Below are 56,924 nucleotides of genomic sequence, written 5' to 3'. Positions count from 1 at the left end.
ACGCGGCGAGTGAGTACCCAGAAACACTGGCCCACCGCCCCTCAATCAAGGTGCCCGCACATACCCAACACTGCCACTACCCTCTTATGTACTCCACTTTACTCCACAACGCACCACAGTCAACGCAAGCCGAGGCGTTTCTCCACCACTTAGAGAATCATTCGGCCCGAAATCACGGGGATTTTAGGACAGTGGCGGAAAGTGGAGGGCACAATGCAGAGGACAGAGCGAGCCTCTTTAGGGTCCCGGATTTCGTGCCCCCGGACAGGTAGTGGCAGGACAGATCCAGAGCCGAGGGGGTGAAAAGCGATGAAAAGGGCGGGAAGTGGAGGAAGTGGCGGAGAGCGGATTTGTCCTTAAAACGCGAAAAGACCCGCAGTGCGGGTCTTTCGTTCTCCCCCAAGGAAGATTAGGGGCGTGGTTGATTCAGGAGAGGCCGCCGGTGACGGCTGGGAGCCGGGAGGGACTATTGACTGTCGTCGCGACGCCGTTCGTCCCAACGTTCTTCCAAGCTGCTCATAAACGAACTCTTGGGCTTGCCCTTGCCAGGTTTTTCTTTGTTGGCCTTGCCGAAGGCCGCGCCACGCAGCGTAGCGAAGTAAACGCCGGCACCCATGACGATGAAGCCAAGGACACCCACGGGTATCGCCTGCATCGACACGCCAACAAGCAGGAGAAGGATACCGGCAATGGCGCCAAGCACGCCGATGATTACATGCCGGGTAGACCAGCTGCGGATGGGATCCGAACCCATGGTGTTGGCGAACTTCGGATCGTCCTCATGAAGTTGCTTCTCAAGTTGCTCAAGCAGCTTCTGTTCATGCTCCGAGAGGGGCATCGCGACCTCCTTTAGTCAGCCAGCGTCCGGACATAACGCGTTCTGTGCGCCTGTTTCCACAACGATCGGACCAAGAAAATCGTTCCCCAAAATTCCCTCTTGGTTCAGCGGGCATCCCGGGGCCGACTGTTCAGGAAACAGTTTGTCCAGACGATCTAAATCTCTGTAATAAATAGGATAGTTTGTTCTACGCCGTTCTGAAAGACGCGATGAGTCCTGCCCGGGCACCGGTGCTGGCCTCAAGCGTCCGCAGGTGGCTTTCCAGGTTCCAGAAGCCGTGCCGGAAGAAGCGTTTTGGACCCAAAGCGCTGTGAGACACGGTCAAGCGCCTGTTCGGCTGCCCGCCAGTTATCGTCCCGCCGGTCAAGGCTCAATTGCAAGGACGTCTGGCCCGCTGGTTCCAGTTGCTCAGCCCGCACTCCCACCAGTCGAACACTCATGGGACGCGTCCCCAACGATTCAAGGAGCTGCACGGCGACCTGGTAAATCAGTTGCGCGCTGTCCACGGGGGTGTGCACGGTGCGGCTTCGCGTGACCGTGGAAAAGTCCGCGTACCGCAGCTTCAATGCCACAGTCCTCGCCAGCATGCCCGAGCTCCTGAGCCGGATGGCGGTTCGGTGCGAGAGACGCAGCAATTCCCTGTGCAGCAACGCGTCGTCCGCGGTATCTACGGAGAACGTCTCCTCCGCGCCGATGCTTTTTTCAAGCCTGGCCGGAGTTACGGGCCGCGGGTCGATACCCATGGACAGGCGATGAACGTGTTCGCCGCTGGCTCCCAACACCTTTTTGAGCGACGCCAAGGGCGTTGCCGCGACATCCGCTACTGTGCGAATGCCCATTCGGGAGAGCACTTCAGCGGTTTTCCCGCCGACACCCCACAAGGCGCCGACAGGAAGACTATGGAGATAAGGGATCGAGTCCTCGGCATCGATCTGGAGGATACCGTCGGGTTTGCATCGCGTGGAGGCGATCTTGGCCACAAACTTGGTGCTGGCGATCCCTACGGATGCCGTGATGCCCAGTTCAGCGTGAACCTTGCGGCGGATGAGATGGCCGATGTCCATCGGTGACCCAAGACGACGAATCGCGCCGCCCACGTCGAGGAAGGCTTCGTCTACGCTAAGCGGCTCTACCAGGTCGGTAATCGAGGCGAAAATCTTCATGAGTTGGGCGGAGACCTCGTAGTACTCCGAGTGCCGGGGGTTGATGATCACCGCGGATGGACACCGCCTCATGGCAATGGACATCGGCATGGCGGACTTCACACCAGTGGCCCGGGCCTCATAAGAAGCGGAAAGCACCACGGACCGTTCTGCAGGAAATCCAACAATGACCGGTTTCCCCCGAAGATCGGGACGGCTGCGCAATTCCACGGAGACGAAAAAGGCGTCCATATCCACGTGAAGTATGCTGGTTCGACGCATTTCCCGCAGTGCATCTCCGGCGCTGCGGGCGGGCTTACTCCCGGCACTTTCCGCGCCACCAAATACTTCCTGCCTCACAACGGCAATACTATGCCCAGCCACTGACTAAACTGGAGGCACAGTCCGGCTCAGCCCCAGGAAGGATACCCTGTGAAGCTCTTTGGAACTCCTCAATCGCGAGGGTTTACCCTGCTCGCAGTCAGTGTCGCTTTGGCGGCCTCAGCTTGCACCCCATCACCCGGCGGTACGGCTGCGCCGTCCGCCACAAGCTCTTCCTCACCATCGTCGGCCACGCCTACTCCGTCATCATCTGATTCCGGAACCACGGCCTCGCCTGAAACCACCTCATTCACGGAGACCCCCGCACCGGTACCGGACGCCACTGCAACGGTGAACGCACTTGTTCCAGGTTTCCCTGAGCAACTCATTCCGGTCATGCCCAAGACCTCCGTCCGCTCCAGCAGCGTGGACAAGAGCGCGGAAGTCGCCACGGTGGCTCTTGTCGGCACGATCAAAGCCCCACCGGAAGGTGTTGTGGACTACTACAAGGCCTCAATGGAGGCGCAGGGCTTTAAACTTGTCCCCGGCCCGTCCGATGTCGGCAATGTCACGTCCCTGGACTTCATCCGTGGTGACGGCGAGACGGTGAACGTTTCGGTCAGGCAAAAAGAAGGCGTCTCGACATTCACAATCGGTGCCAACGTGGAGGCCGGGTCCGTCAAGTGACGGTAACTTCCCACGTCACCTCGGAGCAGACACAGTTCATTAGCGATGTTGCCGGGAAGCTGAGCGGCTTCATGTCGGAGCAGCGGGACCTTATGGCCTCGGTTTCTCCCGATGTCGAACCGCTTATTGGATCCATTTCGAATCTGGTCACCGGCGGAAAACGTCTCCGGGCCCTGATGTGTTACTGGGGCTGGAGGGGCGCCGGCGGCGCCGCGGACGATCCGGGCATCGTCACGGCCGGGTGCGCCCTGGAGCTTTTCCAGGCGGCGGCCCTGATCCACGACGACATCATCGATCGATCCGACACCCGCCGCGGCGGCCCAAGCGTGCATAAGCGGTTCAGCCAGCTCCATGAAATGAATGGCTGGGCGCTGGACAGCGGGCGCTTCGGCGATGCGGCGGCTATCCTGACCGGCGACCTTTGCCTTTCCTTCAGTGAGGAGTCCTTCACGGAAATCGGCCCCCGGGCAGCAGCGGGAACTCCTGCACGACGGATCTTCAACAAGATGCGTGCAGAAGTCATGGCAGGTCAGTACCTCGACATCCTTGAAGAGGTAGCCGGCCCCGTACGTGACAAAGCCGGATCCGTAGAGCGGGCAAAATCCATCATCCGGTATAAGTCCGCAAAATACTCCACCGAACATCCGCTGGCGTTGGGCGGGGCGCTGGCCGGCGCTCCCTCCGGCTTGCTAAACGGTTACTCGGGATTTTCCTTGCCACTGGGTGAGGCTTTCCAAATGCGGGACGACGTCCTGGGCGTCTTTGGCGATCCCGAGACGACCGGCAAGCCCGCTGGAGACGACCTCCGGGAAGGCAAACGCACTGTTTTGGTTGGTTTTGCCATCAACCAGGCGCTGCCGAGCGAAGCGGACTTCCTTGACCGCATGCTCGGCAAGCCCGACCTCGGCGAGGACGACGTTGCAGAAATACGGCGCGTCATGGTTGAGTGCGGCGCCTTGGAGGCCACGGAGTCGCTGATCGCAGAGCTAAGCAATAGGGCCTTCGAAGCGCTGGAACGCCTGCCACTCGAGGACGTGCCGCTGGTGGCGTTGCGCCAACTGGCCGAAGCCGCTGTCAGCCGGGCTGCCTGACCCGAAGGCTCCCATAAGCAGCACACCCTTTGGACCCTACTAATCCGGCCAGCACAAATGCTGGGACGACGGCGGTGATTCACCGCCGTCGTCCGCGTTTTCCGGCCTCCCGTTCAGGAGGCGCTGTTACCAGGCCAGTGACTGGGCGCGGCGCCTGATCTCTGTCTTACGCCCCTCTCGCAGGGCGTCAATGGGACGCCCCCGCAATGACTCGTCGGGGGTGAACAGCCAGATGATCAGTTCTTCGTCGTTGTAACCAGCGTCGCTGAGAACCGCAACGGTTCCCTTCAGGCTGTCTACAACATGCCCGTCCTGGATAAAGAGGGCAGGGATTGAGCGGATATTCCGTTCTCCCCGCCGGATGGCGACAAGCGCACGCTCATCCAGAAGTCCGTGGACTTTGGTGATGGAAACTTCCAACAGTTCGGCGACATCCGGCAGCGGCAGCCAGTCGGAAACAAGGCTTTCTACATTACTCACGGATCAAGGTTGCCACGCCGCCCCGCCCGGCGCATAGCCGGAGTCCACGCCGATACCTCCGGACCACTGTGCAGTCCCAATTTCCGGCCATCTCAATTGTGGCTATTTGTCCGGTTTGACAGGAATTGTTGTGCTCATCGACTAAGTGTGAGAGATTCACACTGATCACATTTGCATCATTGATAACATCAACAACATTGGTAACACTGACAACAGCGCTAACAATCCCCCCAGCTGTTTGAGATGAGGACACATTTCATGACGACGCCCCGCTCGCCGAAACGAACCATGAGCATGCCGGTCATCGCGGCAACCACGGCTGCGCTTCCCGCCGTGGTTTTGTCCTCGCTTGCCCTGGCCCAACCGTCAGTGGCAACACCGGCACCTCAGCCTCGAAAGATTCCGGCTACGCTCGCTGCGGCCATGAAAGCGCAGGCAGTCAACGTGGGCTCCGTCATTCCCGCACAGGCCGTTGCAAGCACCATCCCTGCAGCCCTGCGCCCGATGGCTCCGTCCGTACCGGACACTTACACGATCGTGCGCGGCGATACGATCAGCGCCATCGCGCGCCGCTTTAATTTGGACACGACGGCCGTTCTCCAGCTGAACAAGCTCTCCGCCACCACGCTCATCTACCCGGGTCAGACCATCAAGCTCAAGGGCACAGCCACGGCTGCGCCCGCGCAGCCTGCCCCAACCGCCCCCAGTGTGCCCAGCACCCAGGGCAGCGCCACCGTCTACACCGTGGTCGCCGGAGACACTCTGGGTGGCATCGCAGCCAAACACGGCGTTCCGCTGTCCAGCATCTTCAGCTGGAACGGGCTCAACGGAAGCTCCATCATTTATCCCGGGCAGAAGATCAAGGTCAGTGGCGGATCCGCACCTTCAGCGCCTGCAGCACCAGCGCCGGCACCTGCACCCGCCCCGCTGGCCGGCACAGGTTCCTACACCATCAAAGCGGGCGACACCCTCAGTTCCATCGCGTCCCGCCACGGGGTTTCCCTGGCTGCTTTGATGGCCGCCAACAATAACGTGACAGCCACCACCGTCATCTATCCGGGCCAGAAGCTCACCATCCCCGGCGCCGGCTTGCAGCCGGCCGGTGACACCAAGCCACTGGTGCCCAGCACTTTCCTGGGCTTCACCTACCCGCCGGCAGTTGTCAGCTCGGCCAACGAGAACAAGGCCTTGCTCAACGCCTCGCCTGTGCCCAGCCGTGCCGAAATGAAGAGCATCGTAGCTGACACGGCCCGGCGCATGGGCGTCAGTCCTTCCCTGGCTTTGGCCTTCGCCGAGCAAGAATCAGGATTTGACCAGCGGGCAGTGTCCCCCGCCAATGCAATCGGCACAATGCAGGTTATTCCCTCGTCCGGTCAGTGGGCGTCCGACCTCGTGGGTCGCAAGCTCAACCTCCTGGACCCGTACGACAACGCCACCGCAGGTGTCGCTATCATCCGGACTCTCATTGCTACCAGCAAGGACTTGGACACCGCGATTGCCGGGTACTACCAAGGTCAGTACTCGGTCAGCAAGTACGGCATGTACGACGACACCAAGCGTTACGTCGAATCGATCAAGGCCCGCCAGCGCACCTTTGGCTAGGCCATCAACTGCACCTTTGAAGGGGCCCGGATCCGTTGTGGATTCGGGCCCCTTCCCTGCCTCGTTTAGGATCGTATGGTGCAAGAACCAACGCAGGACCACCTCATCGGGACAACCGTAGACGGCCGATACACGGTCCGCTCGCGCTTGGCGCGGGGCGGTATGTCCACTGTTTACCTGGCCACGGACCAGCGCTTGGAGCGCGACGTGGCCCTCAAAGTCCTGCACCCACATCTGGCTAACGATCCCATATTCCTTGAGCGGCTAAGCCGCGAAGCAAAGGCCGCCGCGAGCCTCTCGCACCCCCACATCGTCGGGGTACTCGACCAAGGCGAGGATGGCCATATCGCCTACCTGGTGATGGAGTATGTCAAGGGGCATACCCTTCGTGACACCCTTAACGAACAGGGCGCCTTGCCGCCCCGCCTTGCCTTGGCCCTGATAGATCCCGTCATTGAGGGTCTGGCTGCCGCTCACCGCTCGGGTCTGATCCACCGTGACGTCAAGCCTGAGAACGTCCTCATTGCAGAAGACGGACGCATCAAAGTTGGTGACTTTGGACTGGCCAGGGCGATATCCGCCAACACCAGCACGGGTGCCCTGATCGGCACCGTGGCCTACTTGGCCCCCGAGCTGGTTCTCGGCCAGCCGGCCGATGCCCGCAGCGACATCTACTCGGCGGGCATCATGCTTTATGAGATGTTGACGGGCAAACAACCTTACGCAGGAGACTCCCCTATCCAGGTTGCCTACCAGCACGTCAATGCTGTGGTGGGACGTCCTTCAGAGGCCGCTCCCGGCCTCGCCGGGGACCTGGATGAACTGGTGCAGTGGTGCACGGCGGTAGATGCGGAAAACAGGCCTGTAGACGGTGCAGCTTTGCTGACCGAGCTCCGTCACATCCGCACTACACTGACGGACGAAGAACTGGACCGCAAGCAAGCGTCGTCCCGATTGCCCGACTCCCCCGCGCCCACCGCGGCTGCAACGGCACTTGGCGGGTCCGGTGTGCGAGGCGTTTCCGGTGAGAACCCCACAGAAGCCATTGCCTCCACGGCCTCGCCTACGGAAATGATCACGCACCAGAGCAACCCCACCACCATCATGGCCGCGGGTGTTCCAGTCAGGCCGCAAGCCGCAGCTGTTGGTCCGGGCAATGACCTGGACGTGCGCCAGCCCGGCAAGCGGGTGCTGAAGAGACTCGAACGGCAAGAGAGCAAAGACCGCGCACGAGCCGCCGCCACTCCTAGTCGCCCGCTACGTGAGGGCAACCCGCGCCGCCGCGGCATTATCTGGACCATCGTGATCGTCATCCTTGCAACGCTTGCCGCGTCGGCGGGTTGGTTCTTCGGGATGGGACCCGGATCGCCTGGAACCGTTCCGGACGTCAAGAACAAAACCGTGGCCGAGGCACAACAACTCCTCCGTACCGCCGGCTTCCAATCAGAACCGAAGGATGTTTTCGACGACGACATCCTTGCAGGGCTGGCCGTTGGGACTGAACCGGAGTCCGGCACGGAGGTCCGGAAATTCCAATCCATCACGCTCTTCGTCTCCAAAGGCGCCCAGCTTTTCGCCCTGCCCGGACTGACCGGTGGCACCCTGGAAGAGGCAAAGATTGCCTTGAATTCCGCAGAAATGGCCCTCGGTAACGTCACGCATGCCTTCGACGAAAAGGTTCCCGCCGGCGTCGTAATTTCCCAGGACCCTGCCAAGGGTACCGAGGTGAGGCACGGCACCCCCGTGTCGCTGGTGGTCTCCAAGGGACCCCAACCCATTCCTGTTCCCGATGTGCGCGGATTGACTCAGGACGCAGCCGTCAAGGCTATTCAGGATGCCGGGCTTAAGGCAGTTATCGCTCCGGAGACGGTGAATGACAAGACGGTCCCCAACGGGGCTGTGGTTTCCCAGACACCGGCAAATGGAACCCTTGTCCGCGGCGAAGCGGTGACGCTCACCGTGTCCAAGGGGCCAAAGTTGGTGAAGGTGCCCAGCTTCATCGGCAAACAGGCCGATGAAGCTGAAAAGGAACTGAAAAGGCTCGGTTTCAAGGTAGAGGTCAACAAAATCCTGGGTGGCTTCTTCGGCACCGTCCGGGACCAGAACCCCGTCAATGCCGAGATACCGGAAGACTCAGTGGTCACCCTGACTGTTGTCTAGCCAAACCACAAAAAAGGCGCGGTCCGGGAATCCGGACCGCGCCTATTTGTGTCTCTATCTCTTGGATAGGGCTCCTGCCACCAGGAACGCCATCTCAAGGGACTGCATGTGGTTCAGGCGGGGATCGCACACTGACTCGTAACGGTCCAGGAATGCGTCCTGGTCGATCGGGTCAGCGCCGCCCAAGCACTCGGCGACGTCGTCGCCGGTCATTTCAACGTGGAGTCCACCCGGTACCGTGCCCAGGGCGTGATGTACCTCGAAGAATCCACGCACTTCGTCAATGACGTCATCGAAGTTGCGCGTCTTGTAGCCGTTGGGAGACGTGACTGTGTTGCCGTGCATCGGGTCGGTCACCCACAGCACCTGCGCGCCGGATGCAGTGACGCGTTCGACGACGGCCGGCAGCTTTTCACGGATGTTGCCGGCGCCCATCCGGGTGATGAACGTGAGACGGCCCGGTTCGCGGTTGGGGTCCAGTTTATCGATCAGGCGCAGGGCGTCATCGCCGCTGGTGGTGGGGCCAAGCTTGACACCGATGGGGTTCCGCACGCGTGACAGGAAATCCACGTGGGCGTGGTCCAGCTCGCGGGTCCGCTCCCCTATCCACAGGAAGTGCGCGGAGGTGTCGTAGGGAAGGCCGGTACGGGAATCGATGCGTGTCAGCGCGCGCTCATAGTCGAGCAGCAGTGCTTCGTGGCTGGCGAAGAACTCCACGCGCTTGAGTGCCTCGAAGTCGGCACCGCAGGAGTCCATGAAGCTGATGGCACGGTCGATGTCGCGCGCCAGCGATTCGTAGCGTGCGTGTGCCGGGTTCTCGGTGAACCCCTTGTTCCATTGGTGAACCAGGCGAAGATCCGCGAAGCCGCCTTGGGTAAAGGCGCGGATAAGGTTCAGCGTGGATGCAGACGTGTGGTACGCCTGAAGCATCCGGCTGGCGTCGTGTGCGCGGGATTCCGGCGTGAAGTCGTAGCCGTTGACGATGTCGCCGCGGTATGCGGGAAGTGTCACGCCGTCGCGCGTCTCGTCGTTGGAGGAGCGCGGCTTCGCGAACTGGCCTGCCATCCGGCCCATCTTGATGACGGGCATGGCAGCCCCATACGTGAGCACCACGGCCATCTGCAGGATCGTCTTGACCCGGGCGCTGATCTTGTCCGCGGTAGCTGCCTCAAAGGTTTCAGCGCAGTCACCACCCTGCAGGAGGAAGGCTTTGCCCTGGGCAGCCGCGGCAAGGCGCTCTCTCAGGACGTCCACTTCACCGGCGAACACCAGGGGCGGCACCACCGAGAGCTCCTTGACGGAAGCCTTGAAGACTTCAGTGTTGGACCATGTTGGCTGCTGGGAAATCGGCAGGTCCCGCCAAGCATCGAGCCCGGGATAGTTCGCTGCCCCGCTCTGGGCGGTACTGGCGAGAGGATCTGCTGCGGAGGGTGCGGTGTTCGCGGTTAGCTCAGTCACCCTTCAAGAGTAGTAGCCCACGGCAAGGTTGCGGGACTGCAGCCGTAACTGATGCCCCCGCCTACGTCACAGTTTCTCCGCTGATCCGTTCCCGTCGCTCCGGGGTTCATCCCTGTCCTCAGCAATGTCGGACGTGGCGTCTTCGGCAACCTCAATCTTATGGACCGGTTCCGGGCCTTTGCCGGCCAACTGGGCCTTGACCACCGCTGCGTACTCGTCCACGTATTCCTGGCCGGAAAGCCGCATCAGTTCATACATGATTTCGTCGGTCACAGCCCTCTGGATCAGCCGGTCGTCTTCCATGCCGTAATAGCGGCTGAAGTCCAGAGGTTGCCCGAAAATAAGGCCGATCCGGCGGATGGTGGGCAGGCGTTTGCCGATGGGTTGGACCTTCTCCGTCCCGATCATTGCCACGGGCACCACGGGAACACGTGTTTGCAGTGCCAGTTTGGCCACGCCCACTTTGCCACGGTAAAGCCGGGCATCGGGGCTACGGGTGCCCTCCGGATAGATCCCCAGAAGGCCGCCGGAGTTCAGGACGTCCTTGCCTGCCTGCAGCGACATTTCCGAGGCTGCGCCGCCTGAACGGTCCATCGGCAGCTGGTTGCTCAGTCTGAAAAACAGCGCAGTGAGCCGTCCTTTGAGCCCCTTGCCTGTGAAGTACTCGGACTTAGCAAGGAAGATCACCGGACGATGAACCATCAGGGGCAGGAAGATGGAGTCCGAGAAGGACAAGTGGTTGGAGGCCAGGATGGCAGCTCCGCTGTCAGGGACGTTGTCCAGTCCCTTCACCCAGGGACGGAACAGGAGCTTGAGGATGGGACCGAGAAAGATCCTCTTCATGACCCAATAGAACACGGTTGTCCTCTCACGGCCGATTGGTTGGCATGCACCCGGGCTACCCGGCCGGCACTCAACAGCAACCCTACTCCAGTGAGAAATGTCAGGAACAGTGACACGATGGACACATGACGGAACGCAACAAACCCGCCGCGCCGCTCGCTTTCCACCATGCCGGACATGGAGCCAACGCATCCATCGGCGTGGCAATCTGCCACGGTTTCACCGGAAGCCCCCTCAGCGTCCTCCCCTGGGCCGAATACCTCGCCAAGCAGGGCTTCGCGGTGTCTGTGCCCCTCCTTCCCGGGCACGGCACCAGTTGGCATGACCTCGCCACCACAAGGTGGCAGGACTGGTACCGGACCTTTGAGCAGAGTTACCTCGACCTTGCAGCGAACACGGAGACGTGTTTCGTGGCGGGCCTGTCCATGGGTGGAGCCTTGGCTCTGCGGGTGGCCTCCCGCCATGAAGTTTCCGGGCTGGTCTTGGTGAACCCGGGGCTGAGCTTCTACGACCGCCGCGTCCGGTATGTAGCAGCGTTGAAGTACGTCATGCGCACTACTACCCCCATAGTGGAGGACAGGCCCGCACCCATAACGATCGAAGAAGGCGACTACTCCAAGACGCCGCTGAAGGCTGTCCATGAACTCAAGAAACTCTTCCGCGCAGCTACCCGGGGCCTACCGCACGTGGAGGCTCCCGCGCTGGTATTCAAATCCTCGGTTGACGACGTCATCCCGCCGAGCTCATTGGCCACCATCAGCAAGTACATCGACTCCTCGCGCCTCAAAGTTGTCACGCTTCCGCACAGCGGACACGTAGCCACCTTGGATGTTGACGCACCCACCATTTTTGAAGAATCAGCCGGCTTTTTCCGCCAGCGTGCCGGGGACAGAGTAGCCTCAGAGTCATCATGAAAATGCTCCCCGACTTTTCGCCGTTCCACAGCAGCTGGAAGGGTGCCGGTCCTCGTGTTGGTGTGGTCATGTCCCACGGGTTCACTGGAAGCCCGCACAGCGTCAGGCCGTGGGCCCAACACCTTGCTGCGTCCGGTTACGCCGTCCGACTGCCGTTGCTGCCCGGTCATGGCACCACGTGGCAGGACATGGCCACCCGCTCGTGGCGGGAGTGGCACCGTGCCGTTGATGATGCGTACCTTGAGCTGGCTTCCGAGTGCGATTACGTTTTTTCTGCCGGCTTGTCCATGGGCGGAACCTTGGCCTTGCGGATAGCTGCGACGCGCCCCGTTGCAGGCACAGTGGTGGTGAACCCCGGACTGGTCCTGGACGATCCGCGGGCTGTCATTGTCGCTGCCCTCAAGTATGTAGTGAAGACGACTCCGGCCATCGCCAACGACATCCTCAAACCGGACCAGGATGAAGGCGCCTACGCCCGGACGCCCGTTGCGGCCGCCCACCAGCTAAAGAAGATGTACAAGGACACGGCGGCCATCCTGCCGCGCATCAGCTCACCCGTCCGGGTCTACAAGTCCACGGTGGACAACGTCATCTCGAACGCAAGCCTGGAGTTCCTCCGCTCCCGGGTTCAGGCACCGGTGGATATCAGTTACCTCCACAACAGCCACCACGTGGCCACCCTTGATAATGACGCTCCCGAGATTTTTTCCGGGACTGTCGACTTTATTCAGAAGACCGTAGCGGCCCTGGCCGGGCACGGGCTTTCCCCCGAAAAGGACACAGCCCATGAACAGGCCTGATCCCAATTCTGCTGATCAAAGCGCCAACAAAGATGACGACGCCGTGTGGCAGGATCTGGTGGCCCGGCTGGAGGCGACACAGTCGGGCCCGGAAGCGGGGCGTCAACCAGAGTCCGCAAGGACTTTCAAGGACTTCGATCCACTAGGACTGTCCGCCCCTGCCCCGGAACCGGTACCTGATGCGTCAGTCCGCGCCGATGCCGAAGCCGGAATCCGGCCGTCCGGGCCTCGGGACTTCGAAGTCGAGGACGAGGACCACGCCTTCATTCCTGAGGATCCCCCCAGCCTTGCGGGAACCGAGCCGCTGGTCATGCTGGCGTGGGTGGGTGCTGTGGGCGGACCCATCGCTTTGCTTTTCACAGCCATGTTTTGGCGGTCGGCACCGTTGACGGCAATTCTTGGCATTGTCGCCATTTTCGTGGCATCGGTGGTCTACCTCATCATGCGGCTTCCGCAGGAAAAGAATGAGGACGACGACGGCGCCCGCCTCTAGGTGCACACAGCTGTTCCCAGCGTGGCCTGCTTAGCTGCGCGCCCGTCCACTGACGCGTGACAGGTCTGCTGCGCCGATCATGCCGGCACGCGGGCCCAGGGCCGCGAGCTCAATCCTCGCCATGGGACGGAAACCCCGCCCTGTCAAGTTCTTCGCGAATGACTCGCGGGCAGGTCCGGCGAGCAACTCCCCTGCGTCACACAGCCCCCCACCTATGACGAACATCCCGGGGTCAAGTGCTGCTGCTAGGTTGGCCAACCCCAGGCCCAACCATTCGCCTTGGTCGGCGAGGAGTTCTCGGGACGTGGCATCGCCCGCAAGTGCCAGCGAGGTCACGGCTGCGCCCGACAGGTTTTCCGCGGTCCCGCCCGCTTTCTCCAATAGAGCACGGCCCGCGGGGGAATTGGTCCGCACCAGCTGCCGGGCTTCACGGCCCAAGGCGTTGCCGGAGGCATACTGCTCCCAGCAACCGCGGTTACCGCATTCGCAGCGGTGGCCCCCGGGGAAAATGATCTGGTGCCCGAATTCCCCGGCCACGCCGTAGCGTCCCCGTTCCACCCTGCCATCCATGACCATGGCACCTCCAATGCCCGTCCCAAGGGTGATACAGACCAGGCGGCTTTCACCTTGGCCTGAGCCAAAGCGCCACTCCGCCCATGCCGCAGCATCGGCGTCATTGGTGAGAAGGACGGGACGTCTCAGCAACTTCTGGAGGCTCTCCCGCAATGGTTCGTTGCGCCACGCCAGATGGGGGCTGAACAGCACCGTGCCGCCATCGAGGTCCATCCATCCTGCGGCGCCGATCCCCACTGAAGCGATCCGGTGGCCTGCGCTGAGTTCGTTTACGAGCTCCACAATGGTCTGCTCGACGGCCCGCGGGTCCGCGCCCGGCGTGGACCTGCGGGCATCGGCGAGGACCCGACCCTCGGCATCCACAACGCCGGCGGCCACCTTGGTGCCGCCAATGTCGATCCCGATCGCCAGTCCGCGGCGGCCCAAGTGGCTTCGTCGGGCGGCCCAAGGCACGTCCCTCCATGCCGAGGCCGGTGGCTTGGGTCTGACCAGGGAACTGGACCGTAGTGCGGGCATCCCCTCATCCTATTCCGCAGGGCCAAGCAGCACCGGCATCGAAGGGGCACAGACGGCATCGAGTTGCTTGAAATGACCGCTCATCCGTAAAGTTACTCGCCAGTAGGTGAAATAGAACACACCTCCGCGAGCGGGCATACTAGAGTGGAAGCAGCCCCTCGTGGCCCGTGGATATCAAAGGAGCTACCGTGCGTGAAATCAGTGTTCCTCCCCTAGTGAACATCGCCCCGGAAACCAACATCACGGACCTCGTGATCCGGGAGGCAGAAAAAGCATCCAACCCTGCGCTGTTTTCCAAGCTGGATGGCAATGGGCAGTGGCAGGACATCCGTGCCAAGGACTTTCTACAGGACGTGAGGGCCTTGGCAAAGGGCCTCATTGCCAGTGGAGTAGGCGTGGGCGATCGTGTGGGCATCATGTCCCGCACGCGGTACGAATGGTCCCTTGTGGACTTCGCCATCTGGTTTGCCGGTGCCGTCTCCGTCCCGATCTACGAAACGTCGTCGCCTTCACAAGTGGCATGGAACCTGGGCGACTCAGGCGCTGTGGCAGCCTTCGGCGAAGCAGCGCACCATGAGGACGTTATCCGCCAGGCTGTGGCTGCGGAGGACATCACGTCGGTGGCCAACGTCTGGCAGCTTGAGGGCGCCGGACTCGATGCGCTTCGCACTGCAGGTGCAGGCGTCCCCGACGACGAACTCGAGTCCCGCCGTTCCTCAGCCGGGCTCAAGGATCTCGCCACGATTATCTATACCTCCGGTACCACCGGCAGGCCCAAAGGCTGCGAACTGACCCACGGTAACTTTGTGGAACTCTCAGAGAATGCCCGTGCGGCACTTCCGGAGGTCGTCAATGAGTCAGCCAAAACCATCATGTTCCTCCCGCTGGCCCACGTCTTTGCACGTTTTATTTCCGTGCTTGCCGTGGCCGGCGGCGTGAAGGTAGCGCACACTCCGGACATCAAGCATCTGTTGCCCGACCTCCAGAGTTTCCAGCCGACGTTCATCCTGGCTGTACCCCGGGTCTTCGAGAAGGTCTACAACTCAGCTCTGACCAAAGCAGAGGACGGTGGCAAGGGAGCCATCTTCCACCGCGCAGTGGATACTGCGATCGCCTACTCCAAAGCACGCGAGTCCGGTTCGGTGGGACTTGGTTTGAAGCTCAAGCACGCCCTGTTCGACAAACTCGTCTACGGGAAGCTCCGTACGGCCATGGGCGGCCATGTTGCCCATGCAGTCTCGGGAGGCGGCCCGTTGGGTGAAAGGCTGGGGCACTTCTTCCAAGGCATCGGCCTGCAGATCCTGGAAGGCTACGGCCTGACCGAGACCACGGCGCCGATCTCCGTGAACACGCCGTCCATGATCAAGATCGGCACGGTAGGCGCCCCCTTGCCGGGCAACTCGGTCAAGATCGCCGACGACGGCGAGATCCTCGCCAAGGGTGTCTGCGTCATGCGTGGCTACTACAAGAGGGAAGACCTCACCGACGAAACGTTTGCTGACGGCTGGTTCCGCACCGGTGACATCGGCGTACTGGACAACAACGGCTTCCTCAAGATCACTGGCCGTAAGAAAGAAATCATCGTTACTGCCAGTGGAAAGAACGTGGTTCCTGCCCTGTTGGAGGACCAAATCCGCGCAGACGCGTTGGTTTCCCAGGTTCTTGTAGTGGGCGACAACCGTCCGTTCATCGGAGCCTTGGTCACCCTGGACGAGGAAGCGCTTCCGGGCTGGCTGGACCGGCACGGACTCCCCGCCAGCACGTCGGTGGCCGAGGCCACCGATCACCCCGTGGTCAAGGCAGCGGTTCAGGAGCTCATCAGCAAGGCCAACCAGTCCGTTTCCCAGGCTGAGGCCATCAAGTCCTTCAGGATCGTCCCGGCGGACTTCACCGAAGCCTCAGGTCACCTGACGCCATCACTCAAGGTCAAACGTGCCCAGGTCATGAAGGACTTCGACGCCGTCATCGAGGAAATGTACACAGCACCCAGGGCGTCCTAGCCACGGCGTTTCAGCCAGAAGTAGCAAAAAAGTACCCCGTCCGGATTCTTCCGGACGGGGTACTTTTTTGGGTGGATGGCTAGCCGATCACCAGCAGCAAGTCGCCGCCTTGGACCTGCTCAACCGAGGAAATGGCGAGGCGGGAGACCGTGCCGGCCACCGGCGTCGTGATGGACGCTTCCATCTTCATCGCCTCAATGGTGGCAACGGTGTCGCCGGCGTTGACAACATCGCCCACCTTGACCGTCACCGTAACTGCACCGGCAAACGGGGCGGCAACCTGGCCGGGCTGTGCCGTATCCGCTTTCTCTGCTGCCTTGACGTTGCTGACCACCGAACGGTCACGAACAACAACGGGCCTGGACTGGCCATTGAGCGTGCACATTACGGTGCGCATGCCCTTCTCGTCGGCCTCGGAGACAGCCTCAAGCTGGGCAATGAGGCGAACACCCTTCTCCAGCTCGATGACGTGCTCTGCGCCCTGCTGGAGACCGTACAGGTAGTCGCGGGTGTCCAGCACGGAGATGTTCCCGTAAGTGTCAACGCTCTTCAGGTAGTCCTTGGTGGGTCCTGCGAAGAGCAAACGGTTCAGCGTGTGCTGGCGCGTCTTGGAGTCACCCTTGAGCGCTGCACTGTCCTCAGCGCTGATCTCGACGTCGCGCACCTTGACGCTGCGGCCTTGAAGGGCCTTGGTGCGGAACGGCTCAGGCCAGCCTCCGGGGGGATCACCGAGTTCACCGGACAGGAAGCCGATGACGGAGTCCGGGATGTCGTAGTTCTGCGGGTTCTCGTTGAAGTCCGCGGGATCGGCGTTGAGTCCTACGAGGTGCAAGGCGAGATCGCCTACCACCTTGGAGGATGGAGTGACCTTCACCAGGCGTCCCAGAATACGGTCAGCTGCCGTGTACATGTCCTCGATGGCCTCAAACTGTTCCCCAAGGCCCAAGGCGATGGCCTGCTGGCGAAGGTTTGACAGCTGGCCGCCGGGGATTTCGTGCTGGTAGACGCGGCCAGTGGGACCCGGAAGACCGGATTCGAAGGGGGCATAGACGCGACGGACGGCTTCCCAGTAAGGCTCAAGGGCACCGACGTTGGCCAGGCTGAGCCCGGTATCGCGGGGTGTGTTGGCCAATGCAGCGACCAGCGCCGATGCGGCGGGCTGGCTTGTGGTGCCGGCCAGGGATGCAGATGCCACGTCAACGGCATCCACGCCAGCCTCGACAGCAGCCAGCAGTGTGGCAAGCTGGCCACCCGCGGTGTCGTGGGTGTGCACGTGCACCGGCAGGTCGAAGCGCTCACGCAGGGCAGAAACCAGCTTCGCGGCAGCAGCCGGACGCAGGAGACCTGCCATGTCCTTGATGGCGAGGATGTGTGCACCGGCGTCGACGATCTTCTGGGCGAGGTCCAGGTAGTAGTCGAGGGTGTAGAGGTCCTCGTTCGGGTCCAGGAGGTTGCCTGTGTAGCAAAGAGCCACCTCAGCGACGGCCGTCCCCGTTGCACGCACGGCCCGGATGGCGGGGGCCATCTGGTTGACGTCGTTGAGAGCGTCAAAGATTCGGAAGATGTCGATGCCCGTAGCGGCAGCCTCGTTAACGAAGGCCTCTGTCACTTCTTCCGGGTACGGAGTGTAGCCCACGGTGTTACGTCCCCGGAGCAGCATCTGTATACAGGTGTTCGGCAACGCCTTGCGCAATGCAGCCAGACGGTCCCACGGGTCCTCACCCAGGAAGCGGAGTGCGACGTCGTAAGTTGCACCGCCCCAGGCCTCCACGGAAAGCAGCTCGGGCATGAGTGCCGTCACGGCCGGACCGGCGGCCACGAGGTCGCGGGTGCGCACTCGTGTTGCCAGCAGGGACTGGTGCGCGTCGCGGAACGTGGTGTCCGTGACAGCCAGCGCCTGCTGCTCACGGAGTGCCTTGGCAAAGCCCTCCGGTCCAAGTTCGATCAACTTTTGGCGCGAACCCGACGTAGGAACCGGGCCGTCGATCGCCGGCAGCTTGCTGGCAGGGTCCGAATGGACAGCGAGCTCGCCGTTGGGCTTGTTGACGGTGACTTCAGCCAACCAGGTGAGCAACTTGGTGCCACGGTCTGCGGAGATGTGCGACTTCAGCAGTTCAGGGCGCTTGTCAATGAAGTCCGTGGCCACGTTTCCGGCGTTGAAGTCCGGATCCGCGAGAACAGCCTGCAGGAATGGAATGTTGGTGGACACGCCACGGATACGGAACTCAGCCAAACCACGACGCGCGCGGGCTACAGCCGCAGGGTAGTCGCGGCCCCGGCAGGTCAACTTCACCAGCATGGAATCGAAGTGCGGGCTGATCTCGGCACCCGAGTAGACCGTACCGCCGTCGAGCCTGACACCGGCGCCACCGGCGGAACGGTAGCCGGTGATCTTTCCCACGTCAGGACGGAATCCGTTGGACGGGTCTTCGGTGGTGATGCGGCACTGCAGGGCAGCACCCTTGATGGACACCGAATCCTGGCTCAGCCCCAGGTCCGCAAGGGTTTCGCCTGACGCGATCCGCATCTGGGCCTGCACGAGGTCAACATCGGTGATTTCCTCTGTGACGGTGTGCTCCACCTGGATGCGGGGGTTCATCTCGATGAAGACGTGCTGGCCGGCCCTCTCCCCCTCCGTGTCCACCAGGAACTCCACCGTTCCGGCGTTGACATAGTTCAAGGCCTTCGCGAATGCCACGGCGTCGCGGTAAAGAGCCTGGCGGATGTTCTCATCCAGGTTCGGTGCGGGTGCGATTTCCACCACTTTCTGGTGGCGGCGCTGCAGCGAACAGTCACGCTCGAAGAGGTGCATGACGTTGCCTTCGGCATCGGCCAGGATCTGCACTTCGATGTGGCGGGGACGCAGAACTGCCTGCTCAAGGAACATGGTGGGGTCGCCAAAAGCTGCGTCAGCTTCGCGCATGGCGGACTGCAATGCTTCGGGGAGGGCTTCGCGCGTCTCCACACGACGCATTCCACGGCCACCACCGCCGGCAACGGCCTTGGCGAAGATGGGGAAGCCGATCTCGTCGGCGGCAGCGATGAGCTCGTCAAGGTCCTTGGAGGGCTTGCTCGACTTCAAGACCGGAACGCCGGCCTTCCGCGCGGCTTCCAGGGCGGCAACCTTGTTACCTGCGAGCTCAAGGACCTCCGCAGGCGGACCCACGAAAGTAATTCCCGCTGCCTTCGCAGCACGCGCGAGGTCCGGGTTCTCGGAGAGGAAGCCATAGCCGGGATAAATGGCGTCAGCGCCGGCTTCTTTGGCGACGCGGACAACCTCCTCAACGTCCAGGTAGGCGCGGACGGGATGGCCCACCTCGCCGATCAGGTAAGCTTCGTCGGCCTTCTGCCGGTGGATCGAGTTACGGTCCTCATGCGGAAAGACGGCTACGGTCTTGGCGCCCAGTTCATAACCAGCGCGAAACGCCCTGATCGCGATTTCGCCGCGATTGGCCACCAGAATTTTCGAAAACATACTTCTCCTGCATCATTGCGGGTGGATCGGTCGGTGGTCACAGTGTGTAGTGCCGCCAGCATCAAACACAAATCTTTGTGGCAACCATCACAAAGGAATCGTCATCTGCGCTGTATATGCGTGCGCGCGATCCGGCCGCATGCTATTGCCGCCGCTTATCCCAAGCGGCCTGGCGCGTAGAAAGCGGGAATCAACCGCGATGCACCATATGATGTTCAAGGGGCTTCGGCAAGCCCCGGCTCCGGCGCTTCCGGAGCGAATCAGCGCGACACGGCAACCGGCGTTAGGTTTTGGGTTTTCAAGTGCAAGTAGTCAGCATCAGCAGCCTCAAGGGTGGAGTGGGAAAGACGTCCGTGACCACCGGTCTGGCGTCAGCGGCCCTCGCAGCCGGCATTCGCACGTTGGTGGTGGATCTCGATCCACACGCCGACGCCACCACGGCACTTGGCGTCCAGCCAGGCGGGCAACTCGACATCGGCCGAATGCTGAAAAGCCCCCGAAAAGCCAACCTCGCCGGCAATGTGGCCGGCAGCTCCTGGGTTACCAACGGATCGATCAGCGGCACCTTGGACGTCGCAGTGGGTTCGGCCTTCACTGGAATCTATGATCGGCCGGATCTGGGCCGACGTGACCTTCGCAGGCTGTCCGCCGTCCTGGCAGGCACCACCAACTACGAACTCGTCCTCGTCGACTGCCCTCCGTCCCTCAACGGACTGACGCGCATGGCTTGGAGCGCGAGCGATCGCGTAGTCCTCGTCGCGGAGCCCGGGCTCTTCTCAGTGGCCGGCACGGAGCGCACCATGAGGGCCATTCAATTGTTCCGGCAGGAGTTCGCTCCAAACCTGGCCCCGGCAGGGATCGTAGCCAACCGGGTGCGCACCGGGTCCGCGGAGCACACCTTCCGCTTGACTGAAATGGAATCCATGTTCGGCGAGTTGCTCCTGACGCCGCACATTCCGGAGCAGGCCAATTGGCAGCAGATCCAGGGTGCAGCACATTCGGTCCACCACTGGCCCGGAGACTCTGCCAAGAACGCTGCCAAACTCTTTGACGCCCTCCTTGAGAACCTCCTCGCTGGAAAGTCTCCGACGCGGGACCGCCGACAGCGCTGAGCGCGTCCGCCTCAGCACGCTAAACAAAAAGAAGGCCTCGCCCCCACAGGGACGAGGCCTTCTTTTGGCTGAATTCAGGGGTCCGGAGTGTTTAGCCGATTCGGCGCGCGACGCGGCGTTTGCTCAATTCGTCGTCGGGAAAGGACTGCTCCACGGCATGCTCGCTCGGAAGCGCGGCCAGGCTTCCCTCAACTTCCCGCCATACGCGCCCGACGGCGATGCCGAAGACGCCCTGTCCGCCCTGGACGAGGTCGATGACCTCATCAGCGGATGTACACTCGTAGACGCTCGCGCCATCGCTCATCAGCGTGATCTGCGCCAGGTCCTCGACGCCCCTCTCGCGAAGGTGTTCGACTGCACTGCGGATCTGTTGGAGGGAGACGCCCGTATCGAGGAGGCGCTTGACTACCTTCAGGACAAGGATGTCCCGGAAGCCGTAGAGACGTTGGGAACCGGAGCCCGCAGCGCCACGGACAGCAGGCTCAACCAAGCCCGTACGTGCCCAGTAGTCGAGTTGGCGGTAGGTGATGCCTGCAGCTTTGCATGCAGTGGGACCGCGGTAGCCCGCGTCCTCGTCCAGCACGGGAAGGTCCTCCGTGAAGAGCAAACCTTGGGCGCCGGATGCGGGCGCAGCAATGCCGGCAGAGGACTGCTTCAGCTCGCCTGCTTCGCCTTTCGGACTCACGTGACCTCCTTGTTCTCAGTTCCCTTGGGGACGGTGCATACTCTGATACAACGGCGAAATGCAGCAGTGTAATTCCCGCAAGTCCGCACCTTCCAGTGTGACTTGCGGCGGCAGTGTATGCAACGGGAACTTGATAACTTCGACGTTAGGCCCGAGAGGGGCCGAGGTCAAAGACCTTGGCTCCAAAATCCTGTCGTGTCGAAAGTTTCACCCTCAACTTTAGACTTAGGGTGGCTCAGCCTTCGAAATCTTCCGGTTCCACGTCATCAAGGAACTCACGGAAGCGACGCATCTCGCGTTCTTCGTCCACTGCGGGATCCGGTTCCGAGTCTTCGCCTTCATCGTGCTCAGTGATGCGGACACCGGCTTCTTCCATGACCGCATCGGCGCACCAGATACGGCATTTGGCTCTCAATGCCAAAGCCAATGCATCCGAAGCCCTTGAACTTACTACCGTGCCGTCGTCGAACTGCAGCTGCCCATAGAAGATGTTGTCCTCCACGGCCACAATGTTCACGCTGATGATGGAGTGGCCCAAGGATTCGACAACATCAACCAAGAGGTCGTGCGTCATAGGCCGGGGCGGGACAACGCCCTGCTGCGCCAAGGCAATGGCGCTGGCTTCAGGAGTCCCGATCCAGATCGGAACATGCCGTTCACCGTTGATCTCCCGGAGGAGTACCAGCGGCTGGTTGGACGGCAGTTCGATCCGGACACCGACGATTTCGACTTCGATCATCAGCTGTCCATCCGGGAGATACGGTCGTGCACCAAGGCCCTGTGCAGGGTTAGGCAGAGATCACTGATCTCACGGGCAGCCTCGGCGGCACGAGCCTGCGACGCCGCGTCCCGCCGCGATGTCAACGGCGCAACGGCCCTTTCTACCAAGCCGAACTCCCGTTCAGCTGCGGCCTGGAAGGGACGAAGATGCCGGGGCTCGAGGCCGTGTCCTTCCAGTTGGACACATGCCCTCGCTACCTGGAGTGCGTGTTCGTCAAATTTGCCGCCAACGTGGGTGATCAGTCCAAAACTCAACAGGGACTCAAGCAGGGGGACGCTGGCACCCGACTCGGCACGCAGCTGCTCTTCAGTGAGCGCGCGGGCCCGCCCTTGCACTTCGGCTGCCATTTCCGCCGATACCACCCTGGGAGACACCGTGACACCCGGAGGGAGATTCTCCGGCCTCTCACCGCGGTCGATGGCATCGAGATAATCCTTGATGACCTTCAGCGGCAGGTACTGATCACGCTGAAGAGCGAGGACAAAACGGAGCCGCTCAACGTCGCTGTCCGAGTACTGCCGGTAACCGGCAGGAGTCCTCTTCGGGTTGATGAGGCCTTTTTCCTCCAGGAAACGGATCTTGGACGCCGTCATACCAGGAAAGTCGTCGCTCAGCTGGGCAAGGACTTCCCCGATATTCAGGACCTGCGGTCCGCGACGGTCCTGCTGGGCCATAGCCACAGGCAGATACCCCGTCAGACTTGGCCTGCTGCGCGAACAGGGCTCATGTAGTAGGTCAACCGGAACTTGCCGATCTGTACCTCGTTGCCGCTCTTCAGGTGCACGCGGTCCACGCGGTCGTGGTTGACATACGTTCCATTGAGGCTTCCCATGTCCACCAGCTCGAAGCCGGACGCCGTCCGGATGAACTGAACATGCTTGCGGGACACCGTGACGTCATCGAGGAAGATGTCGGCATCCGGGTGCCGGCCAGCAGTAGTGGTGTCCGCGTCCAGCAGGAAACGAGCGCCTGCGTTGGGACCACTGTGCGCAATGAGCAAAGCCGAGTTCGGCGGAAGTGCGTCTACGGATGCACGCTCTTCAGGAGCCAACTTGGGGGCAATGCTTGGCTCGTCCCACGTTGGCGTGATGCTGATCGAGGTGGTCTCCGACGTCGGCTGTTCCTCCGCGCCGTTCCCGACATTGGCTTGATTCTGTTCGCCGCCAACCATGGAATTTCCTCCTCATCCGCCGGCAGTTCGAAACCCTGCCGGCCACTTCCGCATCCCGGTACCGCCGGGCAAATCGGTTGCTGGCCCGCCGTCCCGCTTTCCCGGTTATGGGAAAGCGGCCTGACGGGCCAGATAACTTTAGCCTACCTGTTGTTCGTACTCCGATGCACTGAGCAGGGAATCCACTGCATCAGCTTCTGCCAGCTTTACTTCAATTAGCCATCCCTCGCCGTACGGGTCCGAGTTAATAAGGGCCGGATCGGTGTCCAAGGCGTCATTTCGGTTGGTGACTTCACCAGTCACCGGAGCGTAGATATCACTAACACTCTTGGTGGACTCCACCTCGCCAACAACTTCGTTGCCGGTGACCTTCGTCCCCGGCTCAGGCATCTGGGCGTAGACAACATCACCCAAGGCGTCCTGTGCGAAGTCGGTGATGCCAATACGCACTACGCCGTCTGCATCAGGAGCGGTAACCCATTCGTGTTCTGCGGTATAGGAAAGTTCTTCCGGAATATTGCTCACTGGTGGCCTTTCATCGGGACATTTACGAACCTCGACGGCGGCCTTGCTGATGGCCACCGCTGAAAGTATAGGCACATTTCCCCTGCACCTGATGGGGTCTCTGCCATGATTGACCCATGACCGAACAAGCACAAGTACCAGCTCGGAAAAAGCGCAATTGGGGCGTAAAAATAATCCTGATCCTGGTGGCAGTACTTGTCGCCGTGGCCGCCTACTTCATCCTCGGGGCAATCCTTCCCCGCTGGTGGTCCGATGTCATCGCGGGACAGATCCGGCGCGACCTGGGAGCCAGCGTCCTGGTGGGAATGTTCTACGGCTTCGTCTTCACGTTCATTCCGCTCCTCGTAGCGTGGCAGGCCACCCGTAAGGCGGTGTCTTGGCCATGGAAAATCGTTATTGTCCTGGTTGCCGTCGCTATCGCCACACCCAACCTGCTCACCGCCGGGATCGTCTTCGGCAGCACGGAGTCAGCCCACGCCGGCCAGAGGACCTTAAGCGTGGATGCAGGATTCTTCACAACCTGGACAGCCATCTCCGCTGTTACCGCCGTGGTGGTCTTCATTGCAGTCACAATTCTGTGGGCGCTGTGGCGCCGCCGGGGCAAGCAAATGAAAGTGCTCAGGCAAGCAGAGAACCAACGCGTCAGAGCTGGCAAGAGCGCCGAAGCAGAAGCGCAGGACACCACACCCAGCGCCTAGGACGCAGGAAGCCCGCCATGGGATATCCATGGCGGGCTTCTTCGTGTTGGGGCCTTGCTTTGTAGTCCAGCGTCAGGCGACGGGGGCCTCACGTGGTTCGCGTTCGACGTCGGAAGTTACAGCAGGTGCCGCCACTCCCCTGCGCTTTGCTGCTGCAGCCGCCGCCAGCATGACCAGCAGCGCGGCAACCGTAATTCCGGCTCCAGCCCAGATGGGCGAGGTGTAGCCGAGCCCTGCCGTGATGGTTACGCCACCGAGCCAGGCCCCGAGTGCGTTGCCGAGGTTGAAAGCGCCGATGTTCGCGCCTGATGCGAGCGTTGGCGCCGTGGAAGCAAAGTGCATCACGCGCATCTGGAGGCCTGGTACGGTGGCGAATCCGAAGCCGCCCATGAGCGCCAGTGACACCAAGGTGGCGATGCTATTGGAAGCGGTGAGGGCGAAAAAGACCAGCACCGCCACCAGCCCGACAAGGATGACAATGAGTGTCATGTCCAGGGCTTTGTCGGCGGCCTTGCCACCGAGGAAGTTGCCAACGAACAGGCCGCCACCAAAGAGCACCAAGAGCCACGGCACGGCGCCGGATTCGAATCCTGACACCTCGGTGAGGGTGAAAGCAATGTAGGTGAAGGCACCGAACATGCCGCCGAACCCGAGGATGGTCACCGTGATGGAGAGCCAGACCTGACCGGACTTGAACGCGCCCAGCTCGCTGCGGAGACCCTTGGTGGGTTCCACGCTGGCCTTGGGGACCATCAGGGCAATGCCGATCAGTGCCACAACACCGATGACGGTGATCGCCCAGAAGGTTGAGCGCCAGCCGAAGTTTTGGCCCAGCAGCGTTCCGAAGGGAACACCAAGGACGTTGGCCGCAGTGAGGCCAGTGAACATGATGGCAATGGCCCCCGCTTTCCTGTGTGCGGGCACCAGGCTGGCGGCAACCACGGAACCGATGCCGAAGAACGCTCCGTGGCAGAGCGCTGCGATGATGCGGCCGATCATCATTGCCGCGTAGCTGTCGGCTATTGCGGACAGGAAGTTGCCGGCGATGAACAGTACAAGCAGTCCGATGAGAACCGGCTTTCGCGGCAGCCTGGTGACTGCAGCCGTCACCAGAAGTGCACCAACGGTGACGCTGAGCGCGTAGCCGGAGATGAACCAGCCGGCCGAGGCCTCGCTGACCTGGAAGTCGGCAGCAACCTCAGGTAAGAGGCCCATGATCACGAACTCGGTCAGTCCAATACCGAATCCGCCGAGGGCAAGGGCAATCAACCCTGCGGGCATGTGGTGCTCCTTAAAAGTGCGGCCCCGACCAGAAAGTGGAAGTGCGTCGTCGGGAACCGTAGAATAATAGTTGCAGACGCTTTATATATAGTTGCACACGCTAGATACTTGCGCAAGCAACTACTTGTGACGCGTCCGGATCTACACCACGTCAAGGCAGGAGCACAGTAGACATGGGCATCAAGGATGACGCCGTAGAAGTACGGGCACAGGGTTGGCGAACCCTTGCCGCCCTGCACGGAAGCATAGAAGCCGAGCTGGAGAAGGCACTCCAGGCCTCCAGTGAGCTGTCGGTAGTGGAGTACACGGTGCTGGATGCGCTGAGTCGCCAGGACGGCTGGCACATGCGCATGCAGCAGCTGGCACGCGCCACTGCCCTGTCCAGCAGCGCTACCACCCGGCTGGTCAACCGGCTTGAGGACAGGGGTCTGCTCACCCGCATCCTGTGTGCCGACGACCGCCGCGGCATTTACACCGAGCTCACGGTACCCGGCCAGAAGCTCCTCGAGGCGGCCAAGCCTGTGCACGACCAGACCCTTGCCTCGGCCCTTGAGACGGCCGATTCCGTGCCGGAGCTGCAACCGCTGGTGAGGGCGCTCGGCGCGCTACAGAAGGTTTAGCCCGGTTCTGGTCTTGTTTGCATCCCCCGGCGTTCACGGCAGGGTGATGCAAACAAGATGGAGACCAAAGTTTCGTTAACGACCAAAGGCCGGAATCATCGTGTTTCCACGTGATTCCGGCCTCTATGGTCGGGCTGACAGGATTTGAACCTGCGACCCCTTGACCCCCAGTCAAGTGCGCTACCAAGCTGCGCTACAGCCCGCTGGTTCCACCGTTCTCCGCCTAAGTTTTCCTCCGAAGAGTCCCACCTAAGCAGTCCGGCCGAACCACCTCCAAAAGCTTACACGAAGTTGGAGGTTGGAGACGCCATCACAGCCAAAGTGCGCTGTGATGCCCGTCTCATTTAGCGCTTCTTGCCACGCTTCTCGCGCACGCGCATGTTGACCTCGATGGGCGTACCCTCGAAGCCGAACGTTTCGCGGAGGCGACGCGTGATAAAGCGACGGTATCCGGGATCCAGGAAGCCGGTGGTGAACAGCACGAACTTCGGCGGGCGGCTGGATGCCTGGGTGCCGAAGAGGATACGGGGCTGCTTTCCGCCACGGACCGGGTGCGGATGCGCTGCCACGAGTTCGCCCAGGAACGCGTTGAGGCGTCCGGTGGGGATACGGCGGTCCCAGCTCTCCAGCGCAATGTCCAGCGCGGGGACAAGGCGCTCCTTGTGCCAGCCGGTCTTGGCCGAGATATTCACGCGGGGTGCCCACTCCACGTGGGCAAGGTCCTGCTCGATTTCACGCTCCAGGTAACGGCGGCGCTCATCATCCAGGAGGTCCCACTTGTTGAACGCGAGCACCAGCGCACGGCCGGACTCAATGGCCAACTGCAGGATACGGACGTCCTGCTCGCTGAGGACCTCGTCGACGGCAAGAAGCACGACGGCGACCTCCGCCTTTTCGAGGGCGGCCTGCGTACGCAGGGAAGCGTAGAAGTCGGCGCCCTGTGCCATGTGCTGGCGGCGGCGGATGCCTGCGGTGTCCACGAAGCGCCACGTGCGGTCGCCAAGTTCGATGAATTCGTCAACCGGGTCACGGGTGGTGCCGGCCAGCGGATCCACCACAACGCGCTCCGACCCGGCAAGCTTGTTCAGCAGCGAGGACTTGCCGACGTTCGGACGACCGATCAAGGCGATACGGCGAGGGCCGCCGGAACGCTCCACGCCTTCCACCAGCGAGTACTCGGGCAGGGTGTCCATGACGTGGTCCAGGAGGTCGGCAACGCCACGGCCGTGCAGAGCCGAAACCGGGTACGGCTGGCCGAAGCCCAAGCCCCACAGTGCAGCGGAATCGGCCTCCTGTGCGAAGTCGTCCACCTTGTTGGCCACCATGATGACCGGCTTCTTGCTCTTGCGGAGCATCTTCATGACGCCCTCATCAGTAGCGGTTGCGCCAACGGCGGAGTCAACGACGAAAAGCACGGCGTCGGCAAGCTCAACGGCCATTTCGGCCTGCTCGGCCACGCGGGCGTGGATGCCCTTGGCATCATGCTCCCAGCCACCGGTGTCCACCAGGGTGAAGTTGCGGCCGTTCCAGCGCGCCGAGTACATGACGCGGTCGCGGGTAACGCCCGGGGTGTCCTCAACAACGGCTTCGCGGCGGCCAAGGATGCGGTTGACCAACGTTGACTTACCCACGTTCGGGCGGCCAATGATGGCCAAAACGGGGTCCAGCTTGAGGGGACCTTCATCGCCTTCATCGCCGTATTCGCCGCTGAGCAGCGCTGCATCTTCTTCGTCGAGTTCGTAATCGTCCAAGCCGGCCCGGAGGGTGGCTGCGCGGAGCTCGGCCTCGTCATCGTCCAGGGCCGCCAGGTTTTCCGCCACCTGGTCGGTGCCGGTGGGCGTGTATTCGTCGTCGCCGGCTCCGTGGAGGCCGGATTTTTGAGTCGTATCGCTCATTGCACTTTCCTTAGTGGTGGTCTGCCGGCGTCCCGGCTACTGCTGTATGGCGGTGCTGCGAAGTGGATTCACCGGGCGCAGGTTCCAGGGGAAGGCCCTGGCCTGTGGCCCGGATGGCGTCCTGGACGTGTTCGGCGAGGGCTTCACGGATCTCCGCAGCCGCCCTGTCCATTGAAACACGCCCGGGTTCGCCCTTCCGGCGCTTCACCGTAATGGGTTCGCCGAAGCTGACATGGAGCTTGCGGCGGGGTTTAGGGATATGGTCTCGATGCTCATCACCTTGGCGGGTTCCGAGGATGGCCACAGGGATGACGGTAGCTCCCGAGTTGAGGGCGAGCCATGCAACTCCATTGCTGATGCTTTCAGCAGAGCCGCTCCCCCGGGTACCTTCGGGAAGAATCCCTACGCAACGACCGGCGTCGAGCAATTTCTTGCCCACATGCAGGGCGGTGCGGTCACCGGAGCGGTCCACCGGAATCTGTCCGGATCCCCTCAGGACTGAGCCCAGGAAGCCCTTGAACATCTCCTTCTTAACGAGGATATGCATGGGGCGCGGCGACGCACCGAACATCACAGGCCCATCCAGGAAGCTGATGTGGTTCGCGGCAAATATCACCGGTCCGGCAGCGGGAACATTACTTTTGCCCACCACGATGGTCCGATAGATGACGTGATCCAGGAACCAACCAACCGGCCGGCTCCACATCTTGGTCCCTACAGAGGGGAGCTGATTCTCAGTCACCATAGATAACCTTGCTCACGATCGCCAAGGCGGTCTGGACGGTTTCCTCAAAGTTCAGGTCCGAAGAATCGAGTGTCACCACGCCGTCGGCCGCCTGGGTGAAGTTCACTACAGTTGAGTCCTTGGCGTCACGCTGGATTACCTGTGCATTGAGTTGTTCTTTGGTCTGCGTGCCGCCCAGCTGGATCCCACGACGCCGCATCCTCGCTTCCTCGCTGGCAGTCAACAGCATGCGGACCTCAGCATTGGGGACGACGACGGTGGTGATGTCGCGTCCCTCCACCACCATTCGGCGGTGGTGCTGATCGATCAGCTCGCGCTGGCGACGGATCAGCTCGGTGCGGGCACCGAGCGTCGTGGCGACAGCACTGACCGAGGACGAGATCAAGGGATCCCGGATTTCGTCCGTGATGTCCGTGCCATCAACTGCCACATACTCGGTGGCAGTAGTGGTGCTGATCTCCAGCGGCATCACTTTGGAAGCCTGTTCCACCGCAGCGCCGTCATGGAGGTCAACGCCGGTCTTGAGGCAGTACCACGTCAGCGCCCGGTACATTGCACCAGTATCCAGGTACGCCAGTTTCAAGCGCCGGGCAACTTCTTTGCTGACGCTGGACTTGCCGGACCCTGAAGGGCCGTCAATCGCGATCACGATCGGCTTGCCCGGACGGGCAACGGTTTCCGGGCCAAAGAATTCACGCGTCATTACTGGAGTACCCGCCATCCACGGTCAGTCAAAGCTTCAACAAGGAGGTCATGTTTGCTCGGAAGCACGGAAAGCTCCACCATGCCCACGTTCTGTCCCGACGAATGGTCGAGCCGAAGGTCTTCAAGGTTCACCCCGATCTCGCCGATCTCCGTGAGGAGGTGCGCGATCTGGCCAGGCTTGTCGTCCACCAGGATGGTGAGCCACGAGTACGCCTGGGGAGGTCCGCCGTGCTTGCCCGGGATCCGGGCCTGCCCTGCATTCCCCTCGCTGATCAGCTGGGCAAGGTCAAGCCGCGCACCGGGTGCAAGCGGTTCTTCCAAGGTACCGATCAAACGGTTCAGGTCCTCGCGCACACCGTGCAGGATGGACACCACCTTCTCCGCGTTGCCGCCCAGGATCTGTACCCAGAGCGTGGGATCGCTGGCTGCAATGCGGGTAGTGTCCCGAAGTCCGTTGCCAGCCAAGGAGAGGGCATGCAGTGGAGTGCCTTGCAAACGGCTCGCCAGAAGGGAAGACATGATCTGCGGCAGATGCGACACCAACGCCACGGCTTCGTCATGCTCGTCCGCGGTGAACTGGGAAACGATCGCTCCCAGATCCCCCGCAAGCGAACGTGCAGCCTGAAGCGCAGCATCCGACGTTTCTTCGGAAGGGCAAAGCACCCAGGGCATGGACGTGAAAAGCTCTCCCCTGGCCGCAACCGGGCCGGACTTCTCCCTGCCTGCCATGGGGTGGGTACCCACATAGCGGGCAAGGTCCCCGCCGCGTTCCCGCAACTGCGCCTGAATGGTGGCTTTGACGCTGGCAATATCGACCACGACGGCTGACGGGTAGTCCGCCAGTGCCTTCTGCACGACGTCCGCAGTAACATCCGGCGGAGCCGCGACCACTACCAACTGGGGTTCTTCATCCAACTCCCCCAACGGACGTCCCGCACCGATATCCACCGCGACCGCCTGGTTGGTGGGCGAAGGATCGAAGAGGAAAACCGGGACCCCGCGCCCGCGCAGGCCAAGGCCGATGCTGGCTCCAAGCAAGCCCGTACCGAGGACGACGACCGGGCCATCAAGATGGCCCCGGCCGTGCGTACCGAATGCCGACATGCCCTAGAGCCCCACCGATGCCAGGAGGTGTCCGACTTCCTGCCTGCCGAGGTTGCGGATGCTGCCCTGGCGCTGATCGCCCAAGCCAATGGGACCCACCTTGACGCGCACAAGACGCTCCACCGGGAAACCGACGGCATCGAACATGCGGCGCACAATGCGGTTCTTGCCCGAGTGCAGGACAACCTCGATCAGGACGTGTCCCGGAGTGGAATCCACCAAGCGGAAGGAATCCACCGCAGCTACACCGTCTTCAAGCTCGACGCCGTTCTTCAGCTTTGTGCCGACACCTTGCGGGAACGGGCCACGCACCTGGACCAGGTACGTCTTGGGTACCTCATACGAAGGGTGCGTCAAGCGGTTGGCGAGTTCGCCGTCGTTGGTCAGCAGCAGCAGTCCCTCAGTGGCGACATCGAGGCGGCCGACGTGGAACAGGCGTTCGCCCTTGTTCTTGTTGTTCTTGAGGAAGTCGCTGATGCAGGGACGGCCCTCGGGGTCCTCCATGGTGGAAACGACGCCCTTGGGCTTGTTGAAGACCATGTAGACAAGGGTTTCGTCCAGCTGGATACGGATGCCATCGACGTGGATCACGGCGGACGTTGGGTCCACTCGCATACCAAGTTCGGTGGTGACCACGCCATCAACCTCGACGCGTCCTTCGAGGATCATTTCCTCGCACACTCGGCGTGAGGCCACGCCAGCCTGTGCCATGACCTTCTGCAGGCGAACGCCGTCAACATCGTGAAGGTCGGACTGCGGAACTTCCTGGCGCGGACCGCGGTTGCGACCCGGCTTCCGGATGGGGCCCAGGTTCTGGCCGAAGCGTTCGCTGCCGAAGGCCTTGGAGCCGTACTGCCGTGCAGGCTTCGCCTTGGGCTTCAGGGCGCCCGGAGTGCCCGGGGCTTTGCCAAAGCCGGGCTTGTTGGAGCCTGGCTTACGGAAAGGCTTTGCGGGCCTGGCTGCTTGGCCGCGATCGTAATCGCCCGCAGTTGTGGGGTTGTCAGGATCGAAAGGGGCCGCTTCGCGCGGCTTCGATGCCTTGAAGGGGCGTCCTTCGCCCTGGGTGAAGTTGCGCTTTCCAGCGCCGGCGCTGCCGCCGCGGCCGGAGAAGCCGCCGGCGTTGGAGCGGCCGGTGCCGCCCTTGGCCTCATTGCGTCCGGAGCTGTTGCGTCCCGAACCGTTACGTGGTGAACTCTGGCGTCCCGCCTGTGTCATGACCCGTCCTTGTGTAGTAATGGCCGGCAGTTGGTGTTGAAATCAACACTAGCCAGCCGGGCAGACATCGTCTGCCCCTTGTCGCTGTGCACCTAGGTCAGGTGCCGTGAATCAGTATGAAGTTGTCTTGCAGTGCCGGTGTGGGCCGTGGCTACATCCGGCTTGCGTCGTAATACTCGTCGATCCCTTCCAATCCCGGAAGGTGCGGCGAGAGCTGTGGCAGTTCAGCCACCGAGCCGATGCCCATCCGTTCCAGGAAGTACGAGGTTGTCCGGTATAGGACAGCTCCCGATTCGGGATCGTTTCCGGAGTCCTCGATCAAACCCCTCTGGGTAAGCGTCCGGACTACGGAATCGACGTTGACGCCGCGAATGGCAGACACCCGGGCCCTTGAGACCGGTTGCCGGTAAGCGATAACTGCCAGGGTCTCAAGCGCTGCCTGAGTAAGCCTGGTGGTCTGCCCCTCGAGGACGAACCTGCCCACGATGTCAGCAAATTCCGACCGTGAATAGATCCGCCACCCACCGGCGACGTTCCGCAATTCAAAACCCCGGGGTGCAGTACTGGCAGCGGCAAAGCCGACAGCATCCACGTCCGGGGCTTTAACAGTATAGCCGCTATACTCCCGCTGCAGGTCCTGCAGCAAATCCTCGACGACGGCGACCGTCACGTTGAGTCCGGCGGCCAGCTCTTCCGAGGTGGCCGGCTCATCAATGACCATAAGGACCGCCTCCAACGCTGCCCGCGCACCGCCGGGCAGGGCTTCCAGTTCAGCCAAGCCGTCCTCGACTGCTTCCTGCTCACTCACTGGTGCCATCCCCGCTTCGATTTGCTTCCGTTCCTGATTCGTACTCCTCGCTCAGGCTGGAACTGTCCCAGCCGGCGTCGTCACCTGTCCACCGAACTGTCAGCTCAGCCAACGGCCCGGGCTGTTCGAACGCAACGACGCGGTCACGGAACATCTCCAGCAACGCCAGGAAACGTGCCACCACCACCAAAGTAGTTTCGGCGTCGGCAATCAACGCCTGGAAGGACAACGGCGCTCCCAGCTTCAAGCGGTAGCCCATGATTTCAGCTTGTTCCTTGACGCTCACCGGCGGAGCGTGAAGATGGTCCAAGCCCACCTCGGCAGGTGCGGATTCCTTGGGTCTAAGTGCTTTGGCGGCAAGTTCCCCGAACTGCTCCGGCGTGTGCCGCCACACGAGCTCTGGAAGCAGCGCAGCGAAATGGCCTTCCAGCGCAACCTGCCGCGGGTATCTCCGGGCTTCCTGTTCCAGTGTCCCGCCCAGGATCCCGGCGATCTGTTTGAAGGCCTTGTACTGGAGCAGACGGGCGAACAGCAGGTCCCTCGCCTCAAGGAGCGCAATGTCCTCAGCGTCCTCAACCTCACCGGCAGGCAGGAGGCGCGCCGCCTTCAAATCCAGCAGCGTGGCAGCGATCACCAGGAACTCGCTGGCTTCATCCAGCGCCCAGTCCTCCCCCAGCTCCTGGAGCCGCCGGATGTACTTGATGAATTCATCGGTGACCGTGGCCAACGCCACCTCGGTGATATCCAGCTTGTGCTTCGAAATGAGGCCGAGCAGAAGGTCAAAGGGACCCGTGAAGTTAGCGAGGCGTACCTCGAAACCGGCCTTACGGGCTTCGGAGGTACCGGCGTCGGGCGCTTCCGCTTCAGCGGTGGGGGCGATTGACGGTCCCACCGTCCGCTAGGGCGCGCCGCCGCGCGAGATCAGTTCCTTGGCAAGGCGGCGGTAAGCGTCAGCCCCGATATGGTTGCCGGCGTAGCTGGTGATGGGCTCGGCGGCCACGGTGGCATCTGCAAACTTGATGGAACGCTTGATGACAGTCTCAAAGACCTTGTCCCCAAATGCCTCCACCAAGCGCGAGATGACTTCGCGGCTGTGCAGGGTGCGGGCGTCGTACATGGTGGCGAGGACGCCGTCCACCTGCAGCCGTGGGTTGAGGCGGTCCTGTACTTTCTCGATGGTTTCCACCAGGAGTGCAACGGCGCGCAAGGCGAAGAATTCACAGATCAGCGGGATAATGACGCCGTGGGCTGCAGTCAACGCGTTCACCGTCAGCAGGCCCAGCGATGGCTGGCAGTCGATCAGCACGACGTCGTAATCGTCCTCGACGCTCTTAAGCGCGCGGTCCAGGACTTGCTCGCGGGCTACCTCGTTGACGAGCTGGACTTCGGCAGCGGAAAGATCAATGTTTGCGGGCAGGAGGTCAACACCCTCGACGCCGGTCTGCTGGATGGCATCGCGGATGTTCACCTTGCGGTCCATCAGCACGTTGTAGACGGTGAGGTCAAGCTCGTGCGGGTTTGCCCCGAGGCCGGCGGAAAGAGCCCCTTGGGGGTCGAAGTCCACCAACAGGACACGCCGGCCGTACTCTGCGAGCGCAGCCGCCAGGTTGATCGTGGAGGTGGTTTTACCCACGCCACCCTTTTGATTGACCATGGCAATGACTCTCGCCGGTCCGTGGGAGGCCAGCGGAGCGGGTTCCGGGAATTCGCGGTGAGGACGGCCCGTGGGCCCCATGATGGCGTCTTCCAGATCGAGCTCGGTGCCTTCCAGCGTAGCTGTTCCCCGTTCGATGCTCACGTATCTAACCACTCTTTCGACGACGATCTTCCCTGCCGCTGCGCCCCCGGCGACAGCGCTGCTACCCCTTTAGGCTACAGCGCCCGACACGGTTATTCGGGGAACTTGACATTGGTCGATTCCTGAGCCTTGACCCTCTGGTTGAGGTCGAAGGTTGCCTGAGTGGCCGCGTCCCGCCGCCCGGAACAGCGAAGGCCGGCACCTAGTGGGTAGCCGGCCTTCGCCTCACTGTACTGCTCTGGAGCTGTTCCTGTTAGACCGTGACCTTTTCGCGGTTTTCAGCCGCAGGTGCAGCCTCTTCTTCGCCGCCGTGGGCGATCATGGTCTGCTCATCGAAGGGCTCGCTGCCTGAGAGGACGCGCTCTACCTGGCCATTGTCGATTTCCTTCACCCAGGTGCCGATGAGGACTGTGGCGACTGCGTTGCCGGTGAAGTTGGTCAATGCACGTGCCTCGGACATGAAGCGGTCGATTCCAACGATCATGCCCACGCCGCCCAAGAGCTCCGGCTTGTGTGCCTGGAGGCCGGCCGCAAGGGTGGCAAGTCCGGCACCCGTGACACCTGCAGCGCCCTTGGAAGCGATGATCATGAAGACCAGCAGGGAGATCTGTGCACCGAGATCCAACGGTGTGCCCATGGCGTTGGCTACGAACAGCGACGCCATGGTCAGGTAGATGGCCGTGCCGTCCAGGTTGAAGGAGTAGCCCGTGGGAACGGTGACGCCGACAACAGGCTTGGAGACACCCAGGTGCTCCATCTTGGCGATCAGGCGTGGCAGGGCTGCCTCGGAAGAAGAGGTGGAGAAGATCAGGAGGTACTCGCGTGCCAAATACTTCATGAGCTTGAAGATGTTCACGCCGGCCACTGCCCGGAGAAGCGTACCGAGGATGACCACAATGAACAGTGCGCACGTTACGTAGAAAGCAAGCATCAGGGTGAACATGCTGAGGATCGCTTGGGCGCCGGTGGCACCAACTACGGCGGCGATGGCGCCGAACGCTCCAACCGGTGCCAGCCACATGATCATGATGAGGATGCGGAACACGAGGCGCTGTCCGTGACCGATGGCGGTGAGGATGGGCGCACCCTGCTTTCCCATCTTCTGCAGTGCGAAACCGACCAGGATGGCAGCCAGAAGGGTGGGCAGGACCGGGATGTCACCGGGGATGATTCCCAGGAGGAAGTCCACTGTGCTGTTGGTGTCGGCCTTCTTGGTGGGGTCGTACGGGGTCAGCTTGAGCCCCTCGCCCGGATGGATCAGGTTGCCCACCACCAAACCGATGGCGAGGGCAAACGTGGACATTGCCACGAAGTAGCCCAAGGCGAGTCCCCCTACCTTGCCAACGGTTGCGGCCTTGGCAATGGAGCCGATGCCCAGGACGATGGTGCAGAAGATGACCGGGGCAATCATCATCTTGATGAGCTTGATGAAGCCGTCGCCGAGCGGCTTGAGGGACTTGCCGACCTCGGGGAACATCAGGCCGATCACGGCGCCGAGCACTACAGCCAGGATGACCGCGATGTACAGGTAATGCGACTTGTCGAGCCCCTTGCGTCCACCTTTGGCGGCTACTGCCGTCTCTCCTCGTTGAGAGGTCATGGGATTCTCCTTCTGGATACTGTGTAAGGCGCCGCGGTCCTGCACTGATGTCCAATCCGCCGCCCTTGTGTGATATCCATCATTGAGCCGCAGGTGACACACATCACCGTTGCGGTCATATTGGTCATGGGAGGCCCACGTGTTTCACAGCTGGAGCATCGCCCGCCGCTTGTTCGTGGCGAATTTGTTGTTCGTCCTGGTACTGACGGCGGCCTTTGGCGCATTCTCCGTGGTGGAAGCCAGGGACAGGGCCTACGACGAAGCGGGTGGAAGGATGCAGGCGATCGCCACGTCCCTGGCCAACAATCCCCTTGTCCTGGAGGCCTCTTTAACAGCTGATCCCTCAGCCATCCTCCAGCCCTATGCGCGGGAAGTCATGGACGACGCCGATGCTGATTTCATCACCATCATGGCTCCGGACAGGACACGCTGGACCCATCCCCGGACCGAGGAACTGGGCAAGCCCTACATCGGGACCATCGAGCCGGCCCTCGGCGGCGAGACCTTCACGGAAGTTACTGCAGGAACCCTGGGTCCCTCGGTCCGAACCATCGCGCCCGTCAAGGACGCCGACGGAAGTGTCCAAGCCCTTGTGGCTGCCGGCATCACGGTCCGCACCGTAGACACCGACGTTGCCGAAAGGCTGGGTGTGATCGGCGGAATTGCCTTGGTGGTGTTGGTCTTCGGTTCCTTCGCGTCGTGGCTGCTTGGACGATACCTTCGATCAGTTACCCGGGGCTGGGGACCCGAGCAGCTGGCACAACTGTTCGCGTACTACGAGTCCGTCCTCCACTCCGTCCGCGAAGGCGTGATCCTGATTGATACCCACGGCAAGGCGGTGATGTACAACGACCAAGCCGCAGAGCTGTTGGGCTTGGAGCCGTCCGACGCTGACCGGTCCCCTGACGACGCCCCGAAACTCGCTGATCTTCCCTTCGATGGCAGCCTGCGAGCGCTGTTCGAATCGGGTAGGCCCGCACATGACGAAATCCATCTGACCGGTTCCCGGATCCTGGTGGTCAACCAGGCCCCGGCAGTAGGGCCGGTGCCTGAGCGAAGCCGGCAGAAACCCGCCGTCTACGGCACGGTGGCCACTATCCGTGACCGTACCGAGATCGAGTCCCTGGGCACGGAGCTCCAGACGATGAAAACCCTCTCCGATGCCCTTCGCGCCCAGACACATGAGCATGCAAACCGGCTCCATATGATCGTTTCCCTGTTGGAGTTGGGCCGCACACCCCAGGCCTTGGACTTTGCCACCAAGGATCTGGAACTCAGCCAGCAACTCACCGATGACCTGGTGGCCTCCGTGGACGAGCCCGTCATGAGCGCCCTTGTGATGGGGAAGTCTGCGGAAGCCCACGAACGCGGCGTGGAATTGGTGGTCCGGACCTCAGGGAGCTCCGGTGTCCGTGGCCTGGAGCTCCAGGACCTGGTGACGATTCTCGGGAACCTGCTGGACAACGCGATTGACGCCGCCGCGTCCGGTGACTTTCCCCGGAAGGTGGAGCTGGACGTGGAAGCCGGGCCTGCCGCCGTCGAATTTACGGTGCGTGACTCCGGCAGAGGCATCAATCCGGGCTCCATCGATGACGTCCTGCAGTACGGTTTCAGCACGAAAACTCCGGAAGGAAACCGGCAAGGTGCCCATGGTCGGGGCGTTGGCTTGGCCTTGGTGCGTCAGGCAGTGGAGCGGCTCAACGGTACGATGACCATCAGCAATCCCGGCGGAGCACAGTTCCATGTCCTGCTCCCCGCGCCGGTTCCCGAGGAAGAGAAGGCATGACAGAGATCCGTGTCCTGGTGGTGGAGGACGAGCCCATAGCCTCGGACGCCCACTCTGTCTACATTGGCCGCTTGGACGGCTTCAACTTGGTCGGGACGGCACCGGATGGCCAGTCGGCCTTGCGCATCCTGGGCGAATTCGCGGCGTCCGGCTCCCCTGTGGACCTCGTCCTCTTGGACATGAACCTCCCTGACCTTCACGGACTGGACGTCGCCCGACGGATGCGTTCCGCGGGAGTCTTCGCCGACATCATCGCCATCACTGCCGTCCGTGAACTGAACATCGTCCGCAGTGCCGTGTCCATCGGCGTCGTGCAGTACCTCATCAAGCCGTTCACATACGCCACTTTTGCCGACAAGCTCAGCAGTTACCGGACCTTCCGCGAACAGTTGGCGGGCTCGATGTCCGGCATTTCCAAAGCAGGGGCCTCGCAGAGTGACGTTGACCAGGCGTTCGCGAGTCTTCGCGCACCCACGGAACTGCCGCTGCCCAAGGGACTCTCCGGCTCAACTCTGGAGTCAGTGAAGGACCTGGTGAGGGCGGGGCAGCGGCCGGTGTCCGCAAGTGAAGTCATGGACGCGCTGGGGATGTCCCGGGTGACCGCCCGCCGCTATCTGGAATACCTTGCCGACGCCGGAACGGTCACCCGGGCGCCCCGGTACGGCACCCCTGGCCGGCCGGAGAACGAGTACGGCTGGAACCGGGCCTAGGGGACCTCCCGTTCCCTCCGCCTCCGCAGTAAGCTGATGGCGACCCGTGGAGAGACCATGTCCGCACAGCCCCCGCTCCGACAACCGGAATCACCAGCGCTACCGCAGCTGATGGAAGCCCGCGAGGCGTTTGCCCGTGGAGACTGGGATGCTGCGCGTCGGGCCATGGAAAGTGCCGGTGACGAATCCCCGCTGAGCCTGGAGGACGTGGAAATCCTGGCGCGCTCCAAATGGTGGCTCGGGGACGTTCAGGGATCCATGGCACTATCCGAAAAAGTATTTCGCGGGTTGGTCGCCGGTAAACAGTTCCGGGCAGCGGCTAAGGCTGCACTGACCTTGTCTCTGCAGGGGGGTGTCCGCGGGAACATCGCTGTGTCATCGGCATGGCTGAACCGGGCGCGACGCCTACTTGACAGGCTTCCCGAGTCTCCGGAGCACGGATATTTGCTGTATCTGGAGGGCAACGACGCAATTTACCTCGAAGGTGACGCGGACTCCGCCTTTGCTGCTTCCCTCCAGCTGACCGCCATGAATCGTCGGCAGAAAGCTCCCGAGCTGGAGAGTTTTGCGTTCATGTTGTCGGGTCTCGCAGCCGTCCGGAGAGGCCAGGCAGCTCGCGGCTTCGAGGACCTGGATCAAGCACTGCTTCCCGTGATGGCCGGCCAGGTGTCGGCGGAGTGGGGTGGCGATATCTACTGCTCCGTCATCCACCTCTGCTACGAACTGGCCGATTACTCGCGCATGAGGTGGTGGACCGACGCTTTGGCCGCGTGGTGCGCCGGGCTGTCCACGTCTTTCATGTACTCGGGGATCGTCCGGGTCCATGAACTGCAACTGATCATTGCCGAAGGTGGCTGGAAGCAGGCGGAGGAGGAGCTGGCTCACCTCGGCGAGCGTCTTCGGCATGCCCATGCTTGGATCGCGGCCGACTGCTTCTACGAACTGGGCGATATTCGCCGACGGCAGGGAAACAAGTCCGGCGCCGCGGCGGCTTATGCCATGGCCCGTAGACTCGGCATTGATGCCCAGCCCGGCTCAGCCTTGCTCCTGGCTGATGCGGGAAAGGACGAGGAAGCACTTACGGATCTTCGCGCCGCGTTGGCAGACCGTGGGCGCCTCGGACGGGCCTGGTTGCTGCTTCCACTCGTGGAGTTGCTTGCACCCCGGGACCTTGACGGTGCTGAGGTGTATTGCTGCGAGCTGGAAGGAACTGCGGCTTACTACGGAACAGCGGGATTGATTGCCTGGGCACATCATGCGAGAGGTACTTTGTTGACGGCCCAAGGCCGCTGGATCCAGTCGCTGCCCGAGTTCGAAGCGGCGGCGCAAGGCTACCGTTCCCAGCATTTACGCTATGAGCTGGCACGGATCCATGAGCGGATATCGTCAGTCAGGGCGGCGCTGGGCGAGACCGGGGCGGCCGACGCGGAACGCGCCACCGCTGCCGCCATCCGTACGCAGCTCGGAGCTGCACCGTCCTCCTTGCCAAATGTTGATCACGCACTGAATGGGCTGACGGCCAGGGAAGTGGAAGTACTGGGATGCGTACTGTCCGGCTCGAGCAACAGGCATATAGCTCAGACACTCACCATCTCCGAGAAAACAGCCAGCCGTCACCTGTCGAACATCTTCACCAAGATCGGCGTCAACTCCAGGACCGCTGCGGCCGCTTGGGCACGTCATCACGGAATAGCAGAGCACCCCCGGACTTGAGCCTGCATGTTTTGACCCATGGTGCGCCAAAAGATGCAGGTTTCCGTGGACGCGCTGGAAGGCTCCGCCGCCATACCTTGAAGTTACGGACAACGGGCCGGGCAGGCCGACCCCCTCATCATCAAGGAACAGCGATGAACAGCACCCAGGCCGGGCAACAGGAAGCTTCCACGTCGGCGAAAGCCGTCCAACAGGCCACTGGCCGATTGATCGGAATCCTCAACGATTCTTCCATCGCCCTCTTGGTGGTGGTAGGCCACCAGACTGGCCTTTTAGAGGCGTTGTCGACCCTCCCTCCAGCCCCTGGCAGCCTTATTGCCGACGCGTCAGGCCTCAACGAGCGCTACGTCAGGGAATGGCTGGGCGGCATGACCTCGGCCGGATTCGTGGACTACCAACCGGACAGCGGTACGTATCTCCTGCGCCCGGAATTCGTTCCCGTCCTGACAGGTGCAGGTACCGAAAATCTCGCGCGAACACTTCAGTACGTGGCGCTCATGGGTGAGGTGGCCCCGAAGATCGCCCATGCGTTCCGGAAAGGCGGCGGAACAAGCTACGAGGACTACTCGCGGTTTCATCACATCATGGCTTCTGAAAGCGCTGCAGTGAACGATGCATTGTTGGTAGAGACGATCCTTCCCTTGACAGATTGCGTGGAAGCACTGCGCAGCGGCATCTCCGTCGCCGACATCGGATGCGGCCAAGGTCATGCTTTGAACCTGCTGGGGTCCTCCTTCCCTGCCAGCACTTTTACCGGCTACGACTTCTCCGTCGAGGCATTGGCAACGGCCGCCGCCGAGGCCTCAGCCTTGGGACTTTCGAATGTCCGATTCGAGCTCCAGGATGTGAGCCGGTTGAAGGCCGCCGAGGCGTTCGACTTGGTGACAGCGTTTGACGCAATCCACGATCAAGCCCACCCAGCTGAGGTGCTTGTGAACATCCGTGCTGCGCTCAAGCCCGGCGGCACCTTCCTGATGGTGGACATCAATGCTTCAAGCCGTCTGGCGGAGAACTTGGAGCTCCCGTGGGCGGCCTTCCTGTACACCATTTCTACATTCCACTGCCTGGCTGTTTCCTTGGGGCAAGGCGGCGATGGTCTGGGCACGGTGTGGGGGAAGGAACGGGCAACGGACATGCTTCGTGAAGCGGGATTCCGGACCGTGGAGGTGAAGGAACTGGAGGAGGACCCGTTTAATGCGTACTTCATCGCTCAGGCCTGAATGTATACACGAAAGCAAAGTTCGTGGCAGTTAGTACCCTAATAGGCGATCCATGTATACACTGTAGGCATGCGTGCCAGTGATCGGGCTTACTCGGCCCTACGGGAAGACATCATTGAGTGGCGCTTGCGGCCGGGTACTGTCTTGGCGGAAGTGGAGCAGTCCGAGCGTCTCGGGGTGTCCCGGACACCGGTTCGGGAGGCGCTGGGCCGGCTCAGCGCTGAGGGATTGACGACGGCGGCAGGGGGCCGCGGCGTCGTCGTCACCGACATCTCGCTGGAGAGCATCGATGAGTTGTTCGAGTTGCGTGAAACCCTTGAAGTGCGGGCCGCGGCGTTGGCAGCCCAGCGCGGGGACCCGGGTGTTTTCGCCGAGTTGCATGCCCAACTGTTGTTGGCCCCTGAACTGCTTCGCGAGACTGATCCGGCACGGCACGAGTACTACGCCTTAGTAGGCCGTTTGGATGAGGCCATCGATGCCGCGGTCTCCAACTCCTACCTGGCCCAGGCGATGCGGAGCCTGCGGGTCCATTTGGTCCGGGTCCGGCGCCTGGCCGCCGACGACACTGCCCGGCTCCACGCAGCCGCCGCCGAGCACGCCGCCATTGCCGAGGCCATCGCCACGGGCAACCCGCGGCTGGCCGAAGCCGCCACCACAGTCCACCTGCACCGCAGCCTCACCCACGTCAAAGCCACCCACGCTACTGCCCTGAAACACACTGCCTAAAAAACACCACTGCCTAAAACACCACTGCCTTGAAGGAGCACCATGGTCAAGAACCATCACGTCCGCGTCTATAAGTCCGAAGAGAACCTGCCCCGCGAGGAGCAGTTGGCGCACAAGATCGCCGTGGTCGCCGCCGACCCCGTCGAAGTCACCCCCGAGGTCACCGACATGGTGATCAACCGGATCATCGACAACGCCTCGGTGGCCATCGCCTCGCTGAACCGTGGCCCCATCGTCGCAGCCCGCGCCCAGGCACTGGCCCACGCACCCTCGGCCAACGGCAAGGGCGCCCGCGTGTTCGGCATCTCGGAGCAGGTCTCCCCTGAGTGGGCTGCCTGGGCCAACGGCGTGGCCGTCCGCGAACTGGACTACCATGACACGTTCCTGGCAGCGGACTACTCCCACCCCGGGGATAACATCCCGCCGATCCTGGCCGTCGCCCAGCACGTCGGTTCCAACGGCAAGGATCTGGTCCGTGCCATCGCCACCGGGTACGAAATCCAGGTGAACCTGGTCAAAGCGATCTGCCTGCACAAGCACAAGATCGACCACGTGGCACACCTCGGCCCCTCCGCCGCGGCAGGCATCGGCACGTTGTTGGGTTTGGATGTTGAGACGATCTTCCAGTCCGTGGGTCAGGCCCTGCACACCACCACCGCCACACGGCAGTCCCGCAAGGGCGAAATCTCCACCTGGAAAGCCCACGCACCGGCCTTCGCAGGCAAAATGGCCGTCGAAGCAGTGGACCGCTCCATGCGTGGCCAGACCTCCCCCGTGCCGATCTACGAAGGCGAAGACGGCGTGATCGCCTGGATGCTGGATGGCCCGGACGCCTCCTACGAGGTCCCGCTGCCACTGCCCGGGGAAGCCAAACGCGCCATCCTGGACACCTACACCAAGGAACACTCCGCCGAATACCAGGCCCAGGCCTGGATCGACCTCGCCCGTAAACTCAACCGTGAGCACCCCGAAACCACCGACCCGGCCAACGTCGCCTCCGTGCTGATCAAGACCAGCCACCACACCCACTACGTGATCGGCTCCGGCGCGAACGACCCCCAGAAGTACTCCCCCACCGCGTCCCGCGAAACCCTGGACCACTCCATCCCGTACATCTTCACCGTCGCCCTGCAGGACGGTGCCTGGCACCACGTGGACTCCTACGCCCCCGAACGCGCCGCACGTCCGGACACCGTGGAACTGTGGCACAAGGTCACCACCGTGGAAGACCCCGAATGGACCCGCCGGTACCACTCCTTGGACATCGCCGAGAAAGCCTTCGGCGGCACTGTTGAAATCACCCTGACCGACGGAACCGTCATCACCGATGAAATCGCCGTGGCCGACGCGCACCCGCTCGGTGCCCGGCCGTTCGCCCGCGAGCAATACATCAACAAGTTCCGCACCCTCGCTGCAGGACTCGTGGAAGACGCCGAAATCGAAAGGTTCCTCACCGCCGTCGAACGCGTCACCGAACTCGGAGCCGGCGAACTGGACCAGCTGAACATCACCGCCGCACCCGGCGTGATCGACCTCAGCAACGCGCCCAAGGGACTGTTCTAAATGCTGTACTCCACAACCACCCCCGAACAGAAACGCCTCAAACTCCGGGAACTCCTCGCCTCCGGGACCGTGCAGCAATTCCCCGGGGCGTTCAACCCGCTCTCAGCACGCCTGATCGAGGAAAAGGGCTTCGCCGGCGTCTACATCTCCGGCGCGGTCCTGGCCAACGACCTCGGCCTGCCCGACATCGGCCTGACCACCCTCACTGAGGTAGCCACCCGGGCCGGGCAAATCGCCCGCATGACCGACCTGCCCTCCCTCGTGGACGCCGACACAGGCTTCGGTGAACCCATGAACGTGGCTCGGACCATCCAAGAACTCGAAAACGCGGGCCTGGCCGGCTGCCACATCGAAGACCAATTCAACCCCAAACGCTGCGGACATCTGGACGGCAAAAACGTCGTTGACATCGATACCGCCACCCAACGCATCCGCGCCGCAGCAGACGCCCGCCGCGACCCGAACTTCCTCATCATGGCCCGCACCGACATCCGCGCCACAGATGGAATCCAAGCGGCCCAGGACCGCGCCAAAGCACTGGTAGACGCCGGCGCCGACGCGATCTTCCCGGAAGCCATGCGTGACTTGGACGAATTCCAGGCCATCCGCGACGCCGTGGACGTGCCTATCCTGGCCAACATGACAGAGTTCGGCAAAAGCGACCTCTTCACCGTGGACCAGCTTCAGGGCGTCGGGGTGAACATGGTCATCTACCCCGTCACCCTCCTCCGCATTGCCATGGGCGCTGCAGAGCGTACTCTGGAATCGATCAAGGCTGCGGGGACCCAAGAAGCGCAAGTGGAAAACATGCTCACGCGTGCGCGCCTCTACGAACTCGTCGACTACGAGGCATACAACCAATTCGATACCGGCGTATTCAACTTCCAGGTACCTGGCGTCCGCTAGGTTCCGAATTCATCAAGGGGAACGCAGGCACTCCGGCACACCGGAAGCGCCTGCACTATGAACGAAGGAGTTCAGCATGGCTGCTGAAGACATCAAAAAGGGCCTAGCCGGCGTCGTGGTGGACTACACCGCCGTCTCAAAGGTCAACCCGGACACCAACTCGCTGCTCTACCGCGGCTACCCGGTCCAGGAACTGGCCGCCAAATGCAGCTTCGAAGAAGTCGCCTACCTGCTATGGAACGGCGAGCTGCCCAACGAATCAGAGCTGGCTGAATTCACGGCCAGGGAACGCGCAGGCCGCGCCCTGGACCCTGTGGTCAAGTCAGTGGTGGATACGTTGCCCACCACGGCCCACCCCATGGACGTGTGCCGCACGGCAGCATCCGTGCTCGGCGCCCGGCACGAACTGGCTGAGGATTCCTCTCCCGAAGCGAACATGAAGAAAGCCATCGACCTCTGGGCTGCCATGCCCGCCGTGGTGGCCTACGACCAGCGCCGCCGCCGCGGCCAGGAACCCGTTGAACCACGCGAAGACTTGGACTACTCAGCCAACTTCCTCTGGATGACCTTCGGCGAAGAACAGGTCCCCGAAGTGGTCGAAGCGTTCAACGTCTCCATGATCCTGTACGCCGAGCACTCCTTTAACGCCTCAACGTTCACCGCCCGCGTGGTCACCTCCACCCTCTCGGACCTGCATTCAGCCGTGACCGCCGCGATCGGCGCCCTAAAGGGTCCGCTGCACGGTGGTGCCAACGAAGCCGTGATGCACACCTTCGACGAGATCGGCATCCGCAGCGAAGAATCCCTCGAAGAAGCAGCCACCCGCGCCCGGGCCTGGATGGAAGACGCACTGGCACAGAAAAAGAAAGTCATGGGCTTCGGACACCGCGTTTACAAGCACGGCGACTCCCGCGTGCCCACCATGAAAGCCGCCCTGGACAAAATGATCGCCCACTACGGACGACCCGAACTCCTGGGCCTCTACAACGGCCTCGAACAAGCCATGGACAAGGCCAAAGCCATCAAGCCCAACCTTGACTACCCGGCCGGCCCCACGTACCACCTCATGGGCTTCGACACTCAAACGTTCACGCCGCTGTTCGTCGCCAGTCGCATCACCGGCTGGACCGCCCACATCATGGAACAGGTCGCTTCCAACTCCCTCATCCGCCCGCTGAGCGAATACAACGGGCCGGAAGAGCGGCACGTCCCCTAACGCGTCCCGAAATTTCGGTGATACGTACGACGGCGGGCCGGTCGCCCAAAAAGGTGACCGGCCCGCCGTCGTACTTGCTCCCGTCGTGCTACCGCTGAGGATCCACCCAATCAATCGTGTGGACGTCGGCTACATTCTCGTTGTCTGCCGCCAAGGCCACCCTCACCGCGATGCGCTGGCCGGAAATCATCGCCGGCAGCCAGTGTTCCGCATCAGCCCACATCCGCTCAACCGGAAGTTGCGCCACGGGGAACCACGCAGGGGCAATCTCGTCGCTTTCCGATGGCTCCCCCTCCCACGAGCGGGTCAAAAACACGGTGGTGGCCATGTTCCACTCGGGCCTCGCAGGGAAGACGAAATCAACTGTGCCCGCCGGAATCAGGTCTTTCGCGTGAACCACCACGTTGATCTCTTCCATGACCTCACGGCACGCAGCCTGCGAGGCGGTCTCCCCCAACTCAACGTGCCCGCCGACACCCACCACCTTGCCCCGACCGAAACCTGTCTTCTTGGTCCCGAGCAGGACATGTTCACCGTCCGCACCGTCGCGGAGGAGGAAGCACAAAGTCACATGGGCTGCAGTCATGCTGCCTACCTTAACCTGATCTCCCCTGCCGCTGCCGCCATTGCTACAGTGAGCCCATGACTGAAGGTGGGGGTAGTGGGCGAGCCCAGGTGGCAGCGGTGGACGACGGTGTTGGCGCAACTGCCGGCGTAGCAGATTCGGGCGAGGAAAAAAGCACCGCAACCCCCGCCAAGGTAAAACGCGAACGGGACGCCTGGCTCCCCCGCTGGTTGGTGGCACACCCCCTGTACGCCGGCTGGGCGTGGATAGTTGTCTGGGCAGGACTCATCGTCCTGGACGAAGTAGTGGACCTGGCCGGATGGACCTGGTACCTGCTGGTCCTCGTGGCTGCCCTGCCCACCCTGATCTCTACGCTGGTGGTGCTGCATGCCACGCCGCGAAGCCACCTCAGGGCAGTCGATGCAACCGTCCTGGGCCACTTCTTCGTCCGGTTCCTTGCACTGGTGGCAGCATTCATGGTTTGGGCAGCCTCAGTGGTGATGAGTGCTTCCATCTCCACCACCGTCCAGTCCGTGATTGGCGATTCCGAAAAGGAAGTCACGGCACTGGGTTTCAACATCATGCTGGCAGCAGTTCCGCTGGTGCTCTCCATCCTGTGGATGGCATTCATCGTCCGCTGTGCGTGGTTCCTGCGGCGGTTGCGAGGCTGGCGTCAGATACCACTGAAGACACGCGTACCAAAGAAATTCCTCCGCGGGCGCCCCCGGCTCAAGCGCGTGGTGGTAGGGCTGGCTCACCCCGGACTCCTGCTGGTAGCCGGCTTGGGGACCTCGCTGCTGGCGCTGTTCGTCGACGCCGTGGAGCTGACGCTGAACGTGCTTGAGTAACTCGGACACTGTTCAAACGCCTTGGCTATCCGAGCGCCTGGCTATCCAAGTGCTCTGGGATGCGCCGCTGCGTAGACCTCACGCAAAGTATCTGCGGTGACCAAGGTATAGACCTGGGTGGTGGTCACGGACGCGTGTCCCAGCAGTTCCTGAACCACCCTCACGTCCGCCCCGCCTTCCAGGAGGTGGGTGGCGAAGGAATGGCGCAGAGTGTGTGGTGAGACGTCTTTGGTGATGTTGGCCTTCTCGGCGGCGGTCTTGAGGATGGTCCACGCACTCTGCCTGCTGATCCGCCCACCCCTGGCGTTGAGGAACAGCGCCGGGGAGCCTTTTCCCTTGGACGCCAGCAACGGCCTGCCGCGGACAACATAGGCGCCGACGGCGCGGGCACCGTAAGAGCCCAGGGGCACCAGGCGTTCCTTGGAACCCTTGCCGAAAAGCCGCACGATGGCAGGGTCGCCGGCGGTGTCTTCGAGGGAGACGTCATCAACGTCCAGCCCCACGGCCTCGCTGATTCGGGCACCCGTGGAGTAAAGGAACTCAAGCAAGGCGCGGTCTCGCAGGCCGGTAGCGCTGTCTGAGCCTGCAGCTTCCAGGATGCGCGTCACTTCGCCAACGCTGATGGCTTTTGGAAGCCGCTTGCCCGGCATTGGTGGGTGCACATCGCTGGCTGGGTCCGCCGTCGTGGTTCCTTCCAGCGCCCAAAACTTGTGGAGTCCGCGCACTGCTACCACTGTGCGTGCAGCGGAGCGGACCCCCAAGGCGGCGGCGCCGTCTGAACCGTCGGACAAGGCCTGCACGAAAGCCGTCAGGTGATGCCGTGTGATGTTTCCCGGCTGATCCACCCCTTGGGCGGCAAGGAAGTTCGAATACCGGGTGAGGTCCCTGCGGTATGCCGATAGCGTGTTCGCCGCCAAGCCTCGCTCCACCCCGACGTGCTGCAGATAGTCGGTTATTGCACGGTCAACGCCATTGACGGTACGAGTCGCGGCCTCGGCCATGCTCAGCGCTGGCTCGGGTGAGCCGGCCAAGGCGCGTTGGCTGGACGGAGGCTGGTGAAGCCATCAGCCTTCGCGGCAGCGGCCGCGAGGATCCCCAGCACCGCAGACGGATTATGCAGCCGGCCTTCCAGCACGGCTTTTACGGCGTCGTCAAGCGGCACCCAGCGGAGTTCAATTTCGGCTTCTTCATCGGTGCGGACATGCCGGTCTGCCAAAGGAACGTCGCTGAGGCCTCGAGCCAAGTAGATTCGGACTGCCTCGCTGGAGGAACCCGGCGAGTTGAAGAAGTCCACAAGGACGTTCCAAGTAGCCGCCACCAGGTCAGCTTCCTCCGCCAGCTCCCGGGCCGCACCCACCACGAAGTCCTCGCCTTCGACGTCGAGCAGGCCAGCGGGGATCTCCCACAGATCCATGGCGACCGGATGCCGGTACTGCTTCAGCAGAAGAATCTCACCGTCCACGTTCATGGGCAGCACCGCTACAGCGCCGGGGTGGTCGATGTAGTCACGAACCAGGGTGTCCGTGCCGTCGCTGAGTTGGAACGAGTCGCTGACGACGTCCCAAATGCGGCCTTCATATACCTTGCTGGTAGACAAAAGACGGCGCGGGCTCGGCATATCCGAAACCTGCCGTGACGTGCTGGAAGTTTCAGAGATACCGGGCATCGCGCCGTCCTTTGTGAGTACTTGCTTTTACTTGGCTGCTACCGCGCGGGCACCGGTCTTGGTGTCCACGGGCGCACCTTCACGACGCTCCAGTGCAGCCTTGACCAAACCTGCGAACAGCGGGTGCGGGCGCGTGGGCCGGGAGCTGAGCTCCGGGTGCGCCTGCGTTGCCACGTAGAACGGGTGCACTTCGCGGGGAAGCTCCACATACTCCACGAGCTTGCCGTCAGGGGAGGTACCGGAGAACACCAGGCCCTCGGCAGCGATCTGGTCGCGGTACTTGTTGTTGACCTCGTAGCGGTGGCGGTGCCGTTCGCTGACGGTGGTGGTGCCGTAGGTCTCGGCAATGACCGAGCCTTCATCCAGCTTGGCTTCGTAAAGGCCAAGGCGCATGGTGCCGCCGAGGTCTCCCTTGCCTTCCACGATGTCCAGCTGCTCTTCCATGGTGGCAATAACCGGGTACTTCGAGTCGGGCTCGAATTCGCTGGAGGAAGCACCTTCAAGGCCAACCACGTTGCGGGCGTACTCGATCACCATGCACTGCAGGCCCAGGCACAGGCCAAGCACCGGGAGCTTTGTTTCGCGGGCGAACTTCAAAGCGCCAAGCTTGCCTTCAAGGCCGCGGATACCGAAACCGCCGGGTACGCAAATGGCGTCCACACCAGCCAGGGACTTGGTGGCGCCTGCCAGAGTTTCACACTCGTCCGAGGGGACCCAGCGGATCTTGACCTTGGCTTCATTGGCGAACCCACCTGCGCGGAGAGCCTCGGTGACCGAGAGGTAGGCGTCCGGGAGGTCGATGTACTTGCCTACGAGGGCAATCTCGACCTCATGCTTGGGGTTGTGAACAGCTTCAAGCAGCTTGTCCCACTTACTCCAGTCAACGTCCTTGAACGGCAGATCCAGTGCACGGACGATGTAGGAGTCCAGGCCCTGGGAGTGCAGGGTCTTGGGGATGTCGTAGATGCTGGGAGCGTCAGCGGCATTAACCACGGCGTCGATGTCGACGTCGCACATGCGGCCGATCTTCTCGCGCATGGCGTCGGGCACTTCGCGGTCCGAGCGGATCACGATTGCTTCAGGCTGGATACCAATGGAGCGGAGGGCAGCCACGGAATGCTGGGTGGGCTTGGTCTTCAGTTCCTGGGAAGGACCGATATACGGCACCAGTGAAACGTGCAGGAAGAAGACGTTGTTGCGACCCACGTCCTGGCGAACCTGGCGTGCCGACTCAAGGAACGGCTGCGACTCAATGTCGCCCACGGTGCCACCGATTTCGGTGATGATGACGTCCGGAGCGTTTTTGCCTTCGGCAGGCAGGCGCATGCGGCGCTTGATTTCATCGGTGATGTGGGGAATGACCTGGACGGTATCTCCGAGGTATTCGCCGCGACGTTCCTTGGCGATGACTGTGGAGTAGATCTGGCCCGTTGTGACGTTGGCCGAACCTTCGAGGTTTTCATCGAGGAAGCGCTCGTAGTGTCCGATGTCGAGGTCTGTTTCGGCGCCGTCATCCGTCACGAATACTTCGCCGTGCTGGAAGGGGTTCATCGTGCCCGGATCCACGTTCAGATAGGGATCGAGCTTCTGCATAGTTACAGACAAACCACGTGCCCGCAGCAGGTGACCGAGGCTGGAAGCCGTCAGACCCTTACCGAGCGAGGACGCCACACCACCGGTGACGAAGATGTGTTTGGTCGTCTTGGACGAGCCCGGGAACCGGGAATTTACACGGGAATTTGATCGCTGCACCACGGAATTCGAGCTTATCATCAATTACGCCTTCCAAGCGTCTGTTCGGATTCCCCAAATGGTCAATAGTTGCTCACCACCGCATTCCAAGCAAGACCCGGGCGGGATTAAGTGCACCCGTGTGATTGTGCTCGCACTAGCCCGCGGCACCTGGTCCGCCCGCAACACTAAGCGCGCTGCGGCAGGAGCTTAGCGTCGTCCAGCAACTCCTGGGCATGCGCCTGTGCACTCTCGGAATCCTCTTGTCCGGCCAGCATTCGGGCAAGCTCCTTGACCCGCTCGTCGTCGCTAAGAAGCTGAACGTCACTGGACGTGAAGCCCGTGGTTGTCTTCCCATCAGCGCCACGCACGGAAGTTTTAGTCACACGGATGTGTTGATCTGCGAAAGCGGCTACCTGTGGCAGATGTGTCACCACCAGAACCTGGACGTGCCGGGCGAGCATGGCCAGCCTCCGTCCGATTTCGACGGCGGCACGCCCACCCACGCCCGCGTCCACCTCGTCGAAGACGAACGTGGGGACGGGATCCACGGCGGCAAGCACTACCTCGATTGCCAACATCACCCTGGACAGTTCACCGCCGGAGGCACCCTTGCCCAGCGGCCTCGCCGGGGCACCGGAATGAGGTTGGAGGAGGAAGGCAATCTCGTCGGTGCCCCACGGGCCCAACACGCCGGTGCCATCCACCTCGATGACCAATGTTGCATCCGCCATCGCCAAGGCCTTTAGCTCCGCGCTCACCCTGGCTGAGAGGTCCTTGGCAGCTTTGAGGCGGGCTTTGGTGATGGCAGCGGCCAGTTTGCGCAGGGCGGCCTCCGCGGAACCCACCTCAGCATCCAGGGACTCGATGCGGCTTGAGTCATCCTGCAACTCGTCGAGGCGTGTCCTCGCTGTAGCTGCCCACTCAAGCACTTCGTCAATGCTCGGGGCGTACTTTCGGATCAGCTTGGCAAGGGCAGCCCGCCGCTCCTCGATTTCGGAGAGCCGCTCAGGGCCCTCCGTGTCCAACGCTGCCTGGTAGCTGGACAACTCGGCGGCGATGTCATTGAGGAGGAAGCCCACCTCGGCCAGCCGGTTTGCTGCGGAACGAAGTTCCTCGTCGTGCTCCGCCACGTGCTCCAGTGTCCGCTTGGCCGCATCCACCATGGTGGTTGCATCCCCGGCGTCTCCGAATTCTTCAGCAATCAGCGACTCGTGGGCCGCAGCGGCCGCTAAACGCAGTTCTTCCACGTTGGCCAGTTTTACGGCCTCGGCCTTTAGTGTTTCGTCCTCACCGGGCTGCGGATCCACCTCATCGATTTCCTTGAGGGCCGCGTCCAGGGATTCAGCCTCCCGCAAACGCTCGCGGGCTTCGCTGCGAAGTGTTTCGAGTTCGGACTGGATGGCCTTCCAGTGGTTGAACAGTTCCTGATACTCCCCCAGCGTCTTGGCGAGGGGTGCTCCGGCAAACCTATCCAAGGCGTGCCGCTGAGCAGTGGCGCTCTTGAGCCGAATCTGGTCTGACTGACCGTGGACCACCACCAGGCTCTCGCCCAACTCAGCCAAAACACCCACCGGTGCCGCACGTCCGCCAACATAAGCCCGGCTACGCCCGTCGGCACCCACGGTGCGGGCCAGCAGGAGCTCAGCTACGCCGTCGAACTCTTCCGCCTCCCCGCCGGCCTCCTTGGCGCGTTCCACCGCACTGTGGGCGGGATGGAGCTTCAGCACGGCTTCCGCCGACGCGGATTTGGCGCCGCTCCGAACGGCACCGGCGTCCGAGCGGGCACCAAGAAGGAGTCCGACGGCGGTCACCACCATGGTCTTGCCTGCACCGGTTTCGCCGGTGACGACGCTGAGTCCGGGGCCCAGCGGCAGGGCGGCGTCGGTTATGACGCCGAGGTCACGGATTCGGAGTTCTTCGAGCATGTTTCACTTCGCATTCGTGGGGTCTGATGGCTCACCGTGCCCCAGGTCCGGGGACGTTCCGGAGTCCCGGGGGCTGGGCAAGGGAGCCGGTGACAGTGTACGGATGACAGGGATGGGACCGGTGTGTACCTCGCCACTCCGAGGGGCCGGGCCGCGCCAGCCGTGGATGGGAAGCTGGAACTTGCGGACAAGCCGGGCCGAGAACGGTGTCTTGTGTGTCCGTGCCAGCCGCACCGGGGTTGCCGAGCGTGTCACTTCAACGCGCGCTCCCGGCGGGAGATCCACGGACCGTCGGCCATCGCACCAGAGGACCCCCAAGGCGTCTGTCCGGTTCATGATTTCGACCGCCAACTTGGAACGAGGTGACACCACCAGTGGCTTGGCAAAAAGTGCGTGAGCACTGATCGGAACGATGACCAAAGCTTCAACCTCGGGCCACACAACGGGGCCACCTGAAGAAAAAGCGTAGGCCGTGGAACCCGTGGGCGTCGCGAGGACAACACCATCACAGCCGAACGACGTCAGAGGACGCTCGTCAACCTCGGTGACAACCTCCAGCATGCGTTCACGGTTGGCCTTCTCAATGGCAGCCTCGTTCAAAGCCCACGTGTGCCAGATCTTCTGGCCCTTGACCCACACCTGCACATCGATGGTCATGCGTTCTTCCACCGTGTACTGACGGCTGGCTATCCACTCCACGGTCTGGGCGAGATCGGCCCGTTCACTTTCCGCCAGGAATCCCACGTGCCCCAGGTTGACGCCCAGCAGCGGGACATCGACTTCACGGACCAGCTCAGCTGCGCGGAGAATGGTGCCATCGCCGCCCAGGACCATCACCAGCTCCACGTCCTCCAGGTTGACGTGATCGTTGAGGATCTCGATGGGCGTATCGAGGGCACCAAAGAAGCGTTCGATATCTGCAAGTTCGGACTTCTGCAGCACGGGAACCAGACCAGAGGCATGCAGTTGCGTACAGGCATCCCACGCTGCGCGGAGCGATTCCTCCCGCCCGGTGTGGGCAAGGACAAGTACACGCCTGCTCATCGGATCTGCTTTCTAGTGGTTCGGCCAGAGTTTCTTGATCAACGCAGCAACGTCCTCGTCCCGCTCTTCGATCTTAGGCAACACCGAGGACATCCTGCGCGTCATCCACAGGAAGTATTCAACATTTCCGTCCTGCCCCGGAAGCGGACTGGCTGCCAGGTCTTGAAGTTCAAGGCCTGCATCCACTGCTGCGCGGGCCACTTGGGCGACCGCCCGCCGTCGTTCATTCTCCGAAGACACCACTCCGGTTCGGCTCAGACGCTCCTTGCCAACCTCAAACTGCGGTTTGACCATAAGCACCAAATCGCCGCCCGGCTCGGTGCACTGCGCAAGCGGCCACAGGACCAGCGTCAGCGAGATGAAGGACAGGTCAGCCACCGTCAGTTGTGCCGGGCCACCAATCTCCTCCGGGGTCATATACCTGACGTTGAGGCCTTCGTGGACCTCAACCTTGGGATGCTCCCGAAGGTGCGTGACCAGCTGACCGTGCCCCACATCCACAGCCACTACTTCGGCGGCTCCTTGCCGTAGCAGGACGTCAGTAAAACCACCCGTGGAGGCGCCGGCGTCGAGGCACCGCTTTCCGGAAACCACGACGGCGGGAAACGCCTTCAGCGCGCCGGCCAGCTTATGCCCTGCGCGACTGACGTAGATGTCCTCAAGGTGGGACTCGACATCCAACTCCGTCGTAGCATCCACTTGGTGGGCGGCTTTGATGAGGACGTTGCCGCCCGAGCTGACCTTGCCGTCACTGATGAGCTTGGCGGCATGGGTACGGGACCTCGCCAGCCCACGGGTGACGAGTTCCTGATCAAGTCTTGGCATGCGTTAGCTGTCGCCTTCCGGGCGGGGATCGCTGGGGGTGCTTTTAGGGACTGCCGGAAGTCCGGGTTCGGCGTCCAAGGCTTCCAACAAAGCGTCATGGACGCCGGCGTAAAGCTCCCCATGACCCGGTACGGGCGCATTCGCGACGTCACTGAGCGGGACGAGAGCCCTGTCCACCAGCGAATCCCCCGTGGGGCTTGCAGCGTCGGGCCACTGGACTGCAGGTCGCTCCGGTTCTGCAGGTTCCAGCTCGGAGTGTTGGGGCTCTGAGTGTTGGGGCTCGGTCATCGCACCAGTTTAGTGATTTCGCCATTCCATCTGCGGCGCATTTGCCACGTCCGTGTCGGGTACCGCTGTCCACCAGGCAGCGCACGCCGCACGCCACGCGTCGAGGTCACTCTCGTCACCCGTAACTGTAACGGTCGCATCCGCGGCAACTGCAGTCGCCGCACCGCAACGGAACGTGCCACCGTCGCTGACAACCTCCGGATATGGCGCATAAAGGCCTTCCAGGTCTGCCAGCAGGTAATCCGGACGTTCGTCAGTCCGCGCCGCAATGATGGTGTAGGTGGTGTCCACACCGGTGAGGACGGCCGCCGTCGCAAATCCTGCGCGGTTGCCACCCAGGATGTCCGTGTCCAACCGGTCGCCCACAACCAGCGGACGATCGGCGTTTAGCCGTTTTGCTGCCGCGTGGAAAAGGGGCGCTTCGGGCTTGCCTGCCACCAACGGCGTCTTACCCGTGGCAGCCGCCACCGCGGCAACCAGCGTTCCATTACCCGGTGCCATGCCGCGGGCCTGCGGGATAGACATGTCCGTGTTGGTGGCAAACCACATGGCACCCCCGGCTACGACATATGACGCCTCCGCCAGATCCTTCCACCCAATCTCCGGGTTGAACCCCTGGACCACCGCCACCGGGGATTCGGCGGCACTGTGCACCGGCTTAAGTCCAACCAATTCGATCTCATGGGCCAAGGCCGCACTGCCAGTAATGAGGACGTGCGCCCCCGCAGGCAGCATGGAAGCCAGAAGCTCCCCCGCTGCCTGGGAGGAACTGACCACTTGATGGTCCTCAGCCGGCGCACCGAGCTCACGCAGATGCGCCGCGACCTGGGCAGGGGTGCGGGAGGCATTGTTTGTCACGTAACCCAGCCCAACGCCTACGGTTTCAAGACGCTGCAATGACTCCACAGCCCCGGGAATGGCGTGCGGTCCTGCATAAACCACTCCATCCAGATCCGAAAGGACAGCATCAAACGATGAGATCAGTGAATCAGCCATGCTGGGAGTCGGAGCCCTCGTTCTCGGTATCTTCGTCTTTTGCTTCTGCTTCTTCGTCCGCTGAATCGATGTCAGATTCCGCGTCATCGGATTCGAAGTAATCCGACTCGACATCATCAAGCTCAATGTCATCATGCTCAACATCAGCGGCTGCGGCCTCAACTATGACCGTCTCCGTTTCAGGCTTCACGACGTCGGCGTCCGGGGCTGGCTTCTCGAAGCGCGGCTTACGCGCAGCTGCTTCTTCCTGCTCGTCCCAGCCCAGGTCCAAAATTTCGGGTTCGGCGAAGTCGCCCACACCCAAAGCGTTCTCAGCTACGAGCGCCTGCCGGGCCCACTTATCCGCTTCCTCGGTGCGACCCACCGCGCTGAGAGCTTCAGCGTATGCGCGGAAGAGGCGGGGGCTGTAGGAGAACGCCCGGTTGATGTCCAACTGGGGGATCTCAAGCTCACTGACCGCCGCATCAAACTGCTTGAGGTCCGCACGGGCTCCTGACGCCACGATGGCTAGCTCAACCTTGCCCGGAGCGTCCAGGTCCTGGGCTTCCGGAGAGCGCACCATGTCAAGGGCGCGATCGGGGCGGCCAAGGCCACGCTCGCAGTCAGCCATCACCGGCAAATGCACGTTGGATCCACTGATGCGGCGGTACGTACGGAATTCGCGCAGTGCCTCACCGTAGTGACCAGCGGCGTAAGCCGTGAGGCCAACAGCTTCACGGACGGCCGACAGGCGACCGCCGCGGCGGCTTGCGGCCAAGGCGTGCTGGAACGCGAGCTCGGGTTCAATGTCGATCAGGCGGCCAGCCATGACCAGGTGCTTTGCGACCCAGCCAGCGCTCTGCTCCTCAAGGGTCTTGATCTGGTGCCCAGTAGCACGGTCGAGTTCCTTGCCCGTGACATCCTCGTCAATTTCAGGCGAGCGTTCGCGGTCAGGGCGGTTGGCGCTGCGGATGTCCTTGGCGTTGGGGACCCGGGCCGGACGTTCTTCCCACGAACCGCCGCGTTCGTTGCGGTCACCGCCAAAGTTCCGCGGTCCGCGCTCGGGACGGTCGCCGAA

53 protein-coding genes, 1 tRNA gene and 1 pseudogene (1 of these 55 running past the window's edge) are annotated in these 56,924 nt (G+C 62.3%); 20 read left to right on the top strand and 35 right to left on the bottom strand.

The window, feature by feature from the left end:
- The 4 genes from mraZ to RIF72_RS08095 form a co-directional block, all read right to left on the bottom strand.
- Window positions 1-27: the 5' portion of a division/cell wall cluster transcriptional repressor MraZ gene (gene mraZ / locus RIF72_RS08110; protein ID WP_309074320.1), read on the bottom strand. It extends 405 nt beyond the left edge of the window; the window shows 27 of its 432 coding nt (coding positions 1-27); it begins with the start codon at window positions 25-27; its stop codon lies off the left edge, out of view.
- A 439-nt stretch (window positions 28-466) separates the two neighbouring features.
- Window positions 467-838, bottom strand: a complete 372-nt coding sequence (locus RIF72_RS08105) for a DUF3040 domain-containing protein (protein WP_309074319.1) — start codon at window positions 836-838, stop codon at window positions 467-469.
- Between the two features lie 239 nt (window positions 839-1,077).
- Complete coding sequence (gene dinB, locus RIF72_RS08100; RefSeq protein ID WP_309074318.1) at window positions 1,078-2,340, bottom strand: DNA polymerase IV; 1,263 nt, start codon at window positions 2,338-2,340, stop codon at window positions 1,078-1,080.
- Between the two features lie 92 nt (window positions 2,341-2,432).
- On the bottom strand, window positions 2,433-2,699 hold the full coding sequence (locus RIF72_RS08095) for a hypothetical protein (RefSeq protein ID WP_309074317.1): 267 nt from the start codon (window positions 2,697-2,699) through the stop codon (window positions 2,433-2,435).
- On the opposite strand from RIF72_RS08095, the gene RIF72_RS08090 reads away from it, so the two are divergent.
- Entirely contained in the window at window positions 2,698-2,988 is a 291-nt protein-coding gene (locus RIF72_RS08090; protein WP_309074316.1) for a hypothetical protein, read from the top strand. The genes RIF72_RS08095 and RIF72_RS08090 overlap by 2 nt on opposite strands.
- Entirely contained in the window at window positions 2,985-4,079 is a 1,095-nt protein-coding gene (locus RIF72_RS08085) for a polyprenyl synthetase family protein (protein WP_309074315.1), read from the top strand. The genes RIF72_RS08090 and RIF72_RS08085 overlap by 4 nt, the downstream gene beginning before the upstream one ends.
- Before the next feature lie 126 nt (window positions 4,080-4,205).
- Here RIF72_RS08085 and RIF72_RS08080 read toward each other — a convergent pair whose 3' ends face one another.
- Window positions 4,206-4,559, bottom strand: coding sequence for an Rv2175c family DNA-binding protein (locus RIF72_RS08080; protein ID WP_309074314.1), 354 nt, complete (start codon window positions 4,557-4,559; stop codon window positions 4,206-4,208).
- A gap of 258 nt (window positions 4,560-4,817) precedes the next feature.
- On the opposite strand from RIF72_RS08080, the gene RIF72_RS08075 reads away from it, so the two are divergent.
- Together RIF72_RS08075 and pknB are read left to right on the top strand one after the other, a co-directional pair.
- Window positions 4,818-6,161 (top strand): LysM peptidoglycan-binding domain-containing protein, encoded by a 1,344-nt coding sequence (locus RIF72_RS08075; protein ID WP_309074313.1) that lies wholly within the window; start codon window positions 4,818-4,820, stop codon window positions 6,159-6,161.
- Between the two features lie 75 nt (window positions 6,162-6,236).
- Window positions 6,237-8,321, top strand: coding sequence for a Stk1 family PASTA domain-containing Ser/Thr kinase (pknB, locus tag RIF72_RS08070; protein ID WP_309074312.1), 2,085 nt, complete (start codon window positions 6,237-6,239; stop codon window positions 8,319-8,321).
- Between the two features lie 54 nt (window positions 8,322-8,375).
- On the opposite strand, the gene RIF72_RS08065 is transcribed toward pknB, so the two are convergent.
- Both RIF72_RS08065 and RIF72_RS08060 read right to left on the bottom strand, forming a co-directional pair.
- On the bottom strand, window positions 8,376-9,779 hold the full coding sequence (locus RIF72_RS08065) for a class II 3-deoxy-7-phosphoheptulonate synthase (protein ID WP_309074311.1): 1,404 nt from the start codon (window positions 9,777-9,779) through the stop codon (window positions 8,376-8,378).
- 66 nt (window positions 9,780-9,845) lie between these two features.
- A complete protein-coding gene (locus tag RIF72_RS08060; RefSeq protein ID WP_309074310.1) occupies window positions 9,846-10,637 on the bottom strand; it encodes a lysophospholipid acyltransferase family protein in 792 nt (263 codons plus the stop codon).
- A gap of 110 nt (window positions 10,638-10,747) precedes the next feature.
- On the opposite strand from RIF72_RS08060, the gene RIF72_RS08055 reads away from it, so the two are divergent.
- From RIF72_RS08055 to RIF72_RS08045, 3 genes are read left to right on the top strand one after another with little or no spacing between them, the layout of a single operon-like run.
- Complete coding sequence (locus RIF72_RS08055) at window positions 10,748-11,536, top strand: alpha/beta fold hydrolase (RefSeq protein ID WP_309074309.1); 789 nt, start codon at window positions 10,748-10,750, stop codon at window positions 11,534-11,536.
- Window positions 11,533-12,336, top strand: coding sequence for an alpha/beta fold hydrolase (locus tag RIF72_RS08050; RefSeq protein WP_309074308.1), 804 nt, complete (start codon window positions 11,533-11,535; stop codon window positions 12,334-12,336). The genes RIF72_RS08055 and RIF72_RS08050 overlap by 4 nt, the downstream gene beginning before the upstream one ends.
- Window positions 12,323-12,829, top strand: a complete 507-nt coding sequence (locus RIF72_RS08045) for a hypothetical protein (protein ID WP_309074307.1) — start codon at window positions 12,323-12,325, stop codon at window positions 12,827-12,829. Before RIF72_RS08050 ends, RIF72_RS08045 begins: the two co-directional genes overlap by 14 nt.
- A gap of 30 nt (window positions 12,830-12,859) precedes the next feature.
- On the opposite strand, the gene RIF72_RS08040 is transcribed toward RIF72_RS08045, so the two are convergent.
- Entirely contained in the window at window positions 12,860-13,918 is a 1,059-nt protein-coding gene (locus tag RIF72_RS08040; protein WP_309074306.1) for an ROK family protein, read from the bottom strand.
- A gap of 188 nt (window positions 13,919-14,106) precedes the next feature.
- Here RIF72_RS08040 and RIF72_RS08035 point away from each other — a divergent pair, with 188 nt between their 5' ends.
- Window positions 14,107-15,918: an AMP-dependent synthetase/ligase gene (locus RIF72_RS08035; RefSeq protein WP_309074305.1), complete on the top strand. Its 1,812-nt coding sequence runs from the start codon at window positions 14,107-14,109 to the stop codon at window positions 15,916-15,918.
- Window positions 15,919-15,997: 79 nt separating this feature from the next.
- On the opposite strand, the gene RIF72_RS08030 is transcribed toward RIF72_RS08035, so the two are convergent.
- Window positions 15,998-19,393: a pyruvate carboxylase gene (locus RIF72_RS08030; RefSeq protein ID WP_309074304.1), complete on the bottom strand. Its 3,396-nt coding sequence runs from the start codon at window positions 19,391-19,393 to the stop codon at window positions 15,998-16,000.
- A gap of 302 nt (window positions 19,394-19,695) precedes the next feature.
- On the opposite strand from RIF72_RS08030, the gene RIF72_RS08025 reads away from it, so the two are divergent.
- Window positions 19,696-20,505, top strand: coding sequence for a ParA family protein (locus RIF72_RS08025; protein ID WP_309074303.1), 810 nt, complete (start codon window positions 19,696-19,698; stop codon window positions 20,503-20,505).
- Window positions 20,506-20,596: 91 nt separating this feature from the next.
- Here the strand turns inward: RIF72_RS08025 and RIF72_RS08020 are convergent, their stop codons facing one another.
- From RIF72_RS08020 to gcvH, 5 genes are all read right to left on the bottom strand, one after another.
- Window positions 20,597-21,190 carry a MerR family transcriptional regulator gene (locus RIF72_RS08020; RefSeq protein WP_309074302.1) on the bottom strand — a complete coding sequence of 198 codons (594 nt, stop codon included), beginning with the start codon at window positions 21,188-21,190 and terminating at the stop codon, window positions 20,597-20,599.
- A 235-nt stretch (window positions 21,191-21,425) separates the two neighbouring features.
- Window positions 21,426-21,929, bottom strand: a complete 504-nt coding sequence (locus tag RIF72_RS08015) for a bifunctional nuclease family protein (RefSeq protein WP_017200817.1) — start codon at window positions 21,927-21,929, stop codon at window positions 21,426-21,428.
- On the bottom strand, window positions 21,929-22,645 hold the full coding sequence (locus RIF72_RS08010; protein ID WP_178995005.1) for a MerR family transcriptional regulator: 717 nt from the start codon (window positions 22,643-22,645) through the stop codon (window positions 21,929-21,931). Before RIF72_RS08010 ends, RIF72_RS08015 begins: the two co-directional genes overlap by 1 nt.
- A gap of 20 nt (window positions 22,646-22,665) precedes the next feature.
- On the bottom strand, window positions 22,666-23,142 hold the full coding sequence (locus RIF72_RS08005; protein WP_309074301.1) for an FHA domain-containing protein: 477 nt from the start codon (window positions 23,140-23,142) through the stop codon (window positions 22,666-22,668).
- A 138-nt stretch (window positions 23,143-23,280) separates the two neighbouring features.
- Window positions 23,281-23,667, bottom strand: a complete 387-nt coding sequence (gene gcvH / locus RIF72_RS08000; protein WP_017200815.1) for a glycine cleavage system protein GcvH — start codon at window positions 23,665-23,667, stop codon at window positions 23,281-23,283.
- 116 nt (window positions 23,668-23,783) lie between these two features.
- On the opposite strand from gcvH, the gene RIF72_RS07995 reads away from it, so the two are divergent.
- Window positions 23,784-24,365 (top strand): hypothetical protein, encoded by a 582-nt coding sequence (locus RIF72_RS07995; protein ID WP_309074300.1) that lies wholly within the window; start codon window positions 23,784-23,786, stop codon window positions 24,363-24,365.
- A gap of 72 nt (window positions 24,366-24,437) precedes the next feature.
- On the opposite strand, the gene RIF72_RS07990 is transcribed toward RIF72_RS07995, so the two are convergent.
- Window positions 24,438-25,646 (bottom strand): MFS transporter, encoded by a 1,209-nt coding sequence (locus RIF72_RS07990; RefSeq protein WP_309074299.1) that lies wholly within the window; start codon window positions 25,644-25,646, stop codon window positions 24,438-24,440.
- A 173-nt stretch (window positions 25,647-25,819) separates the two neighbouring features.
- Between RIF72_RS07990 and RIF72_RS07985 the strand changes: the two genes are divergently transcribed.
- On the top strand, window positions 25,820-26,266 hold the full coding sequence (locus tag RIF72_RS07985; RefSeq protein ID WP_309074298.1) for a MarR family transcriptional regulator: 447 nt from the start codon (window positions 25,820-25,822) through the stop codon (window positions 26,264-26,266).
- A gap of 126 nt (window positions 26,267-26,392) precedes the next feature.
- Here the strand turns inward: RIF72_RS07985 and RIF72_RS07980 are convergent.
- The 10 genes from RIF72_RS07980 to RIF72_RS07935 form a co-directional block, all read right to left on the bottom strand.
- Window positions 26,393-26,469: transfer RNA gene (locus tag RIF72_RS07980), tRNA-Pro, on the bottom strand.
- Window positions 26,470-26,610: 141 nt separating this feature from the next.
- Window positions 26,611-28,161 (bottom strand): ribosome biogenesis GTPase Der, encoded by a 1,551-nt coding sequence (gene der / locus RIF72_RS07975; RefSeq protein ID WP_309074297.1) that lies wholly within the window; start codon window positions 28,159-28,161, stop codon window positions 26,611-26,613.
- A gap of 10 nt (window positions 28,162-28,171) precedes the next feature.
- Window positions 28,172-28,867 (bottom strand): lysophospholipid acyltransferase family protein, encoded by a 696-nt coding sequence (locus RIF72_RS07970; protein WP_309074391.1) that lies wholly within the window; start codon window positions 28,865-28,867, stop codon window positions 28,172-28,174.
- Between the two features lie 28 nt (window positions 28,868-28,895).
- Window positions 28,896-29,609, bottom strand: a complete 714-nt coding sequence (gene cmk, locus RIF72_RS07965; protein ID WP_309074296.1) for a (d)CMP kinase — start codon at window positions 29,607-29,609, stop codon at window positions 28,896-28,898.
- Entirely contained in the window at window positions 29,609-30,715 is a 1,107-nt protein-coding gene (locus RIF72_RS07960) for a prephenate dehydrogenase (protein ID WP_309074295.1), read from the bottom strand. Before RIF72_RS07960 ends, cmk begins: the two co-directional genes overlap by 1 nt.
- A gap of 3 nt (window positions 30,716-30,718) precedes the next feature.
- Window positions 30,719-31,930, bottom strand: coding sequence for a pseudouridine synthase (locus tag RIF72_RS07955; protein ID WP_309074294.1), 1,212 nt, complete (start codon window positions 31,928-31,930; stop codon window positions 30,719-30,721).
- A 151-nt stretch (window positions 31,931-32,081) separates the two neighbouring features.
- Entirely contained in the window at window positions 32,082-32,747 is a 666-nt protein-coding gene (locus RIF72_RS07950) for an SMC-Scp complex subunit ScpB (protein ID WP_309074293.1), read from the bottom strand.
- A complete protein-coding gene (locus RIF72_RS07945) occupies window positions 32,731-33,630 on the bottom strand; it encodes a ScpA family protein (protein WP_309074292.1) in 900 nt (299 codons plus the stop codon). Before RIF72_RS07945 ends, RIF72_RS07950 begins: the two co-directional genes overlap by 17 nt.
- Before the next feature lie 6 nt (window positions 33,631-33,636).
- Complete coding sequence (locus RIF72_RS07940; protein ID WP_011774377.1) at window positions 33,637-34,536, bottom strand: ParA family protein; 900 nt, start codon at window positions 34,534-34,536, stop codon at window positions 33,637-33,639.
- 253 nt (window positions 34,537-34,789) lie between these two features.
- Entirely contained in the window at window positions 34,790-36,136 is a 1,347-nt protein-coding gene (locus RIF72_RS07935) for a cation:dicarboxylate symporter family transporter (protein ID WP_309074291.1), read from the bottom strand.
- A 139-nt stretch (window positions 36,137-36,275) separates the two neighbouring features.
- Between RIF72_RS07935 and RIF72_RS07930 the strand changes: the two genes are divergently transcribed.
- From RIF72_RS07930 to RIF72_RS07895, 8 genes are all read left to right on the top strand, one after another.
- A complete protein-coding gene (locus RIF72_RS07930; protein WP_309074290.1) occupies window positions 36,276-37,922 on the top strand; it encodes a sensor histidine kinase in 1,647 nt (548 codons plus the stop codon).
- On the top strand, window positions 37,919-38,632 hold the full coding sequence (locus tag RIF72_RS07925; protein WP_309074289.1) for a response regulator: 714 nt from the start codon (window positions 37,919-37,921) through the stop codon (window positions 38,630-38,632). Before RIF72_RS07930 ends, RIF72_RS07925 begins: the two co-directional genes overlap by 4 nt.
- 57 nt (window positions 38,633-38,689) lie before the next feature.
- A complete protein-coding gene (locus RIF72_RS07920) occupies window positions 38,690-40,345 on the top strand; it encodes a helix-turn-helix transcriptional regulator (RefSeq protein ID WP_309074288.1) in 1,656 nt (551 codons plus the stop codon).
- Between the two features lie 134 nt (window positions 40,346-40,479).
- Window positions 40,480-41,565, top strand: a complete 1,086-nt coding sequence (locus tag RIF72_RS07915; protein WP_309074287.1) for a class I SAM-dependent methyltransferase — start codon at window positions 40,480-40,482, stop codon at window positions 41,563-41,565.
- A 69-nt stretch (window positions 41,566-41,634) separates the two neighbouring features.
- Window positions 41,635-42,291, top strand: a complete 657-nt coding sequence (locus RIF72_RS07910) for a GntR family transcriptional regulator (RefSeq protein WP_309074286.1) — start codon at window positions 41,635-41,637, stop codon at window positions 42,289-42,291.
- A 42-nt stretch (window positions 42,292-42,333) separates the two neighbouring features.
- The gene (locus RIF72_RS07905) at window positions 42,334-43,854 is read left to right on the top strand and encodes an MmgE/PrpD family protein (RefSeq protein WP_309074285.1); all 1,521 of its coding nucleotides are present in this window, start codon (window positions 42,334-42,336) and stop codon (window positions 43,852-43,854) included.
- Window positions 43,855-44,760, top strand: a complete 906-nt coding sequence (gene prpB, locus RIF72_RS07900) for a methylisocitrate lyase (RefSeq protein ID WP_309074284.1) — start codon at window positions 43,855-43,857, stop codon at window positions 44,758-44,760. It begins immediately after the preceding gene.
- Between the two features lie 76 nt (window positions 44,761-44,836).
- Window positions 44,837-45,976: a bifunctional 2-methylcitrate synthase/citrate synthase gene (locus RIF72_RS07895; protein WP_309074283.1), complete on the top strand. Its 1,140-nt coding sequence runs from the start codon at window positions 44,837-44,839 to the stop codon at window positions 45,974-45,976.
- An 88-nt stretch (window positions 45,977-46,064) separates the two neighbouring features.
- Here the strand turns inward: RIF72_RS07895 and RIF72_RS07890 are convergent, their stop codons facing one another.
- Window positions 46,065-46,562 (bottom strand): NUDIX domain-containing protein, encoded by a 498-nt coding sequence (locus RIF72_RS07890; protein ID WP_309074282.1) that lies wholly within the window; start codon window positions 46,560-46,562, stop codon window positions 46,065-46,067.
- Between the two features lie 56 nt (window positions 46,563-46,618).
- Here RIF72_RS07890 and RIF72_RS07885 point away from each other — a divergent pair, with 56 nt between their 5' ends.
- A complete protein-coding gene (locus RIF72_RS07885) occupies window positions 46,619-47,389 on the top strand; it encodes a hypothetical protein (RefSeq protein WP_309074281.1) in 771 nt (256 codons plus the stop codon).
- A gap of 41 nt (window positions 47,390-47,430) precedes the next feature.
- Here RIF72_RS07885 and xerD read toward each other — a convergent pair whose 3' ends face one another.
- The 9 genes and pseudogenes from xerD to RIF72_RS07840 all read right to left on the bottom strand — a co-directional run.
- Complete coding sequence (gene xerD / locus RIF72_RS07880) at window positions 47,431-48,390, bottom strand: site-specific tyrosine recombinase XerD (protein WP_309074390.1); 960 nt, start codon at window positions 48,388-48,390, stop codon at window positions 47,431-47,433.
- Window positions 48,391-48,392: 2 nt separating this feature from the next.
- Window positions 48,393-49,055 carry an NUDIX hydrolase gene (locus RIF72_RS07875; RefSeq protein WP_309074280.1) on the bottom strand — a complete coding sequence of 221 codons (663 nt, stop codon included), beginning with the start codon at window positions 49,053-49,055 and terminating at the stop codon, window positions 48,393-48,395.
- Between the two features lie 27 nt (window positions 49,056-49,082).
- Window positions 49,083-50,828, bottom strand: coding sequence for a CTP synthase (locus RIF72_RS07870; protein ID WP_309074279.1), 1,746 nt, complete (start codon window positions 50,826-50,828; stop codon window positions 49,083-49,085).
- Window positions 50,829-50,974: 146 nt separating this feature from the next.
- Complete coding sequence (recN, locus tag RIF72_RS07865; RefSeq protein WP_309074278.1) at window positions 50,975-52,714, bottom strand: DNA repair protein RecN; 1,740 nt, start codon at window positions 52,712-52,714, stop codon at window positions 50,975-50,977.
- Window positions 52,715-52,717: 3 nt separating this feature from the next.
- Window positions 52,718-53,758 (bottom strand): NAD kinase, encoded by a 1,041-nt coding sequence (locus RIF72_RS07860; RefSeq protein ID WP_017200789.1) that lies wholly within the window; start codon window positions 53,756-53,758, stop codon window positions 52,718-52,720.
- Between the two features lie 12 nt (window positions 53,759-53,770).
- Window positions 53,771-54,583 (bottom strand): TlyA family RNA methyltransferase, encoded by an 813-nt coding sequence (locus RIF72_RS07855; RefSeq protein WP_309074277.1) that lies wholly within the window; start codon window positions 54,581-54,583, stop codon window positions 53,771-53,773.
- A gap of 3 nt (window positions 54,584-54,586) precedes the next feature.
- Window positions 54,587-54,871 (bottom strand): hypothetical protein, encoded by a 285-nt coding sequence (locus RIF72_RS07850; RefSeq protein WP_309074276.1) that lies wholly within the window; start codon window positions 54,869-54,871, stop codon window positions 54,587-54,589.
- Window positions 54,872-54,880: 9 nt separating this feature from the next.
- Complete coding sequence (locus RIF72_RS07845) at window positions 54,881-55,867, bottom strand: HAD-IIA family hydrolase (RefSeq protein WP_309074275.1); 987 nt, start codon at window positions 55,865-55,867, stop codon at window positions 54,881-54,883.
- Window positions 55,860-56,924: pseudogene (locus RIF72_RS07840) on the bottom strand (hypothetical protein); the annotation flags it as partial. The pseudogene RIF72_RS07840 and the gene RIF72_RS07845, both read right to left, overlap by 8 nt.

Origin of the sequence: Paenarthrobacter sp. (assembly GCF_031180005.1) — a bacterium.
Classification (GTDB): domain Bacteria; phylum Actinomycetota; class Actinomycetes; order Actinomycetales; family Micrococcaceae; genus Arthrobacter.
This window is presented reverse-complemented; position numbering and strand designations above follow the sequence as displayed.

Excerpts from the sequence above, each read along its gene's own strand:
- RIF72_RS08105 (WP_309074319.1), bottom strand. The coding sequence starts at position 838 with ATGCCCCTCTCGGAGCATGAACAGAAGCTGCTTGAGCAACTTGAGAAG.
- RIF72_RS08075 (WP_309074313.1), top strand. The coding sequence starts at position 4,818 with ATGACGACGCCCCGCTCGCCGAAACGAACCATGAGCATGCCGGTCATC.
- RIF72_RS07860 (WP_017200789.1), bottom strand. The coding sequence starts at position 53,758 with ATGAGCAGGCGTGTACTTGTCCTTGCCCACACCGGGCGGGAGGAATCG.
- RIF72_RS08010 (WP_178995005.1), bottom strand. The coding sequence starts at position 22,645 with ATGGCCCAGCAGGACCGTCGCGGACCGCAGGTCCTGAATATCGGGGAA.
- RIF72_RS08050 (WP_309074308.1), top strand. The coding sequence starts at position 11,533 with ATGAAAATGCTCCCCGACTTTTCGCCGTTCCACAGCAGCTGGAAGGGT.
- RIF72_RS08040 (WP_309074306.1), bottom strand. The coding sequence starts at position 13,918 with ATGCCCGCACTACGGTCCAGTTCCCTGGTCAGACCCAAGCCACCGGCC.
- RIF72_RS07895 (WP_309074283.1), top strand. The coding sequence starts at position 44,837 with ATGGCTGCTGAAGACATCAAAAAGGGCCTAGCCGGCGTCGTGGTGGAC.
- RIF72_RS07915 (WP_309074287.1), top strand. The coding sequence starts at position 40,480 with ATGAACAGCACCCAGGCCGGGCAACAGGAAGCTTCCACGTCGGCGAAA.
- RIF72_RS07885 (WP_309074281.1), top strand. The coding sequence starts at position 46,619 with ATGACTGAAGGTGGGGGTAGTGGGCGAGCCCAGGTGGCAGCGGTGGAC.
- cmk (WP_309074296.1), bottom strand. The coding sequence starts at position 29,609 with ATGACGCGTGAATTCTTTGGCCCGGAAACCGTTGCCCGTCCGGGCAAG.
- RIF72_RS07850 (WP_309074276.1), bottom strand. The coding sequence starts at position 54,871 with ATGACCGAGCCCCAACACTCAGAGCCCCAACACTCCGAGCTGGAACCT.
- RIF72_RS07905 (WP_309074285.1), top strand. The coding sequence starts at position 42,334 with ATGGTCAAGAACCATCACGTCCGCGTCTATAAGTCCGAAGAGAACCTG.
- RIF72_RS08095 (WP_309074317.1), bottom strand. The coding sequence starts at position 2,699 with ATGACCGGAATGAGTTGCTCAGGGAAACCTGGAACAAGTGCGTTCACC.
- prpB (WP_309074284.1), top strand. The coding sequence starts at position 43,855 with ATGCTGTACTCCACAACCACCCCCGAACAGAAACGCCTCAAACTCCGG.
- RIF72_RS08015 (WP_017200817.1), bottom strand. The coding sequence starts at position 21,929 with ATGATCGAAGTCGAAATCGTCGGTGTCCGGATCGAACTGCCGTCCAAC.
- RIF72_RS07920 (WP_309074288.1), top strand. The coding sequence starts at position 38,690 with ATGTCCGCACAGCCCCCGCTCCGACAACCGGAATCACCAGCGCTACCG.
- RIF72_RS07985 (WP_309074298.1), top strand. The coding sequence starts at position 25,820 with ATGGGCATCAAGGATGACGCCGTAGAAGTACGGGCACAGGGTTGGCGA.
- der (WP_309074297.1), bottom strand. The coding sequence starts at position 28,161 with ATGAGCGATACGACTCAAAAATCCGGCCTCCACGGAGCCGGCGACGAC.
- recN (WP_309074278.1), bottom strand. The coding sequence starts at position 52,714 with ATGCTCGAAGAACTCCGAATCCGTGACCTCGGCGTCATAACCGACGCC.
- RIF72_RS07890 (WP_309074282.1), bottom strand. The coding sequence starts at position 46,562 with ATGACTGCAGCCCATGTGACTTTGTGCTTCCTCCTCCGCGACGGTGCG.
- xerD (WP_309074390.1), bottom strand. The coding sequence starts at position 48,390 with ATGGCCGAGGCCGCGACTCGTACCGTCAATGGCGTTGACCGTGCAATA.
- RIF72_RS07845 (WP_309074275.1), bottom strand. The coding sequence starts at position 55,867 with ATGGCTGATTCACTGATCTCATCGTTTGATGCTGTCCTTTCGGATCTG.
- RIF72_RS07995 (WP_309074300.1), top strand. The coding sequence starts at position 23,784 with ATGACCGAACAAGCACAAGTACCAGCTCGGAAAAAGCGCAATTGGGGC.
- RIF72_RS07910 (WP_309074286.1), top strand. The coding sequence starts at position 41,635 with ATGCGTGCCAGTGATCGGGCTTACTCGGCCCTACGGGAAGACATCATT.
- RIF72_RS07855 (WP_309074277.1), bottom strand. The coding sequence starts at position 54,583 with ATGCCAAGACTTGATCAGGAACTCGTCACCCGTGGGCTGGCGAGGTCC.
- RIF72_RS08005 (WP_309074301.1), bottom strand. The coding sequence starts at position 23,142 with ATGGTTGGCGGCGAACAGAATCAAGCCAATGTCGGGAACGGCGCGGAG.
- RIF72_RS07990 (WP_309074299.1), bottom strand. The coding sequence starts at position 25,646 with ATGCCCGCAGGGTTGATTGCCCTTGCCCTCGGCGGATTCGGTATTGGA.
- RIF72_RS08030 (WP_309074304.1), bottom strand. The coding sequence starts at position 19,393 with ATGTTTTCGAAAATTCTGGTGGCCAATCGCGGCGAAATCGCGATCAGG.
- RIF72_RS08045 (WP_309074307.1), top strand. The coding sequence starts at position 12,323 with ATGAACAGGCCTGATCCCAATTCTGCTGATCAAAGCGCCAACAAAGAT.
- RIF72_RS07875 (WP_309074280.1), bottom strand. The coding sequence starts at position 49,055 with ATGCCCGGTATCTCTGAAACTTCCAGCACGTCACGGCAGGTTTCGGAT.
- RIF72_RS07925 (WP_309074289.1), top strand. The coding sequence starts at position 37,919 with ATGACAGAGATCCGTGTCCTGGTGGTGGAGGACGAGCCCATAGCCTCG.
- RIF72_RS07970 (WP_309074391.1), bottom strand. The coding sequence starts at position 28,867 with ATGTGGAGCCGGCCGGTTGGTTGGTTCCTGGATCACGTCATCTATCGG.
- RIF72_RS07950 (WP_309074293.1), bottom strand. The coding sequence starts at position 32,747 with ATGGCACCAGTGAGTGAGCAGGAAGCAGTCGAGGACGGCTTGGCTGAA.
- RIF72_RS07960 (WP_309074295.1), bottom strand. The coding sequence starts at position 30,715 with ATGTCGGCATTCGGTACGCACGGCCGGGGCCATCTTGATGGCCCGGTC.
- RIF72_RS08055 (WP_309074309.1), top strand. The coding sequence starts at position 10,748 with ATGACGGAACGCAACAAACCCGCCGCGCCGCTCGCTTTCCACCATGCC.
- RIF72_RS07955 (WP_309074294.1), bottom strand. The coding sequence starts at position 31,930 with ATGACACAGGCGGGACGCCAGAGTTCACCACGTAACGGTTCGGGACGC.
- pknB (WP_309074312.1), top strand. The coding sequence starts at position 6,237 with ATGGTGCAAGAACCAACGCAGGACCACCTCATCGGGACAACCGTAGAC.
- RIF72_RS07935 (WP_309074291.1), bottom strand. The coding sequence starts at position 36,136 with ATGACCTCTCAACGAGGAGAGACGGCAGTAGCCGCCAAAGGTGGACGC.
- RIF72_RS08090 (WP_309074316.1), top strand. The coding sequence starts at position 2,698 with ATGCCCAAGACCTCCGTCCGCTCCAGCAGCGTGGACAAGAGCGCGGAA.
- RIF72_RS07870 (WP_309074279.1), bottom strand. The coding sequence starts at position 50,828 with ATGATAAGCTCGAATTCCGTGGTGCAGCGATCAAATTCCCGTGTAAAT.